Here is a 56,650-nt window from a genome sequence, read left to right as displayed (position 1 = left end):
ATTCGGTGCGCAGCGTTGGCTTTTCAACCACCGTCGCCGGTTTTTCCTCGCTCAGAATATCCGCGATTGTCGCATCCAGCGCGTCCTCGTCCAGCTCACGCGGCGCTGACTCCATAGGCTTCATTTGCATCGGAGCATGAAGCGGTTTGTCGTACCAATAGTCCATATTACCACCAATACCTTTACTGACATCCCAAACACGGATGCCTCTACCCAGTTAAACACGTCCGGCTTTTGTTCCCGTAATGCGGGGCCATCCACCGGAATGCGTCACGCTTGCCCCATATGAGGCAAACCCCGGTCACAAATGTGGCAAAAAATGGGCCGAAGCGCAAGCCGCCAACGCGGAACTGCCCGATAAATAAGGAAAAATGGAAAACAATACGAAACCCAAGCCCACATTGCGCTCAATCTTTCAACAATCAGGGCTGAAAGGGGGCGTTCGCCCTCACCCTCGGTCGCGCCAGCGATTCACGATGGGATAGCGTCGGTCCAGCCAGAAGGCGCGCGGCGTCAGGCGCGTGCCCGGCGCAGACTGGAAGCGTTTGTATTCGCTGATGTAAATCAGATGTTCGACCCGCTCTGCTTCGGTCTTGTCGAACCCGGCGGCCACACAATCGGCGACCGAGCCATCCTGATCCACCAGAATGTCCAGGATCGCATCCAGCACCGGGTAATCCGGCAGGCTGTCGCTGTCCTTCTGGTCCTCACGCAGTTCTGCACTGGGCGGCTTGTCGATGACAGACGGGCGGATAACCTCGCCCTCAGGCCCCATCATCCAGTCGCGATGATTGGCATTGCGCCAGCGGCAGGTCTCGAACACGCGGGTTTTGTAGAGGTCCTTGATCGGATTATAGCCGCCGTTCATGTCGCCATAGATGGTGGCATAGCCCACCGCGACCTCGGATTTGTTGCCGGTGGTCAACAGCATCTCGCCAAACTTGTTCGAGATCGCCATCAGCAACAGCCCGCGAAGGCGGGATTGGATGTTTTCCTCGGTCAGGTCCGCATCCCGCCCTTCAAACAGAGGGGCCAGCGTGTCGGTCACGGCGGCTCGACCTTGCGAGATCGGCACGAAGTCATAATGCACGCCCAACGCCTTGGCGACCGCCTCGGCATCATCCAAAGAGCTTTGGCTGGTATACTCCGACGGCAGCATCACACAGCGCACATTCCCAGCCCCGATGGCATCAACCGCAATCGCAGCCACCAGCGCTGAATCCACGCCACCCGACAAGCCCAGAACGGCCTTCCTGAACCCGGTCTTGCCCATGTAGTCGCGCAAGGATTGCACCATGGCGCGATAATCCTGCTCCCAGACATCAGGCTGAGGCACGACCTCGCCGCGCGCAATGCGCCAGCCGTCATCGCCGCGCAGCAGGTCGATATGCTGCACCGCCTCGTCAAAGACCGGCATCCGAAAGGCCAGCTCTCCGCCCGGGTTCAGGCCGAAGGTGGCACCGTCAAACACCTGATCATCCTGCCCGCCGACCATGTTCAGATAGATCACCGGCAACCCGGTTTCGACCGTCCGCGCCACCATGTGGTTCAGCCGGATATCGTATTTGTCGCGGAAATACGGCGAGCCATTGGGGATCAGCAGGAACTCGGCCCCGGTTTCCTCAAGCGTTTCGGCCACATCCTCGTGCCAGCCATCCTCGCAGATCGGGCTGCCGATGCGGATGTTGCCAACCGCATAAGGCCCGCCTAGGGGGCCAGCATCATACAGGCGGACCTCGTCGAAGACCGTCTCGTTGGGCAGGTGATGCTTCAGAACCTTGCTGACGATCCGTCCGCCCTTGAGAATCAGATAGGCGTTGTAAAGCTTGCCGCCCTCGACCCAAGGCCCACCGATGGCCAGCGCGGGGCCATCGGCACAGTGTTCGGCCAGCGCCTCGACCGCAGCCATCGCCGCCCGGTGAAACACCGGCTTCATCACCAGATCCTGCGTGTTGTACCCGGTGATGAACATCTCGGGCAGCGCCACCAGATCGGCCTGCGCCGCGCGCCCTTCGGCCCATGCTGCGGCGGCCTTGGCGGCATTGCCGTCGATATCGCCCACGGTCGGGTTCAGCTGCGCCAGAGTGATACGGAACCGGTCGGCCATTTTGCCCTCATGCCTTCGTCAGTCTTTCAGGGATTTAGCAGATCACAGCGCAAGTAAAAGACAAATGCGGCAAAAGCCGTTGCCCTGCCCCCGGCGGTATCCTAGTTTTGCCCCTGACCAACATCAGGATACCCGCAGGCAGGTATGACCATGAACGCCATCCGCACCTCAATTGCCGCCGCAACGCTTGCCCTGCTGACGCAGCCCGCCCTCGGTCAGCAGGACGGGCAGATCGTGATCGCCGATGACGATGTCGGCGGCGTCTACGAGGGCACGTTCGAAAACGGCCTACGCCACGGCACCGGCACCTATCGGCTGCCCAGCGGGTTCGAATATACCGGCCAGTGGGCCGAAGGTGAGATCCAGGGCCAGGGGATTGCGCGCTATGCCAATGGCTCGGTCTATGAAGGCAACTTTGTCAAAGGCCGCCCCGAAGGCCGCGGCAAGATCACCTATGCCGACGGCCAGACCTATGAGGGCGACTGGTCCGAAGGGGCCATCAACGGCACCGGAATTGCCGAATACACCAACGGGATGCGCTATGAGGGCGGATTCAGCGACGCCCGGCGGCATGGCAAGGGCGTGCTGACCGGCACCGACGGCTATGTCTATGACGGCGATTGGGTCGATGGCCGCAAAGAAGGGGCCGCAAAGATCACCTATGCCGACGGCAGCACCTATGACGGCGGCGTCAAGGCCGGGCAGCGCCACGGTACGGGCAACTTGAATCTGGCGGGCGGCATGACCTATTCCGGCGACTGGGTCGAGGACGCGATGAGCGGAATGGGGCGGCTGGTCTACCCCAATGGCGATGTCTACGAAGGCGACCTGACGGACGGGCGGCGTCAGGGCAAGGGCAAGGTGACCTATGCCAACGGCGCGGTTTACGAAGGCGATTTCAACGATGATACGCGCCACGGTCAGGGTATCTTTACCGGTCTCGACGGCTTTCGCTATTCCGGCGCTTGGGCCAATGGCCAGATCGCCGGGCTGGGTGAGGTCACATATGCGGACGGGTCGGTCTATATCGGCGATTTTCTGGACGACCTGCAGCATGGCAAGGGCCGCACCACCTATCCCAACGGCACCGTCTATGACGGCGACTGGGTTGCGGGCGTCTTCGAGGGCTCGGGCACCGCAACCTATCCCAACGGCACGGTCTACAAGGGCCAGTTCAGAAACGCCCGCAGCCATGGCACCGGCGTTCTGACCTTCGCGAATGGCTATCGCTATGAAGGAGACTGGGTGGATGGTGTTCGGCGCGGCAAGGGCAAGGCGACCTTTCCCGACGGCACCGTCTATGAAGGCGATTTCGACAATGGCGAACGCCATGGCAAGGGTACCCTGACGCGGCCGGGCGGGTTTACCTACACGGGCGACTGGGCCGCGGGCAAGATCTCCGGCTTCGGCACCGCCACCTATGAGACCGGGGATATCTACGAAGGTCATTTTCTGGAAAATAAGCGGCACGGCGATGGCACCATGCGCTATGCGGGCGGCGAGGTTGAAACCGGTGTGTGGGACAACGACACGCTGACCTCTCAGCCCCAGCAGAGCGCGCCCACTCCTGCGCCCGAGGCCGTGGCCCCCGAAACCGAAGACGCGCCCGAGACGACCGGGGCGGCCACATCCGACGGCTAAGCCGCGCCTACCACGGCACAGGCTTTCCGGCCCAGTCAAAGAAACCGCCTGTATCAGCAGGCGTCAGCCCCTCGGTGACGCCCAGCAGATTGCGCGCGGCCTCGTCCGGGTCAACGGCTGGGTGCCGCCCAAGATACTTGCGGGTGAACTCCGTTCGGACCGTCCCCGGGTGCAGCGCAACGCAGACGGCGCGTTTGTGCGTCCGCGCCAGTTCGATGGCCGCAGTGTGCACGATCTGGTTCACCGCCGCCTTTGCCGCCCGATAGCTGACCCAGCCGCCCAGCCGGTTGTCGCCAATCGACCCCACCCGCGCCGACAGCACCCCGACGACCGCCCGCCGGTCGCGGGGCAGCAGCCGCGCGGCCTGTTTCAGAACCAGCGCCGGGCCCACCGCATTCAGCGCAAACTGATCCATCATCGCCCGCGCCGACAGCGCCCGCATGGTCTTTTCCGGCCCGGCCCCGTCAATCTCGAGCGCGCCCGACGCCACGAGGATCAGGTCAAACGGACCCGGGGTCTGCGACAGGATATGCTCGGCCACCTCGGGCACGCGCAGATCGAACCCGTCGGCCGAACGTGACAGCCGCGTCACGGCAATCCCTTGCGCCTCAAGCCGGGCACACAGCGCGCGGCCAATGCCTCCGGTCGCGCCGATGATCAATGCGTTTTTCATACCCTGACAGTTAGCGGTCAACGTGGCCCGATCAACGCCGCGCGCCCGATAAACCACATGGGCGCATTTTCTTTCTTTTCATTCGCGGCGGGCGCTGTATAAGCTCAACCCCATGATCAACCGCGCAGATATCCCCCTGACCGACACCGCCATCCGCGGTGCGTCGCTGCGTGGCCTACTGATCCTAATCCGCCTCTGAGCGTGCCATCCGGCGCGCCCGCTCAGAGGAGGACGCCCGCGCGCCATTGGCTTTAGGACAGAAGAAGAAAGAGAAATCCCATGACCAACGTGACCGACCAAGACCGCGTCTTGATCTTCGACACCACTTTGCGCGACGGCGAACAAAGCCCCGGCGCCACCATGACCCATGCCGAAAAGCTCGAGATCGCCGAGCTGCTGGACGACATGGGCGTCGACATCATCGAGGCCGGGTTCCCCATCGCCTCGGAAGGTGATTTCAAGGCCGTTTCCGAGATCGCCCAGCGGTCGAAGAACAGCCGCATCTGCGGGCTTGCGCGCGCCAATTTCGCCGATATCGACCGCTGTTGGGAGGCGGTGAAACACGCCGGGAAGAACCGCATTCATACGTTCATCGGCACCTCTCCGCTGCACCGGGCCATCCCGAACCTGACACAGGATGAGATGGCCGACAAAATCCACGAAACGGTCAGCCACGCGCGCAACCTGTGCGAAAACGTGCAATGGTCGCCGATGGATGCGACACGGACCGAGTGGGACTACCTGTGCCGCGTGATCGAGATTGCGATCAAGGCGGGCGCGACGACGATCAACATTCCCGATACGGTGGGCTATACCGCACCGATGGAATCCGCAGACCTGATCAAGCGCCTGATCGAGACGGTTCCGGGCGCGGATGAGGTGATCTTCGCCACCCATTGCCACAACGATCTGGGCATGGCGACCGCGAACTCGCTGGCGGCTGTCGCGGGCGGTGCGCGTCAGATCGAATGCACCATCAACGGTCTGGGCGAACGCGCCGGCAACACGGCTTTGGAAGAGGTGGTGATGGCGCTGCGGACCCGCAACGACATCATGCCATGGAATACCGGCATCGACACCACCAAGATCATGCATATCTCGCGCCGGGTGGCGACGGTGTCGGGCTTTAACGTCCAGTTCAACAAGGCCATCGTCGGCAAGAATGCCTTTGCCCATGAAAGCGGCATCCATCAGGACGGGATGCTGAAGAACCGCGAGAATTTCGAGATCATGCGGCCCGAGGACATCGGCCTTTCGGGGACCTCTCTGCCGCTGGGTAAACACTCGGGCCGCGCGGCATTGCGCGACAAGCTGGAAACGCTTGGGTACGAGGTCGGCGACAACCAGCTCAAGGACATTTTCGTGCGGTTCAAGGATTTGGCCGACCGCAAGAAAGAGGTCTTTGACGATGACCTGATTGCCCTGATGACGCTGGATGACGATGATGACTATCTGCAACTGGTCTCGATGAAGGTGACCTGTGGCACCGGCGGGCAGGCGGAATCGACGGTCGAGATGGAGGTCGAAGGCGCGGATGTGACCGCCACCGAATATGGCGACGGGCCGGTGGATGCGACCTTCAAGGCGATCCGGGCGATCCATCCGAACAAGGCGCATCTTCAGCTCTATCAGGTCCATGCGGTGACCGAAGGCACCGATGCGCAGGCCACGGTTTCGGTGCGTCTGGAAGAGGATGGCATGATCGCGACCGGTCAGTCTGCTGACACCGATACGGTTGTGGCCTCGGCCAAGGCTTATATCCACGCGCTGAACCGCCTGATCATGCGCCGCGAAAAGGCAGGCCCCGGCGCCGACGCGCGCGAGATCAGCTATAAAGACCTGACCTGATCAACGGGGAACGCTCCCGCACCCGCGGGTGCCCGGCTACGCCGAACCCCCTTGCGGCTTTGGGCCCGGCAGCGCGCCTTTGGCGCGCTGCCGGGCCCAACTCGTTTGACGGCATCTTTGATGCTGCCAAACGGGGCGGGAGTATTTCTTTTTTTAGAAACAGCTCAGAGTTTTTCGAACAACGTCGAAAGGCGACCCATCTCGCCCTCAATCCCAAAGGGCGCATTCAGCATGAACATGCCCGAGCCCAGCATGCGATGCCCCTCGCGCGCCGGAGGGAACCTCACCTCATGGCAGATCGCCTTGGGATAACCCGCTGATTTCAATGCCGAGATCATGGGTGTGTGCCGCCCATCCGTCAGGATCGGATACCACAACGCAATCACCCCAACATTCCATTTGCGATGCAGCTTGGCGATCACCCCGGGCAAGCGGTCGTAATCCGCCTTCACCTCATAGCTGGGGTCGATCAGCATCATCCCCCGCCGCGGCGTCGGTGGCAGCAGGGACTGCGCCAGCTCAAAACCGTCCTGCTGGTAGACCTTCGCGCGATAGGGTGACAACGCCAGCGAAAGCGCCGCGTATTCCTGCGGGTGCAACTCGGCAAAATGCAGACTGTCCTGCGCGCGCAGCAGATTTGCCGCAATCAACGGCGACCCAGGATATGTCGCCGCACCATGACGGGCCTGCACCGTATCCAGCACACGCGCCATCGGATGATCCGCACCAAACCACCCCTGGCGCTGCACCCGCGCGATACCGGCGGCGGCTTCGCCAGTGCGGACGGCCTCGGGTGCATCAAGGCGATACAGACCGCGCCCGGAATGCGTCTCGATATAGCTGATCGGTTTGTCTTTTTGGGTCAGATAGCCCAGCACCCACGCTAATAAAGCGTGCTTTTGTACATCAGCCAGATTCCCGGCGTGGTAAATATGTTGATATGAGAGCATTTTGCCTTCTAAAGTCCCTATCAATAAGGCGGAAAGGTGCTGATTGTCGCGGAATCAGCCCTTTAACCGGGCGAGATGGCACCCTATAAGGCATCCGTCCCGGAACCGTCGAGTCGCGGGCAGTGGAAATTCTGACAAACGGGATCAGTAGATTATGGGCATCTTTGGCAATCTGGGCGGCCTGTTCACCGCGGACATGGCTATCGACCTTGGGACAGCGAACACGCTGGTCTATGTCAAAGGGCGCGGCGTGATCCTGTCTGAACCCTCGGTGGTGGCTTATCACGTCAAGGATGGTGTGAAGAAAGTGCTGGCCGTTGGTGAAGACGCCAAGCTGATGCTGGGCCGGACGCCCGGGTCCATCGAAGCCATCCGCCCGATGCGCGAAGGCGTGATTGCCGATTTCGACACCGCCGAAGAGATGATCAAGCATTTCATCCGCAAGGTTCACAAACGCTCGACCTTTTCAAAACCGAAGATCATCGTCTGCGTCCCTCATGGTGCAACACCTGTTGAAAAACGCGCGATCCGACAGTCGGTTCTCTCGGCTGGCGCACGTCGCGCAGGTCTGATTGCCGAGCCGATTGCGGCAGCGATTGGGGCAGGTATGCCGATCACCGATCCGACCGGCAACATGGTTGTCGACATTGGCGGCGGCACCACCGAGGTGGCCGTTCTGTCGCTGGGCGACATCGTCTATGCCCGCTCGGTCCGCGTTGGCGGAGACCGGATGGACGAAGCCATCATCTCGTACCTACGCCGTCAGCAGAACCTGCTGGTCGGGGAATCCACTGCCGAACGCATCAAGACCACCATCGGTACCGCCCGTATGCCCGACGATGGCCGCGGCCAGTCGATGCACATCCGCGGGCGCGACCTGCTGAACGGTGTCCCGAAGGAAATCGAAATCAGTCAGGCGCAAGTTGCCGAGGCGCTGTCCGAACCCGTCCAAGCGATCTGTGAGGCAGTGATGACCGCACTTGAGACCACGCCGCCCGATCTGGCGGCGGACATCGTTGACCGGGGTGTCATGCTGACCGGCGGCGGCGCATTGCTGGGCGATCTGGATCTGGCGCTGCGCGAACAGACCGGTCTGGCCGTGTCGATTGCCGATGAAAGCCTGAATTGTGTGGCTTTGGGCACCGGCAAGGCGCTGGAATACGAAAAACAACTGCGCCACGCGATTGACTACGAAAGCTAAGGCGCGCACCCTTATGGGGTGAGAACTCGGGCACGAGCAGCACGGGAAGGTAACCTGTGGCAAAGGACCGATCACAGCGCGATGAATACACGACCCCCTTGCGCCGTCTGCTGCTGGGGATCGTGGTGCTGTGCCTGCTCGCGATCTTTCTGGTCTGGCGCATCGACAGCCCGCGTGTGGAACGGTTCCGGGCGCAGGTGGTGGATACAGTGGTGCCTTCGATGGAATGGGCGATGGTGCCGGTGACAGCCGCCGTCAACCTCGCGCGGGACTTCCAAAGTTACCAGCGCCTGAGCGAACAGAACCAGGAACTGCGCAGCGAGCTGCGCCTGATGCGCGCTTGGAAAGAGGCCGCGCTGCAGCTGGAGCAGGAAAACGCCCGTCTGCTGGACCTCAACAATGTGCGGCTCGACCCCCGGCTGACTTATGTGACCGGGGTGGTGATGGCCGACAGTGGCTCTCCGTTCCGGCAATCGGTGTTGTTGAACGTGGGGGAACGTGACGGGATCGTCGATGGTTGGGCCACGATGGACGGGATCGGCGTTGTGGGCCGTATCTCGGGCGTTGGCGCGGATACGGCGCGGGTGATCCTGCTTACAGATGCCTCGAGCGCGATACCGGCGACCATCCAGCCCTCGGGCCAGACCGCGCTGATTACCGGGGACAACAGCGCCTCGCCGCTGGTTGAGTTTCTGGAAAACCGTGAACTGGTCCGCCCCGGTGACCGGGTTGTGACCTCGGGCGATGGCGGCGTCTTCCCCGGCGGGTTGCTGATCGGCCAGATCGCCGTCGACCCCGGCGGGCGGCTGCGGGTGCGCCTGTCGGCGGATTTCGAGCGGCTTGAATTCCTGCGGGTGCTGCGGTTCCAGTCGGCCCAGCCCATCAGCGACCCCGGCGGCATCGTCGGCCCACGCCAGCCCGAAGCGGCCCTGACCGCACCGGAGGCCACCGATGGATAGGCCATCCTCGCACCTCTGGATGAAACGCGGGCTGTATCTGGCACTGGCGGTGCTGGTGATGTTCCTGCACCTGCTGCCACTGGATTCGAAACCGGATCGCTGGCCGTTTCCCGATATCCTGATGGCGCTGACCTATGCCTGGGTGCTGCGCCGCCCCGAATATGTGCCGATCCTTGCGATTGCCTTTGTGATGCTGATGGCCGATCTGCTGCTGCAACGTCCTCCGGGGTTGCTGGCGGCGTTGGTGGTCATGGGCGCCTCGTACCTGCGCACGGCAGCACCGGGGATGCGCGATGGAGGGTTCGTCAGTGAATGGACCACGGTCGGCGCCGTGATCACGGCAGTTTTTGTGCTCAACCGCGTCATTCTTGCTATTCTGTCGGTGCAACAGGCAGCGCTGGGGCCGGTGGTGATACAGGTGGTTCTGACAATTGCGATATACCCGCTGATCGTTCTGCTCAGCCAGAGCGCGTTTGGCGTGCGCCGCAAATCCGTCGCCGACACCACCGCAGCAGGCGCACGGGCATGAAACAGCGCAAGCCCAAATCCCAAGGCCTCGCCTACAAACGCCTGCCGCGCCGCGCACTTGTGCTGGGCGGGCTACAGGCGGCCTTCATCGGCGGGCTGGCGGCGCGGATGCGGTTCATGCAGGTCGATCAGGCCGACGAATATCGCCTGCTGGCCGAGGAAAACCGCATCAACATCCGTCTGATCCCGCCTACGCGCGGGCGGATTTACGATCGCAACGGGCAGATCATCGGCCAGAACTCGCCCTCGTACCGCATCGTGATCGTGCGCGAGGATGCAGGCGATATCGACAAGGTCATCGCCAAACTGTCCGATCTGATCCCGCTGAACGAGGATGAGATTGAGCGCGCGCGCACCGAAATGCGCCGCTCGGCCCCGTTCCTGCCCGTCACACTGGTTGATCAGGTGACGTGGGAAGATATCTCGAAAGTCGCCGTCAACGCCCCGGCCCTGCCCGGCGTCACGCCCGAGGTCGGCCAGACCCGGCAATACCCACGCTATGAGGATTTCGCCCATATCGTCGGCTATGTCGGCCCCGTCAGTGACTATGACCTGAGCCAGATCGAAGATCCCGAACCGGTGCTGCGCATCCCCCGGTTCCAGATCGGCAAGGTCGGTCTTGAGGCCAAGCAAGAGATCGACCTGCGTGGCAGGGCGGGTTCAAAGCGGGTCGAGGTCAACGCCACTGGCCGTGTCATGCGCGAGTTGGACCGACAAGAGGGTCAACCCGGCGCTGATCTGCAACTGTCCGTCGACGCAGACCTTCAGCAATATGCGCAGGCACGGTTAGCCGGAGAAAGCGCCGCCGCTGTTGTGATCGATTGCGAAACCGGCGATCTGCGCGCGATGGCCTCGGCCCCCAGCTTCGATCCCAATCTATTCGTGCGCGGCATCTCGGTCGCGGATTATCAGATCCTGACACAGGACAAGTACCGCCCGCTGGCCAACAAGACGGTTCAGGGCACATACCCGCCCGGATCGACCTTCAAGATGGTTACTGCCTTGGCCGCGCTTGAAGCCGGTGTCGTTGGTCCCGGTAACACCGTATATTGCCCCGGCCACCTCAAGGTCGGCAGCCGCCGCTTCCACTGCTGGAAGCGCGGAGGCCACGGCATGGTGGACCTCAACACATCGCTCAAGCGCAGCTGTGACGTTTATTACTATGACGTGGCGATCAAGGTCGGCATCGACAAAATATCCGAGATGGCGCGTACTCTTGGGCTGGGGGTCAAACACGACATCCCCATGTCCGCCGTGCGCGCCGGTCTGGCCCCCAATCAGGAATGGAAGCAACGCACCCATGGCGAGGACTGGCTGATCGGCGATACGGCCAATGCCTCGATCGGGCAGGGTTTCATGCTGGCCTCGCCCATGCAACTGGCTGTCATGACAGCAAGGATCGCCACCGGGCGTGCCGTCACGCCCCGTCTGGTCCGATCCATTGACGGCATCGAACAGCCAACAGGCGCGGGTGAGCCACTTGGGATCAACCGCGCCAACCTGAACTACATCCGCGAGGCGATGTGGTCGGTATCGAACGACCGGCGCGGGACGGCCTATCGCAGCCGGATCATCGCAGATGATTTCCGCATGGCTGGCAAGACCGGCACCAGCCAGGTGCGCAACATCACCAAGGCCGAGCGCGCCGCAGGGGTGATCCGCAACGAGGACCTGCCCTGGGAACGCCGCGACCATGCGCTGTTTGTTAGCTTCGCGCCCTATGACAACCCGAAATACGCCATCGCCGTTGTGGTGGAACATGGCGGCGGCGGGTCAAAGGCCGCCGCGCCGGTTGCGCGCGATATCATGCTGCAGGCGCTTTATAACGGCACACCGCCGCTTGAGGCCTATCCGACCGGTGATCGCGAGCGCATCAAGGAACAACAAAAACGGCTTGAGGGTGACCGCCGCCCCAAAGCGCGTCCTGACGCAAAGGACCGCGCATGAGCTATCTTGAATACGCCGTCAAATCCACGCCCTCGGGGTTCCGCAAATTCCTGTATATGAACTGGCCGCTGACGCTGCTGCTGATCAGCGTCGCAAGTGCCGGCTTCCTGATGCTGTTCTCGGTCGCGGGCGGATCGTGGACACCGTGGGCCGAGCCGCAAATGGAACGCTTTGGGCTGGGCCTGACGGTGATGTTCATCATCGCGCTGGTGCCGATCTGGTTCTGGCGGAATATGTCGGTCGTGGCCTATCTGGGCTCAATCGGCCTACTGATCGTGGTCGAGCTGTTTGGCACCATCGGCATGGGCGCGCAACGTTGGATCGACCTTGGGTTCATGCGGCTGCAACCGTCCGAGGTGATGAAGGTAGCGCTGGTTATGGTACTGGCGGCCTATTATGATTGGCTGCCCGCACACAAAACCTCGCGTCCACTTTGGGTGATCATCCCGGTCATCCTGATCCTGATCCCCACCTTCATGGTGTTGCGTCAGCCGGACCTCGGCACCTCGATCCTGCTGCTGGCCGCGGGCGGAGGGCTGATGTTTCTGGCCGGTGTCCATTGGGCCTATTTTGCCGCCGTGATCGCGGCGGGGGTTGGCCTGATTGCCACGGTGTTCAACAGTCGCGGGACTGAATGGCAGCTGCTCAAGGACTATCAGTTCCGCCGGATTGATACGTTTCTGGACCCCTCAACCGACCCGTTAGGTGCAGGCTATCACATTACGCAATCCAAGATCGCGCTGGGCTCAGGCGGTTGGAACGGGCGCGGGTTCATGCAAGGCACCCAGTCGCGTCTGAACTTCCTGCCCGAGAAGCACACCGATTTCATCTTCACCACCCTGGCCGAGGAATTCGGCTTTGTCGGCGGTATCACCCTGCTGATCCTCTATGGTCTGATCCTGATCTTCTGCATGGTCACAGCGCTGGCGACCAAGGACCGGTTCTCGTCCCTTGTGACGCTGGGCATTGCGCTGAACTTCTTCCTGTTCTTTGCGGTGAATATGTCGATGGTCATGGGGCTGGCCCCGGTCGTGGGTGTGCCGCTGCCGATGGTCAGCTATGGCGGCTCGGCGATGCTGGTGCTGATGGCCGCCTTCGGCATCGTGCAAAGCGCCCATATCCACCGCCCCCGCTGAAAGGTCCTCCATGCCCGTCAACGTCCTGTTTTCCGCCCGCCCCGGGCTGTGGCCGGAATATGAACCGCTGCTGCGCAAAGGGCTGACCGAGGCCGGGTTGGACTTTCATCTGGCCACCGACATCCCCGCCGATCAGGTCGACTATGTGGTCTATGCCCCGAACGGAGGGGTGCGGGATTTCACGCCGTTCACGCGGCTGAAAGCCGTGCTCAGCCTTTGGGCCGGGGTCGAGAGCATTTCGGACAATGAAACCCTGACCGTCCCGCTGGCGCGCATGGTAGACAGCGGGCTGAAACAGGGCATGACGGAATGGGTGGTGGGCCACGTGCTGCGTTATCACCTCGGGATGGACCGCCATATCACTCAGCAGGATACGACGTGGGAGCCGGACGCCCCACCGTTAGCCACGCAGCGCACGGTCTGCGTTCTGGGTCTGGGCGAATTGGGCGAGGCTGCGGCACGGGCGCTGGCCGCGTTGAATTTCCATGTCATCGGTTGGAGCCGCACCGCCAAGGACATCCCCGGTGTGACCTGTCTGCATGGGGCAGACGGCCTGCGGGACGCGTTGGCACAGGCGGAAATCCTTGTGCTGTTGTTGCCGGACACGGCGGCGACCACAAATATACTGAATGCTGAGACGCTTGCCCTTCTGCCGAAAGGGGCCTGCATCATCAACCCGGGTCGGGGGCCTTTGATCGATGATGATGCCCTGCTGGCGGCCCTGAAGTCAGGACAGGTTGGCCACGCCACGCTGGACGTGTTCCGCACCGAACCCCTGCCGCCCGAGCATCCCTATTGGGCCCAGCCAAACGTGACAGTGACGCCGCATATCGCCTCGGAGACCCGGCCCGTTACCGCCGCTCAGGTCATTTGCGAGAACATTCGCCGAGGTGAGGCGGGCGAGCCCTTTCTCCACCTCGTCGATCGTGATCTGGGCTATTAGGCCGCGATCAGCCCGCGACCTTTCAGCAGGGCTTCGACCCCCGGCAGACGCCCGCGGAAGGCCAGATACAGGTCCTCGGCCTCGCGTGAACCGCCAGTGGACAGAATGTTATCCTCCAACGCCTTAGCGCGTTCGGGATCAAACGCACCGCCTGCTTCCTCGAACGCTGCAAACGCATCGGCATCCATGACCTCGGACCACATATAGCTGTAATAGCCTGAGCTATAGCCGTCGCCCGCAAACACATGAGCAAAATGCGGCGTTGCATGGCGCATTCCGATGGCCGACGGCATGCCCAGATCGGCCAGAACCTCGGCCTGCTTGGCCATTGGATCAGCGGGTGCGGCCCCGTCATGGAAGGCCAGATCGACCAGAGCCGAGGCGACATATTCCACCGTCTGGAACCCCTGATCGAAATTGGCGGCCTGCAGCACCTTGTCCAACATCTCTTGCGGCATCGGCGCGCCGGTTTCGGCATGGGTTGCGAATTCGGCCAGAACCTCGGGCACTTCCAGCCAGTGTTCGTAAAGCTGGCTGGGCAGTTCGACGAAATCCCGCGCCACCGAGGTGCCCGAGATACTCTCATAGGTCACGTTGGACAGCATCTGATGCAGCGCATGGCCGAACTCGTGAAACAGCGTGCGCGCATCGTCATAAGACAGCAGTGCCGGATCGCCCTTGGCGAAGTTGCAGACATTGATCACGACCGGAGCCTGCGTCTTCGGGAACTTCGCCTGCCCGCGCATCGCGCTGCACCACGCGCCCGAGCGTTTTGAGCCGCGCGCGAAGTAATCGCCGATGAAGACTGCGATATGCTGCCCGTCGCGTGTCACCTCCCACGCGCGACAATCGGGGTGATAGAGCGGCACGTCCAGCGGTGAGAACTCCAACCCGAACAGGCGGTTGGCGCAGGCAAAAGACGCCTCGATCATCCGGTCCAGTTGCAGGTATGGCTTCAGCGCGGCTTCATCGAGATCATGTTCGGCCTTGCGCCGTTTCTCGGCATAGTAGCGCCAGTCCCACGCTTCCAGCGGGCCGTTGACGCCATCTTCTTGCATCATCGCGGTCAGCACCTCGGCATCTGCGTTGGCGCGGGTTTTGGCGGGCTGCCACACATCCATCAACAGATCACGCACGCGATCCGGTGTGCGGGCCATCTCGGTCTCAAGCTTGTAGTCGGCGAAACTGGCATACCCCAACAGCTTGGCACGTTCCTCGCGCAGGCGCAGGATTTCTGCCGCAATCTCTCGGTTGTCGGTCTCACCGCCATTTGCCCCGCGCGCGGTCCACGCGCGATAGGCCTTTTCACGCAGGTCCCGGCGGGGTGAAAACTGTAAAAACGGCACGATGATTGACCGCGACAGGGTCACGACGGGGCCATCCGCCCCCTTCTCCTGCCCCGCGGCACGGGCGGCATCCACAGCAAAATCCGGCAGGCCCTGCAGGTCATCCTCGGTCAGGTCCATGAACCAATCCCGCTCATCGGCCAGAAGGTTCTGGGTAAAGGAGGTCCCCAACGAGGCCAGCCGCGCCTTGATCTCTTGCATCCGCGCGTCGGCCTCACCTTCCAGCGCAGCGCCTGCGCGGACAAACCCGCGATGCGACAGCATCAGCACCCGCGCCTGTTCGTCTGTCAGGCCCAGCTCGTCGCGGCGCGCCCATAGATCAGCCACCCGTTGAAACAGCGCCTTGTTCGATGAAATGCCCGAGAAATGCGCCGCCAGTTTCGGAGAGAACTCCCGCTGCAACTCTTCGCGTTTGGGATTGCTGTCCGCGCCTGCAACCGTGAAGAACACCGACAGAACCTTGTCCAACTGCTCGCCTGCAGCTTCCAACGCCTCGATCGTGTTGGCAAAACTGGGCGCTTCGGGGTTCGCCGCGATTGCGTCGATCTGCGCGTTATGCGCCTGCAGCGCCTGTTCCAAAGCAGGGGCGAAATCACCGTCTGAGATATCTGCAAACGGGGCGAGTTCGAAGGGCGTGGTCCAGTCGGACAGGATCGGGTTGGTCATGCGGGTCTCCTTTGGTCTCTACCTAGGAAACCCACCCGCAAGGGTCCAGTGCGCGCGATGAAATTACGCGCCTGCACCGCAGATGGGGCAATCGGCGCGCTGCGACAGGGTGATCTTGCGGCTTTCGCCATAAAGCGCATCGTAGATCAACATCTCACCCCGAAGGGCCTGCCCCGCACCCGTAATCACCTTGATCGCCTCAACCGCCATCATCGAACCGACAACTCCGGGCAGAGGGCCAATCACGCCCGCCTCGGCGCAGGACGGGGCCAGACCGGGGGCCGGAGCCTCGGGGAAAATACACTGATAGCAGGGCGCGCCGCTGGCGGGATCAAAAACGCTAAGCTGCCCTTCCCATTGCGACAGCGCGCCCGAGATCAGCGGTTTGTTCAGCGCGACGGCGGTCCGGTTGGCCAGATAACGGGTGTCGAAATTGTCGGTGCCGTCGAGGATCAGATCGAAATCGGCAAACAGGTCTGCGGCGATCTCTTCGGTCAGCCTCCGGTGATAGGGCAAGACAACCACGTTGGGGTTCTGCGCTTCCATGGCCTGCTGGGCCGAAAACACCTTGGGCATCCCGATATCCGCGTCGCGGTGAATGACCTGCCGTTGCAGGTTCGCGTTCTCGACCTCGTCATCGTCGATCACGCCGATCGTGCCCACGCCGGCCGCAGCCAGATATTGCAGGGCCGGAGCCCCCAGACCGCCCGCGCCGATCACCAGCACCCGCGCCTGTTTCATCTTCTTCTGCCCCGGCCCGCCCAGTTCGCGCAGGACGATGTGGCGGGCATAGCGTTCCAGCTCGGTCTCGGTGAACTGATCTGAGGGCATCTTGGGCTCCTTAGCCTCGGCGGTTTCCGCTCGGTTTCGCAGCGCTTTCACGCCCCGACCATAAAGCAGAACCAGCACCGCAGAGCCAGCAAGGATCAACCACATCGCTGCAGAGCCGCCAGTTGCCTGACGCAAGGGGTTGCCTTCGGGCAAAACCAGTTGCGCGACGATCACCCCGGCCAGCAGCGTGCCAATAGACACCATCCGCGCAGTACGCGACACACCGGCCATCCAGCCCACGCCCCACAGCCCGGCGGCAAGGATCAGAACCAGCAGCATCAGCCGCGCCCGGTCGAACCAAAGCCGCCAGCGCCCCGATCGGTCTCGGACAGGGCATCGGTGGCCTCGAAGGTCGCCTGCACCACGGGGGCGACGACAAGCTGTGCAATGCGCTCTCCGTGGGTGATTTCGAACGGATCCTGCCCGGCATTCAGGACGATCACCCCAAGCGGACCGCGATAATCGCTGTCGATGGTGCCGGGTGTGTTCGGCAGGGTGATACCATGCTTCAACGCCAGACCCGAGCGTGGACGCACCTGTACCTCAAACCCTTGCGGGATTTCGATCCGCAAGCCTGTCGGCACCAACGCGCGCTGCCCGGGGTCCAGCGTGATCGAGGCCTTGCCCGGCAGGTTGGCCCGCACATCCGCCCCGGCAGCCCCCGATGTTTCGTAAGAGGGCAACGGAATCGAAGGATCAGACCCATCCTCACGGATCACACGAATTGCAACCATCCCAGCACCTCTCGTTCTTTGCGGAAATTACCCTGCCAAAGCCGCAGCAATCTTCTGCGCCAGCCGATCGGCCACGGCGTCCTTGCCCATGCGCGGCCATTCCTCGGCCCCATCGTCCGAGATCAGGATCACCGCATTCTCGGACCCGCCCATGATACCTGTTGCCGGGCTCACATCATTGGCCACGATCCAGTCACAGCCTTTGCGCGCGCGTTTGGCAGTGGCGTGTTCGATGACACTGTCCGTTTCCGCCGCGAAGCCCACCACCAGCGCGGGGCGGCCCGCCTCCATCCCGGCGACACGTTTCAGGATATCCGGGTTCTCGGCAAATTCCAGCGTCGGCAACCCATCGCGGCTTTTCTTCAGCTTCTTGTCCGAGGCCGTGGCCACGCGCCAATCTGCCACCGCCGCGGCAAAGACACCTGCATCGACAGGCAAAGCAGCCTCGACCGCATCGGACATTTCCTGCGCGGTCTCAACCGCGACAACCTGCACGCCTTCGGGCGGCGCAACGTCAGCAGGGCCAGTAACAAAAACCACCTCGGCGCCCAACGCCGCCAGCGCCCGCGCCACCGCTGTGCCCTGCGCGCCCGACGACCGGTTGGCGATGTAGCGCACAGGGTCAATCGGTTCATGGGTCGGGCCAGACGTCACCAGCACACGCTTGCCCTTCAAGGGGCCGTCGCCAAGCTGCGCCTCGATGGCTGCAACAATCTCCAACGGTTCCGACATGCGGCCCGGGCCGTATTCACCGCAGGCCATGTCGCCCTCATTCGGGCCGACAAACCGGACGCCATCCGCCTGCAACTGCGCCAGATTGCGCCGCGTCGCCGGATGATCCCACATCCGCACATTCATCGCGGGCGCACACAGAACCGGCGTGTCGGTCGCCATCAGCAGGGTCGAGGCCAGATCATTGGCTAGCCCCCCCGCCATCTTGCCCATCAGATCAGCCGTTGCCGGGGCACCGACGATCAGATCGGCCGAGCGCGACAACTGGATATGCCCCATCTCGGCCTCATCGGTCAGGTCAAACAGATCGCGATAAACTTTCTCACCAGCCAGCGCGGAAACCGACAGGGGCGTCACGAATTCCTCGGCAGCGCGGGTCAGGACCGGCGTGACCGACGCGCCACGCTCGCGCAGACGCCGGATCAGGTCCAGCGACTTGTAGGCCGCGATCCCGCCACCGATGATCAGCAGAATACGTTTGGTTGCCAACATATGTTGCCCTTCCCGTCCCGGTCGGCCCCGACATTAGGCAAGGCAGCCGGGCAGTTCCAGCGGTTAATTCTGAGACTCGAAGGCCTTGCAAGGGTCCTCGCGCTCGACGGTTGGGCTGTCGATCACCGCGTCAAACTCACCATTGATAAGCCCATCTTCGGACTGCCCCAGCACGAAAACCTTCAGGCCCGGACGCAACCGCGCAAGAAAGGTTGGAATACCGCGGTCCTTGCGGGCATGGCCGTTGCCGGTAATCACCGCGATCGGCCCGCCGGTTTCATCCGCAGCGCGCAGGATCGCGCGGGTCAGGACCGCATCGCGCAAACGCTGGATCGCAACCATCTGCGGCAACGCCTCGGCGGGCAGCGCGTCGCAATGGGCCGCAAGTTGATCGGCCTCGCGCGCGGCCTGATCCTCAGGCGGCAGTGGTACGGTCAGCCCATAGCGCGCCGCATCAGCGCCCAGTGCGGTGGCGGCTCCGCGCTCCATCGCAGCACGCGCGGCTGTGCGGGGCACCATCGCCCCGTAGACCGGCACATTTGCGGCCTGAAAGACAGGATAATACATGCTGAGCGGCGGCCAGCCCGATTCAGCCCAGCGCAGAATTCTAGACAGTTCCTCGGGGTTAGACACCGCCTTTTGCGCCAGTCTTTGCGCGCCTTCCTCGGTCACCATCTCCCACACGACAGCCGAGGGCATGATGGCCGCGATTGCTTCTGCCTGCACAAGGTGATGCTGCGGATTGTCGTGAACCTCACCCAAGATGACCACGTCAGCCGCTTGCATGTCGGCCAACACATCCTCGGGAATCATATCAGCCGCACGGCCTCTGTCAGGCACGGTGGCAAGCAACAGAATGGCCGCAAGAATCGCAAAAGGTTTCATGCGAAGAAGTGTTGCACCTCGCGCGATTGCGCTTCAAGGTTCTTGCGCATTTTCACGAAGGCCGCCGCCTCAAGCTGACGCACGCGTTCTTTCGACAGGCCCAGCTCTTTTCCAAGGCTTTCAAGCGTCCGCACCGGGTCGCGCAGCTTGCGTTCGCGCACGATAAAGCGCTCGCGCTCATTCAGGGCCTGCATCGCGGTGACCAGCCATTCGCGCAGTTGCCGCGTGTCATGGTTGTGCTCGACCGCCTCAGCAGCCTGTTCGCGATCATCCTCCAGCGCGTCAATCCATTCGCGCCCGTCCTCATCCGCCGATTGCACCGCGTTCAGTGAGAAATCGGATCCGGCAAGCCGCCCTTCCATCATTTCGACATCCCGCAGAGGAACTCCGATCTCGGTGGCGATCATCTGATGCAGCTGATGCCGATCCAGCTCGACCCCTTCGGTCGCGGCTTCGCGTTCCAAACGCGCTTGTACCCGGCGCATGTTGAAAAACAGCGATTTCTGAGACGAGGTCGACCCGGTGCGCACCATCGACCAGTTGCGCATGACGTAATCCTGAATGCTTGCCTTGATCCACCAGACTGCATAGGTCGAAAAGCGTACGCCCCGATCCGGGTCGAACTTGTCGGCAGCTTTCATCAGGCCCAGGCCGGCCTCTTGGATCAGATCGTTCATCGGCGCGCCATAGCGTTTGAACTTGGCCGCCATCGAAATCGCCAGCCGCATATACGCGGTGATCAGACGGTGCAGGGCCTGCTCGTCCCGGTCATCACGCCAGGCATAGGCCAGCCGCAATTCTGTCTCGGCATCCAGCAGTTCCGCCTTCATCGCCTGTCGGGACATCGAGAAATCGTTTGCGTTGTCCAGTGCCATGAAACTCTCCCTTTGCCACAGGCGATTGGCCGGGCTTGTCACGCCGACCTGAGGTCGATACGCAGAACAAAACCGGGTGGATCACCAGAAAGGTAATAAAAGTGCATCCCGATTTAACCTTCGTGTTGGGCGGCGCAGCCTCAGGCAAGTCGCTTTTTGCAGAACAACTTGCTGTTTCCACAGGGAAAAGCCAGATATATCTGGCCACATCACAAGTGTTTGATGATGAGATGCGCCTGAAAATCAGGCAACATATTGCACAAAGAGGCAGCAACTGGACCACGATCGAGGCTCCGTTCGACCTGTCGCCCGAGCTTGCAAAGCTGACAGCGGACCAAGTGTGCCTGATCGATTGTGCGACCATGTGGCTGACCAATCATCTGCTGGCCGAGAATAATCTGCAGCAGGCTCAGGCCGGTTTGCTGGACGCGTTGAAGACCTGCGCGGCCCAGATCGTGATCGTCTCGAACGAGGTCGGCCACGGGATCGTGCCCGACAATGCCCTGTCGCGCCGCTTTCGTGAAGCGCAGGGGCGGCTGAACATTGCGCTGGCTGCGCAGGCCGACCGTGTGGTGCAGGTGACTGCCGGGTTGCCCTTGGTCCTGAAAGGTGAACCCCTTTGACCCGCCTGCATCTGGTGCGGCACGGGCCGACCCATGCCAAAACCATGGTCGGCTGGTCCGACCTGCCCGCTGACCTGAGCGACACCGCTGCGCTTGACCGCCTGTCCGCGCATCTGCCAACGCAGGCCATCGTGATCTCATCCGACCTGTCCCGCGCTGCCGATACCGCGAGCGCCATTCAAGGCGCGCGCACACGCCTGCCCCACCGCGAAGACCTGCGCGAGATCAACTTCGGCACTTGGGAGTTGCGGGGTTTCAAAGAGATCGAGGCCGAAGACCCCGAACTGTGCTTTGCCTATTGGGACAATCCGGGCGAGGTCCGCCCCCCGAACGGCGAAAGCTGGAACGAGGTCCGCGCGCGGGTTGATACAGCCATCGATACGCTGATCGCCGCCCATACCGGCCATGATCTGATCATCGTGGCCCATTTCGGCGTGATCCTGACGCAAGTGCAGCGCGCCCTGAATGTCGAGGCGCAAGAGGCGTTTGGCCACCGGATCGACAACCTCTCGGTCACCGAGATCACCCATCACGGTGATCGCTGGTCCGTGGGTCGGATCAATCACCGACCGTGATGGGGTCGCGCACAAATCTCTGATTTACCAAGGCCGCGCCATCCGACATCGTGCGCGGATGACCTATGACCTTTTCATCGGCGACCGCCTGTTCTCGAGTTGGTCCCTGCGCGGATGGCTCATGCTCGAGAAGTTCGGCCTGCCCTACCGTACCCATATGGTCGGCCTCTATTCCGGCACGATGGCGGCGGATATGGAACCGCTGGCCCCCGCCCGCCTCGTCCCGGCGCTGCGGCTACCGGATGGAACCGTGGTTGGTGAAAGCCTTGCCATGGCGGAAACACTCGCCGAGCGCCACCCCGAAGCCGGGCTGTGGCCCAAAGACCCCGCCGCCCGCGCGACCGCCCGCTGGCTGTGCACCGAAATGGTTGCGGGGTTCTCAGCCCTAAGGGGCGAATGCCCGATGCAGTTGCGTCAGTGCTGGGAAGGGTTCCGCCCCTCGCCCGAAACCCTGTCCAACCTGCAGCGGATCGATACGCTTTGGGCACATGCCCGGACCCTCTCAGGCGCTGAAACCGGCCCGTTGTTCGGGACCTATTCGCTGGCGGATGTGTTCTATACCCCGGTCGCGGCGCGGATCATCGGTTATGGCCTGCCGGTGACCGAGGCCAATCGCGCTTACTGCCTTGAGCTGCTGTCCGACCTGTCGGTTCGGCAATGGCGCGCGATGGGCCTGACCGTTTCGTATGATCCATTTCCCTATCCGCAGAATGGGCCCGTGCAGGACTGGCCGGTTGGCGGAACCTCTCGGGCCAAGGCCGTCGCCTCGGGCCCCTCGGTCAACTTGACCTGCCCTTATTCCGGCAAACCGGTCACCGACTATCTAGAACTCGATGGCCAAGTCTGGGGCTTCTGCAACCCGTTCTGCCGCGACAAAACCGTTGCCGACCCGGGGGCATGGCCAAAATTCGCAGCAATGGTGGCAGACGTTAACCATTCCTAAACCGCAACCATGGCAGCAACGTCCTGTTAACCAGGAAACAGGATTGCCATGGTCGCCCGCGCCCATACCGTCGCCTTTCAAGGCGTAGACGCCCGCCCGGTCGAGGTGCAATGCGCCGTTTCACCGGGCCTTCCGGCATTCTCGATCGTCGGCCTGCCCGACAAAGCCGTGTCCGAGGCGCGCGATCGGGTGCGCAGCGCGCTCAGTTCGATGGCCATCGCCCTGCCGTCAAAGCGGATCACCATCAACCTGTCCCCCGCCGACCTGCCGAAAGAGGGCAGCCATTTCGACCTGCCCATCGCCGTCGCCCTGCTGTCCGCGCTGGACATCATACCAACCGACGCCGCCGAAGGGGCCGTGGCGTTGGGAGAGCTATCGCTGGACGGCTCGCTGGTGCCGGTCGTGGGTGCCTTGCCCGCCGCCATGACCGCCGCCGCCGAAGACCGCGCGCTGCTCTGCCCCGCGGCCTCCAGCGCCGAGGCCGCGTGGGTCGACGCAACGCAGGTGATCGGCGCGGGCTCGCTGGGGGATGTGGTCAGGCATTTCACTGGCCAATCCGCCCTGCCCGCTGCCACACCGGGCGAAGTCAGCCTGTCGCCCGCTGCGCGCGACCTGCGCGACGTCAAAGGACAGGAACGTGCCAAACGCGCGCTGGAAATCGCCGCCGCTGGCCGTCATCACCTGATCATGATCGGCACCCCCGGTTCTGGCAAATCCATGTTGGCGGCCCGGCTGCCCGGCATCCTTCCGCCACTGACACCGGTCGAGGCACTGGAAACCTCGATGATCCAGTCTCTCTGCGGTTTGCTAGACGAAGGCGGCATCAGCCGCGCCCGCCCCTTCCGCGAACCGCACCACACCGCATCCATGGCCGCCATCGTCGGTGGCGGCAAGGGCGCAAAACCCGGTGAGATTTCGCTGGCCCATAACGGCGTTCTGTTTATGGACGAATTCCCTGAATTCCCGCGCACTGTGCTGGAAACCCTGCGCCAGCCCATCGAGACCGGAGAGGTCATGGTCGCCCGCGCCAACGCCCACGTCAAATACCCCTGCCGGTTCATGCTTGTGGCTGCCGCGAACCCTTGCAAATGCGGCTATCTGACCGATCCCGCCCGCGCCTGTTCCCGCGCTCCGGTCTGTGGCGAGGACTATCTCGGTCGTATCTCCGGCCCGTTGATGGACCGCTTCGATCTGCGAATCGAAGTGCCGCCGGTCAGCTTCACCGACCTTGATCTGCCGCCTTCGGGCGACAGCTCTGCGACCGTGGCCGCGCGGGTCGAGGCCGCCCGCGCCCTTCAGGCCGACAGGTTCCGGGACATGCCGGGCACGCGGCAGAACGCCGACCTTGAAGGCACGTATCTGGAAGACTGCGCCAGCCCGGACGCCGAAGGAAAAGACCTGCTTTTGAAGGCCGCAGAACGGTTCGGCCTGTCGGCCCGCGCTTTCCACCGCATCCTGCGGGTCGCACGAACCATCGCTGATCTGGAAGGTGCGCCAGACATCCGCCGCCCCCATGTCGCCGAGGCGCTGAGTTATCGCATCAGCGCCAGGGCCGGGGCCTAAAGCTTCGCCTCAATCGCTTGCCAGATTTTTTCGGCGATGTTCTCGCCGTTGAACCGTTCCAGCTCCTGAATGCCGGTGGGGGACGTCACGTTGATCTCGGTCAGGTAGTCGCCGATGACGTCGATGCCGACGAAAATCTGGCCCTTCTCTTTCAGTAGTGGCCCAATGGCGGCGCATATCTCCATGTCGCGGTCGGTCAGACCAATCTTCTCGGGCCGCCCGCCCACATGCATGTTCGAGCGCGTCTCACCCTCGGCTGGGACCCGGTTGATGGCACCCACGGCCTCGCCATCGACCAGAATCACCCGTTTGTCGCCATTACGCACATCGGGCAGGAATTTCTGAACGATCAGCGGCTCGCGCGAAAACCCGGTAAACAACTCGTGCAAGGACGTCAGATTGCGATCATCCGGCCCCAGCCGGAACACGCCAGCGCCGCCATTGCCATAGAGCGGCTTGAGGATGATATCCCCGTGCTTCTCCTTGAACGCCTTGATCGTCTGCAAATCGCGCGCAATCGTTGTGGGTGGGGTGAGATCGGGAAAATCCAGCACCAGCAGTTTTTCGGGATAGTTCCTGACCCAGAACGGGTCATTCACCACCAGCGCCTGACCTTTCAGGCGATCCAGCAGATGAGTCGATGTTATGTAATGCATGTCAAACGGCGGGTCCTGCCGCAGCCAGACCACATCAAAGTCGGCCAGATCAACCTCACGCTCGGGGCCAAGCACCGCCGGATCGCCCGGCACACGCTGCACCGTCATGTCGTGACCGCGCGCTGTAATCCGCCCCTCCTGATAGGCCAACTGGTCGGGCCCGTAGAAAAACAGCTCATGCCCACGGGCCTGTGCTTCTTCGGCCAGACGGAATGAGCTGTCGGCATTGATGTCCACGGCCCCGATCGGGTCCATCTGAAAGGCGATCTTCATGGCGTATCCCTCAGTTCTACGCCCGATACATGGCCCACAGACCTGACGGGTTCAATGGCGATCAGCCGTGGCCAAAGGCGTTTTCGATGATTTCAACCGCGCCAGAGCCATCGACCAATGCGGCGTCAAAGCGCACATTTGTCAGTTGCCCGCCTGGTTCATGCTCGAGAAACTGCGCGGCGGATGCGTAGATTCGGTCGATTTGCCGGGGGCTGATCCGCGCCGCTGCGGTCGCGAAGCTTGTGCTTTTCTTAACTTCGACGAAGACGATCCCGTCCGCATTCCGCACGATCAGGTCGATTTCACCCCCAGCCCCGCGCCACCGGCGATGGGCAATCGAAAACCCGCGCCGCTCATAGTCGTTGGCGACGCTCAGCTCTGCTGCTTCTCCTGCGTGATAAGAAACCGAGCCCCGAACGGATCGCCGTGTCATGTCATCCCTTTCCCAGCTTCAGGGCCTTTTGATAGAGCGGCCTGCGCGGCAGGTTGAACATCTCGGACACCAGATCTGCCGCGTCGCGCACCGAATGGGTTTCCAGCGCCCGTTTCAAAGCCTCTTCTACGTCAGACTCGTTAACAGTTTGCGAATGCGCACGATCCACGAGCAGGACGACTTCGCCTTTCACTGTTGCGCCGCGATACTCCGCCGCCAGATCAGCGAGCGTCCCGCGTCGAACCTCTTCGAATTTCTTTGTCAGCTCACGACACATGGCGGCCTGCCGGTCAGCGCCCAGAACATCTGCGAGATCCGCAAGGCTTGCGGCCAGCCGCTTGGGGGATTCGTAGAACACCAGAGTTCCGGGAATGTCGCGCAGCGCCTCAATGCGCGACCGCCGCGCGCCAGAGGCATTGGGCAGAAAGCCCGCGAAAAAGAACGCATCCGTGGGCAGCCCCGCCAGTGTCAGCGCCGCCAGCGCTGCCGAGGGACCCGGGGCGCAGGTGACGGCAAAGCCTGCCTCAGCCGCCTGCCGGCCCAGATCATAACCTGGATCGGCGATCAGGGGCATCCCGGCTTCAGAGGCGTAGGCAACCGACTGCCCCGCCTCAAGCGCCTGCAGAAGCTTGCCCCGCGCACCTGCCCCGCTGTGATCGTGATAGGCAAGGATGCGACGACCCTCCAGCGGGACCCCATGGATTTCCATCAACCGGCGCAAACTGCGGGTATCTTCGGCGGCGATCATGTCCGCCGAGGCCAGCACATCCAGTGCCCTGAGCGTAATGTCGCGCGCAGTGCCGATTGGAGTGGCAACAAAGTACAGGCCCGCGGCCAATCTGATCTTTTGGAAATTCAAAGCTGGACCCTCAGAGCGTGACGTTTATTATCGCGGATCGTTAGACCAAGGTGCCCTCAGACGCCGGATCAGGGAGTTTTCATTTAGATGTTTACCGTTTGCAAGCCCACCCGCAAACTGGCGAAATCCGCCATTGCTCTGGCTACGGCCGCATTTCTGGCCGCCTGTGAAGTGGGTGGCATCAGCGGAGGCCCCTCGATCGACACCTCAGATCCGGTCCCCGTCGCCCTGTTGGTGCCGCGCGGATCGCCGCAATCGGGGGATGCAGCCCTTGCTCAAAGCCTTGAGAACGCGGCTCGTCTGGCCATGGCAGACCTGCAGAATGTCAAAATCGATCTGAGGGTCTATGACACCGCAGGCAATGCCGGCACTGCATCAACGGTGGCGCAACAGGCCGTTGCGGACGGGGCTAAGATCATCATCGGCCCGGTCTATGCGCAGGCGGCGAATGCGGCGGGTCTTGCGGTTCTGAACAACAACGTCAACGTGCTGTCCTTCTCGAACAACACCAGCATCGCAGGCGGGAATGTCTTTGTGCTGGGCCCGACCTTCCAGAACACCGCCAACAGGCTGGTGAATTTTGCAGGCCGTCAGGGCAAGACCGGCACCGTGATCGTGCACAGCAATGACTCGGCGGGGCAATTGGGTCAGGCGGCAATTGCCACAGCGCTCAGCAGCAGCCGGGTCAATGATGCGGGCACGGTGGCCTATGACCGGTCACAGCAAGGGGTGATCAACTCGGTTCCGACCATTAAGGCCACGGTAGATTCGACCGGCGCGGATTCGATTTTCCTGACCGCAACGACTGCAGGCGCTTTGCCGCTCTACAGCCAGTTGCTGCCCGAGGCCGGGGTGTCTCCGGCGACGGTGCAATATATCGGCCTGACACGCTGGGATATCCCGGCGCAGACGCTGGAACTGCCCGGGGTGCAGGGCGGATGGTTCGCGCTGCCGGACCCGGCTAAGGCGCAGGCTTATCGTCAACGCTATAACAACACCTATGGCGAGGCCCCGCATCCGATCAGCGGGCTGGCTTATGACGGCATCGCAGCGATTGGGGCCTTGGTCAGCCAGGGGAAATCGAACGCGCTGACCGGCGCGGCGCTGACCCAGAATGCAGGGTTTCAGGGCGTCGGCGGCATCTTCCGCCTGCGTCCCAACGGTACAAACGAACGCGGTCTGGCGGTTGCCACGATCCAGAACAAACAGGTGGTTGTGATTGACCCTGCCCCACAAAGCTTCTCTGGCGCCGGATTCTGAGCCACCGGCGCAGGCAGGCATGCCTGACAGCAAACTGATCTGCCCCGCCGACCGGATTTTTGACAATGCCAAGGTTGATGCCAACCTGTCCGCCGCCGTCGAACGCGGCGCTGATAACACTGCCCTGCGCGCAGAAACCGTCCGCATCCTGCGCGAGGCCCAGAAGACCGGGCGCGCAGCCATTGCCGAGGCCTTTGCGCAGGCCCCGTTCGATGCGCGTCCGCTGACGCGATCCTACACCTATCTGACCGACCAACTGGTCTGCACCGCGATGCGCGTTGCCAGCAAGTATCTGCATCCTCTGGCGACGCCAACGCAGGGAGAAAAGATCGCTGTTCTTGCCGTCGGCGGCTATGGGCGCGGCGAAATGGCCCCGTCCTCGGACGTGGATCTGCTGTTCCTGACGCCCTACAAGATCACCGCCTGGGCCGAGAGTGTGATCGAATCCATGCTGTATATCCTGTGGGATCTGCGGCTGAAAGTCGGTCATTCCTCGCGCACCATCAGGGATTGCCTGCGGCTGGGGGGTGAGGATTTCACCATTCGCACCGCCATGCTGGAGCAGCGCTATCTGGCCGGAGATTTCGCACTTGCGCAGGACCTTGAGGCGCAACTGAAGACAGACCTGTTCAAAGGCACCGAGCGCGACTTTATCGAAGCCAAGCTGAAAGAGCGTGACGAACGCCACCTCAAACAAGGTGAGCGTTATATGGTCGAGCCCAATGTGAAAGAGGGTAAGGGCGGCCTGCGCGATCTGCAATCGCTCTACTGGATCGCCAAATACATCTACGGTGTTCAGGACGTGGCCGAGCTGGTGCCGCTGGGCCTGTTTACGCCCGAAGAGTTCCAAGGCTTTGTTCAGGCCGAAGAGTTTCTGTGGGCCGTGCGATCCCATCTGCATCTGGTCACCGGCCGCGCCACCGAACAGCTGACCTTTGACCTGCAGGTCGAGGTGGCCGAGCGCATGGGCTATGAAGACCGCGCCGGACGACGTGCGGTCGAAGTGTTCATGCAGCGCTATTTCCGCGAGGCCACTCGGGTGGGTGAGCTGACCCGCATCTTTCTGACCAAGTTGGAAGCGTCCCACATGAAAAGCGCGCCGCTGCTGGAGCGCATTTTCCGCCGCCGCCCTCGGGTCAAGGCGGGATACCGGGTTGTGCATGGCCGGCTGGACGTGGCCGACCCCGACACCTTCCTGACCGACAAGCTGAACCTGCTACGGCTGTTTGAAGAGGGCCTGCGCACCGGGATGCTGATCCACCCCGACGCGATGCGTCTCGTCGCGGCGAACCTGAGCCTCATTGATGATGACATGCGCAACAACAAGGAAGCGCGGCGCATCTTTCTGGATCTGATGCTGAAACACGGCAACCCCGAACGCGCTTTGCGCCGCATGAACGAGTTGGGCGTGCTGTCAGCCTTCCTGCCCGAGTTCGAGCACATCGTGGCGATGATGCAGTTCAATATGTATCACAGCTATACGGTGGACGAGCATACGATCCAGTGCATCGTCAACCTCGCCCAGATTGAACGCGGTGAGTTGATCGAGTCGCTGCCGCTGGCCTCGTCCATCCTGAAGGAAGGCGTCAACCGCAAGGTGCTTTATGTGGCGCTGCTGCTGCATGACATCGCGAAGGGTCGGCCCGAAGATCATTCGATCCTCGGTGCGCAGATCGCACGCAAGGTGGCCCCGCGTCTGGGGTTGAACAAATCGGATTCCGAAACGGTGGAATGGCTGGTGCGCTATCACCTGCTGATGTCGGATATGGCACAGAAACGCGATATCTCGGACCCACGCACCATTCGGGATTTCGCCAAGGCGGTCGAGACGGTCAAACGGCTGGACCTGCTGACCGTTGTGACGGTCTGCGATATTCGCGGCGTAGGGCCGAACACGTGGAACAACTGGAAAGCCACCCTGCTGCGCGCGCTACATGCCGAAACCAAGCGCGCGCTTGAGACCGGGATGGAAGACCTCAACCGCGCCAATCGCGGGGCGGGGGCGAAAAAGCTGCTGCGGGCCGAGTTGGCAGGCTGGTCCAAGGGGGACCTAAAAACCGAAACTGGGCGGCATTACGACCCCTATTGGCAGGGCCTCAACCTGTCGACCCATGTCGAGTTCGCCGAGATGTTGAAGGCACTGGAGGACAGTGGCGACCCCGGTGAGATGGAAATCCGCCTGCATCCCGACGAAGACCGCGACGCGACGCGCGCCTGTTTCGCCATGGGTGACCACCCCGGTATCTTTGCCCGCATCGCCGGGGCCCTGGCGCTGGTCGGGGCCAATGTGGTCGACGCGCGCAGCTATACCACCAAGGATGGTTACGTAACGGATGCCTTCTGGATCCAGGATGCCGAAGGCCACCCGTTCGAGGCCTCGCGCCTGCCGCGACTAACACAGATGATCCACAAGACGATGAAGGGCGAAGTTGTGGCACGCGACGCCCTTAAATCGCGCGACAAGATCAAGAAACGCGAACGCGCCTTTAACGTCCCGACCCATATCACCTTCGACAATGACGGGTCCGAGATTTACACGATCATCGAGGTCGACACCCGCGACCGTCCCGGCTTGCTCTATGACCTCGCCCGCACGCTGGCAGCAGCCAATGTGTATATCGCCAATGCCGTCATCGCGACCTATGGCGAGCAGGTGGTCGATACCTTCTACGTCAAGGATATGTTCGGCCTGAAATACCACTCGGACAGCAAGCAGCGGGGGCTTGAGGCCAAGCTGCGCACCGCGATCACCGAGGGCGCTGAGCGCGCCGCCTCATGAAGCAGATCCGCCTGTTCTCGGGGTTTTTCACGGTCGGATTCTGGACCCTTGCCAGCCGCATCCTTGGCTTTCTGCGGGAAATCCTGCTGACCGCCTATATCGGGCCCGGCCCGGTGATGGACGCCTTTGTCGCTGCCTTTCGCCTGCCCAATATGTTCCGCCGTTTCTTCGCCGAGGGTGCCTTCAACGCAGCCTTCGTGCCGATGTTTTCCAAGCGGCTGGAGGGTGAAGAGAATGCCGAAGGGTTCGCACAGGATGCGTTCAACCTGCTTGCCGTCGCCGTATTGGCGCTTGTCGGTCTGGCAATGGTGTTCATGCCCGCGCTGGTCTGGTTGACCGCCGAAGGGTTCTATGGCGATGAACGCTTTGATCTGGCCGTCGACTACGGCTATGTCGTTTTTCCCTACATCCTGTTCATGTCGCTGGCGGCGCTGTTTTCCGGCGTGCTGAACGCCACGGGCCGCTTCGCCGCCGCCGCCGCCGCGCCGGTTCTGCTGAACATCTTCGCCTGCTCCGCCCTGATCTTCGGGGCGCTTTCAGGCGGTGAGGTGATCCGCTGGTTGATAGCCGTGATCCCCGCGGCAGGCGTCGCACAGCTCGCGCTTGTCTGGATCGCTACCGAGCGCGCAGGCATCCGCATCCGACCCGGCCTGCCGAAGCTGAGCCCCGAGATGCGGCGTATGGTGCGCATTGCGGTGCCTGCCGCTTTGGCCATGGGGGTGACACAAGTCAATCTGGTGGTGGGGCAGCTGGTGGCCTCGAAAACCGAGAAAGCCGTGAGCTGGCTGTTTGCGGCAGATCGCCTGTATCAACTGCCGCTGGGCGTGGTCGGCATCGCCGTGGGCATCGTCCTGCTGCCCGACCTGTCCCGTCGCCTGAGGGCCGACGACAAAGACGGCGCGCGCAATGCGTTTTCCCGGGCCGGAGAGTTCACGCTGCTGCTGACCATCCCCTCGACCGTCGCCTTCGTGATCATCCCCGTCCAACTGGTCTCGGTCCTGTTCCAACGCGGCCAGTTCACCGCCGAGGACACCGCAGCCACAGCGCTGGCCGTCGCTATCTATGGCATCGGCCTGCCCGCCTTCATGCTGCAAAAGCTGCTGCAACCGCTGTTCTTTGCCCGCGAAGACACGAAATCCCCGTTCCGCTATGCCGTAGTGGCGATGGTTGTGAATGCCGCTCTCGCCTTTGGCCTTTATCCCGTCGTCGGCTGGATCGCGCCCGCCATCGCGGCCTCGACCGCCGGTTGGGCCATGGTTCTGCTGCTGGCCATCGGCGCGCGGCGGTTCGGGGACGAGGCCCGTTTTGATGCGCGGTTCAAACACCGGGCATGGCGGATCGTTGCGGCCTCAGCCGGGATGGGCGTCGTCCTGTTTGTGGCAATCCACCTGTTCGGCTGGGCCTTTGAACTGTCTGGCCTGCGCTATCTTGCCCTGCTTCTGCTGATCGCGGCGGCGGGCGCGGCCTACTTCGCACTCGGCCACCTGTTCGGTGCCTTCAAACTGTCGGAATTCCGCACCGCGTTGCGCCGGGGGTGACCCGCCTAGTCGCGGCGTATCCTGCCCACAATCCGTGCCCAGCCGCCCGGTGCCAGAAAGAATGACAGGCCAAACCCCGTGGCAAACCCACCCAAGTCGGCGACCCAGTCCAAAGTGCCCCCGAAGATCAGACCAAACACCAATTGAATCCCCATCAGCATCGCGATCAGGCTGAAGGCACGGGATTGGTTCTCGCCAACCAAAGACAGTTTGCGCCAGAGCAGCCATGTGAACGCACCGATCAACCCGTAAACGGGCGGGAACCCTCCGACCAGCGGATAGGCCGGGTCCAGCAGCACAGCATAGGCCAGCGCTCCGCCCACGCCGGACAGAACGAATATGATCAGCATGGCGGCGCTGCCGAACACCTCGGCCACCATCTTGCCCATCGCCAGCACGAAGACACAGACAAAGATCGCCTGCGTGAAATTGGCCGAAACAAAGGGATAGGTGACAAAGCGGATCACATGCTCGAACGGCCAGCGCCCGTTTTCCACCATCCAATCGAAGATGTCGGGCGAAAACGTGTATTGCTGCAGCGCGTCCAGCCGCCAACCCACCGCCGATGGCCCGCCAACGATGCCGCGCGCACCAAGTTGCAGGACCACCTCGATCCCCATGATGAACAGCGTCAACGCTACCACGACCGGCGGCAGAGGGTTCACGGGCGGGGTATAATGCTCACTGCTCATTGGGCTGGCCTTTCGCGGCTGTTGACGTCCCTTGGCCTCATGGGTAAGCGACGGGGACTGATTTTTCCAGACGGGAGTTCCCTTCGATGACCGAGACCCAATTCACGCCGCGCGTGTTCTCCGGCATCAAGCCTTCAGGAAACCTGCACCTTGGCAACTATCTGGGTGCGCTCAAGCGCTTTGTGGACATGCAGGGCCCTGAGTTCGAAACCATCTATTGCATGGTTGACCTGCACGCGATCACCGTCTGGCAAGACCCGGAGAAACTGCAGGAAAAGACACGCGAGGTTTGCGCGGGCTTTATCGCCGCCGGTCTGGATGCAGAAAAATCCATTCTGTTCAATCAAAGCCAAGTCGCCGAACACTCGCAACTGGCTTGGATTTTCAACTGCGTGGCCCGGATGGGTTGGATGCAGCGGATGACGCAGTGGAAGGACAAGGCGGGCAAGAACGCGCAGAACGCTTCGCTGGGTCTGTTTGCCTATCCATCGCTTATGGCGGCGGACATCTTGATCTACCATGCCACGCATGTACCCGTGGGCGAGGACCAGAAACAGCATCTGGAGCTGACTCGCGACATCGCGACAAAGTTCAACCACGATTACGGAGTGGATTTCTTCCCGCTGACCGAGCCTGTCATTGACGGGCCGGCACCACGCGTCATGAACCTACGAGATGGTACGAGCAAAATGTCATCTTCCGATGCGTCGGATATGACCCGGATCAACATGATCGACGACGCCGACACCATCGCCAAGAAGATCCGTAAGGCCAAAACCGACCCGGATGCTTTGCCATCGGAAATCGACGGTCTGTCCGAACGCCCCGAGGCGCGCAATCTGGTGAGCATCTATGCCGCGCTCAGCGATCAGACGTCGGAGCAGGTTCTGGCTGAGGTCGGCGGCAAGCAATTTGGTGAGTTCAAGCCGATGCTGGCAGAGCTTGCGGTCTCGAAACTGGCCCCGATCTCGGCCGAGATGGCGCGTCTGATGGGCGAAGAGGCCGAGATCGACCAAATCTTGGCCCGCGGCGCGGAACGTGCCCGTGCGATTGCGGCTCCGATCCTGCAACAGACTTATGAGATTGTCGGGATGGTGGGCGCCGGCAAGCCCTGACCCTTTGGCAAACGGAACGCCGCCCCTATCAGGGCGGCGTTTTCTTTTGGCTCAGGCCGCCTGTGCACGCAGGGTTTCGTGCACGATGGATTCGGCAATGTCATGCGGGCTGATCGCCTCGGCCCTGGCACGGGTCAGAATGCGATCCATAGTCTGCTCCAGCGCCGTCAACCGGTGGTTCACCCAATCTTCACGATCGGCCACGCGCAGAATTTCGGTCGCGACATTGATGATCCCGCCGCCATTGGCGACAAAATCCGGCGCATAGAGAATACCCCGGTCATGCAGCAGCAGCGCGTCGCGGTCCTTGGCCAGTTGGTTGTTCGCGCCGCCGGCCACAGCACCAACCTGCAACAGCGGGATGCTGGTTTCATTCAGAATACCACCGATGGCGCAGGGGGCGAAGATGTCGGCCTCAACGCCATAGATCGCATCCGGTGCGACGGCCTGCGCGCCGAACCGCTCGGCCACGCGCGCGGTTTGCTCGGCATTGATATCGGTGACAATCAGGCGCGCGCCCGCGTCGTGCAGGAACTGGCACAGATGCTCGCCCACATGGCCCAAGCCCTGAACCGAAACGGTCAACCCGTCCAGATCAGCCAGCCCGTACCGGTGCTGCGCGGTCACCCGGATCGCGTTGAAAATCCCGCGCGCCGTGATCGGAGAGGGATCGCCGCTGGCAAAGGCACCATCCGCCAGCCCGGCGACGAAATCGGCCTCGGACCCGATATGCGCCATGTCGGCCGGGGTCATGCCCATATCCTCGGCAGTCCAATAAAGCCCGTCGAGGCTTTGAACCACGCGCCCGAAGGCTTTCAGCAGTTCGGGGGTCTTGTCGATACCCGGATCGCCAATGATCACCGCCTTGCCGCCGCCCAGCGGCAGATCGGCAGCGGCGTTCTTGAAAGTCATGCCCCGCGCCAGCCGCAGCGCATCCTGCAGCGCCTCGGCGGGATGGCCATAGGGCCTCATCCGCACACCACCCGCAGCCGGGCCGCGCCGGGTTGAGTGGATGGCGATATAGCCTAACAGGCCGAGTTTGCTGTCTTTGAATTCAACCACGCGCTCGTGCTCGGGCGCGTCCACGATGGTAATGTCCATACGTCTCCTCCGGAATATCCCGGAGAGTTTGCCACCTTTGGCTGAGGGGTTCTCGCCATTATCTGGCTGGCAGTCACTCTGAATTGGTGATATTCCCTACAAGCCAGCCACAGAATAGACTATTCCCCCATGGACGCTATCGACACCAAAATCATCCGCGCCCTGCAGAAGGATGGCCGCATGACGGTCATCGACCTGGCCGAGCATGTGGGCCTGTCCCCGACGCCCTGCGCGCGGCGACTTGAACGGTTGCAGCGCGATGGCATCATCACCGGCTATGCCGCGCTGGTCGATCCCGAGCAGTTGGGCTTTGGCGTCACCATTTTTGTCTCGGTCGAGCTGGAAAAACAGGACCGCAACGCCATTGATGCCTTCGAAAGGGCGATCCGCCGCTGCGATGAGGTGATGGAATGCTATCTGATGACCGGGTCGCGGGATATTCTGCTGCGGGTGGTGGCACAGGACCTCACGGCCTTCGACGCTTTTCTGGAACATCGGCTGATGCAGATCCCGGGGATTCGCAACCTCAGATCAAACTTCGCCCTGCGCACGATGGTCAAACGCGGCACCCTGCCCCTGCATCACGGATAATCTGCTGGACCTCGCCCCGGCCCCAACCTAGGTTTCCACCGAACTGAGGGAGGGCACGATGGCAGTCGGCACACAGATCCGCACCTATTTCGATGGTCAATGGCATGACGGAGACGCGCCGATCATGCGCGCCGCAGATCACGGCGCATGGCTGGGATCGTCGGTTTTCGACGGCGCCCGGTTCTTCGACGGGCTGACGCCCGATCTGGATGCCCATTGCGACCGGGTGAACCGCTCTGCCGAGGCGCTGATGCTGACGCCCAGCATGACGACCGAACACATGGTCGAGCTGGTGCACGAAGGGCTGGAAGCCTATGCACCCGGTACAGCCGTATACATCCGCCCGATGTATTGGGGCATCGACGGGGATCCCACTGCCATTATCCCACAGCAAGACAGCACCGGTTTCGCGATCTGCCTCGAAGTAATCCCGATGGCGTCTGAGACGGTCTCGGCCACGCTGACAACCACGCGATTCCGTCGACCGGTGCTGGAATCGGCGGTCGTCAATGCCAAGGCCGGATGCCTTTATCCCAACAACGCCAGGATGCTGGCCGAGGCGCGGTCGAAAGGGTTCTCGAACGCTCTGGTCGCCGATGCGATGGGTCATGTGGCCGAAACCGCCACCGCCAATATCTTCATGGTCCGCGATGGCGAGGTGTTCACCCCCATCCCCAACGGCACCTTCCTTGCGGGCATCACCCGTGCCCGCCACATCAAGAACCTGCGCGCCGACGGCGTGACCGTGCATGAAACCGTCCTCAGCTTTGACGACTTCCACAACGCAGATGAGGTCTTCATGTCCGGGAACATGAGCAAGGTCACCCCGGTCACCGCGCTGGACGACACGCAGTATCAGGTCGGCCCCATCGCCCGCCGCGTACGCGAGATGTATTGGGACTGGGCTGCCAGCTAGTTGCCAGTGCCCCCGCGCTGGGGCATGATCGCGGAAACAAACCGGGGACAGATATGCGCAAATTCCTTGTGGTTCTGGATGACAGCCGCGAATGCCTGAACGCGATGCGTTTTGCGGCCATGCGTGCGGCCCATACGGGCGGCGGTGTCACGATCCTGTCGGTCATCCCACCAGATGAATTCAACCATTGGATCGGTGTGGCCGAAGTGATGCGCGAAGAGGCTCGCGAACGCATTCACGCCCATTTCGAAGTGTTCGCCAAATGGATGCGGGACAAGCAGAAGGTCGAGCCCGAGCTGGCAATCCGCGAAGGCGACCCGGTGGCCGAGATCATTGCCCATGTCCAGTCTGACCCGGAAATCGGTGTTCTGGTGCTGGGGGCTGGCACAGACAAGAAAGGCCCGGGACCGCTGGTGACTCAGCTGACGCGCAACTCGGGCAGCCTGCCGATCCCGGTTACCATCGTGCCCGGTGATCTGAGCAAGGAAAAGCTGGAAGCCATTACCTGAGGGCGACCCATGGGCGCGAAACTGCAATTCTGGTTCGATTTCGCCTCGACGTACTCCTATCTCAGCGCGATGCGGATCCAGACGATGGCCGCTAAGCGGCACGTTGAGCTGGAGTGGCAGCCCTTCCTGCTGGGTCCGATTTTTGCAGCGCAGGGCTGGGATAATTCACCGTTCAACATCTACCCGGCAAAGGGGCGTTATATGTGGCGGGATATGGAACGCCTTTGCGCCACGCGCGACCTGCCCCTGCGACGACCCGATACCTTTCCGCAAAACAGCCTGAAAGCGGCGCGTCTGGCATTGACCATAGATGCCCCCGACCAGCGCGCAGCGTTTTCCAGGGCCGTCTATGCGGCACAATTCGGCGCGGGCCGGGATATCTCGGACCCACAGGTTCTGACGGAGTGCCTTGCAACGGCCGGTGCCGAAACGACCCTGATCGACCGGATGGGCGAACCGCAGATCAAGGCGGTCTTATTCGAACAGGTCGACCGCGCCCGAGCCTTGGACATCTTCGGCGCGCCCAGCTTTGTCGCCGGGGCCGAGCTGTTCTGGGGCGATGATCGTCTGGATGCCGCAATTTCTCACGCCGCATCAATTTAGAACCGTTCCAAATCTTGACTTCGCCAGCGCGGGCGCGCATATCAGTGGCACCTCAAACGGAGCCGCGTCATGTTCATCCAAACCGAATCCACACCCAACCCGGCCACGCTGAAATTCCTGCCCGGCCAGACGGTTCTGGAAGCCGGCACCGCTGATTTCCCAAGTGCTGAGACAGCCGAGAAGTCCCCACTGGCCCTGCGGATCTTCGGGGTGAGCGGTGTGACCGGCGTGTTCTTTGGCAATGATTTTGTCACCGTCACGAAAGCTGACGACGTTCAGTGGGACCACATCAAGCCCGCGATCCTCGGCGCTGTGATGGAGCATTACCAATCCGGACAGCCCGTCATGGGGGCCGGTGCCGAAACCGCCTCGGGTCATGCCGAGCATACCGGTGAGGACGCCGAAATCGTAAACCAGATCAAAGACCTGCTGGACAGCCGGGTGCGCCCTGCGGTGGCTCAGGATGGTGGTGACATCACCTTCCACGGCTTTGATCGCGGCGTCGTCTATCTGCATATGCAGGGTGCCTGCGCAGGCTGTCCGTCCTCGACGCTCACGCTGAAAATGGGCATCGAAAACCTGCTGCGCCACTACATCCCCGAGGTGACCGAGGTGCGCCCTGTTGCGGTCTGACCCGACGATTCTGGCATTTGACACATCGGCCGCGCATTGCGCGGCCGCTTTGCTATGCGGCGACCGGATCGTCGATTCTGTTGCTGAACCCATGACCCGCGGGCAGGCCGAGAGGCTCATGCCCCTGCTCGAAGAGCTGTTGAACCGGAACGGGCTCAACTGGCAGGACCTCGATGCGATTGGCGTGGGCATCGGCCCGGGCAATTTCACCGGTATCCGAATCTCGGTCTCCGCCGCGCGCGGTCTGGCGCTGGGGCTGGGGGTTCCGGCAGTTGGCGTCTCGGGGTTCGATGCGCTGGCCGAACTGGCAGAGCCGGGCCAGATCCCGGCAATCCCCGCACCACGCGATCAGGTCTACGTGCAGCCAGATGACACGCCACGCCTGATCACATGCGCCGAGGCCGAATTGCTCGGCCCCCTGTTCCTGAACGATGATCCTGCCAGACAGGCAGGCGCGATTGCCCAGCTGACGGCGCGCCGCTACGCAACGACACAGACCCCACCTGCCCCGTTTTACGTTCGGCCTGCGGATGCCGCACCATCCCGGGACGTGCCGCCGGTTCTGCTGGACGAATGACACCCGAGGACCTAGCCCATACCCATGCGGCCGCCTTCACCCAGTCGCGCCCGTGGAGCGCTGCGGAATTCTCGGATCTTCTGGCCGGGCCGTTCACCCATCTGGCCGGCGACAATCGGTGCTTTGCGCTGTTTCAGGTGATCGCGGATGAGGCCGAATTGCTGACCATTGCGACTCACCCCGCCTGTCAACGACAGGGGCTGGCCCGGCAGATCATGACGGAATGGCACGAAATGGCGCGCACCCTTGGTGCGGCGCGCGCCTTTCTTGAAGTCGCCGCCGATAACGACCCGGCCCTCGCGCTATACCGTGCAACCGGATATGCGCCCTGCGCAACGCGCCGCGCGTATTATCGGCGCGAAAACGGCCCCAACGTGGATGCTATCGTCATGGAATGCCACCTGAGCGGGAAATAGACCGTTTTTTTGACCGTACGATCAATATTCAGTTGACCGAAGCTGTTGCAAACAGACTTAATTCCCGCCATCACAACAGGTATGCTCGCTCTGAGTGGGTGATGGGGCGTTTCCGCCCCGGACCGATAATAGCCAACGGGAGTATCACATGACCCTTATGAAATCCTTGATGGGCGCCGCAGCAGCGGTCGCACTGACAGCTGGCGCGGCCCTCGCCGAACCGGCCCTGATCTTCGATCTGGGTGGCAAGTTCGACAAGTCGTTCAACGAAGCCGCACATACCGGTGCGTCACGCTGGGCCGAGGAAACAGGCGGGACCTACCGCGAGATCGAAATGCAATCCGAAGCCCAGCGCGAACAGGCTCTGCGCCGGTTCGCCGAGGCAGGATCGAACCCGATCATCACCATGGGCTTTGGCATGGCCGATCCGCTCAGCGCCGTTGCGCCGGACTATCCTGACACCACTTTTGTTGTGGTCGATGTGACATGGCTGGACGCCCCGAATGTGCGCCAGGTGGGCTTTGCCGAACATGAGGGATCGTATCTGGTCGGCATGATGGCCGCGATGGCGTCGAAATCGGGCACTGTTGGCTTTATCGGCGGTATGGATGTTCCGCTGATCCGTCACTTTGGCTGCGGTTACGCACAAGGTGCAAAGGCGGTGAACCCCGATATCAACGTGGTTGCCAACATGACCGGCACGACACCCGCGGCGTGGAACGACCCCGTGAAGGGATCGGAGCTGACAAAGGCGCAGATCAGCCAGGGCGCTGATGTTGTCTACGCCGCGGCGGGCGGCACCGGTGTTGGCGTGCTGCAGACCGCTGCAGACGAAGGCATCCTGTCCATCGGCGTCGACAGCAACCAGAACCACCTGCATCCGGGCAAGGTTCTGACCTCGATGCTGAAGCGTGTGGACGTTGCCGTTTACGAAGCGATGAGCGCGGGTGAAGACGTCGAAACCGGCGTCTTCGTCATGGGGCTGGCCGAGGATGGCGTAGGCTTTGCGATAGACGACAACAACGCTTCGCTTGTTTCGGATGACATGAAAGCCGCGGTCGACAAGGCCCGTCAGGACATCATCGACGGCAACGTATCAGTTGTCAGCTACTACGAGAACGACAGCTGCCCGGCGCTGCAGTTCTGATATCACGCGGGGCGGGGGTATGGCCTCCGCCCTGCATCCACTCTGCCGCGACACGCAGCGCGGCCCTTTCGGCAGTTGAGGACAAGACATGACCGTCCCCGCCATTGAGCTCAAAGGGATTTCCAAAGCCTTTGGGCCGGTTCAGGCTAACAAAGACATTTCCATCAGCGTCGCCCCCGGAACGATCCACGGGATCATCGGTGAAAACGGTGCGGGCAAATCCACGTTGATGAGCATCCTCTACGGCTTTTACAAGGCCGACAAAGGTGAGATCTGGATCAACGGATCAAAGACCGACATCCCTGACAGCCAGGCGGCCATCGCCTCGGGCATCGGGATGGTGTTTCAGCATTTCAAACTGGTCGAAAATTTCACCGTTCTGGAAAACATCGTTCTAGGTGCCGAAGATGGCGGGCTGCTGGCCCCCTCGCTGGCCAAGGCGCGCAAAGAATTGAAAGCGCTGGAAGAAGAATACGAGCTGTTCGTCGACCCCGACAAGCGCATCGACGAGATCGGCGTCGGCATGCAGCAGCGGGTCGAGATCCTCAAGGCTCTCTACCGCAAGGCCGAGATTCTGATCCTCGACGAACCCACCGGCGTACTAACCCCTGCCGAGGCGGATCAGCTGTTCCGCATCCTCGACCGACTGCGGTCCGAGGGCAAGACCATCATCGTGATCACCCACAAGCTGCGCGAGATCATGGAAAACACCGATACGGTTTCGGTGATGCGGCGCGGTGAGATGACTGCGACCGTAAAAACCGCTGATACCAACCCGCAGGAACTGGCCGAACTGATGGTCGGCCGCAAAGTGCTGCTGCAGGTCGACAAGGTGCCCGCACAGCCGGGCAAACCGGTGCTGGAGATCGAAAACCTGCGTGTCACCGATTCCGCCGGGGTCGAGCGTGTCAAAGGCATCGACCTGACGGTCCGCGCAGGCGAGATCGTGGGCATCGCCGGGGTGGCCGGGAACGGGCAATCGGAATTGCTCGAGGTTCTGGGCGGTATGTGCGAAGGAACCGGCAAAGTTTGTTTCAAGGGCGAACCCATCAAGCTCAGTGACAAAAGAAAAAAAGGCGAAAAGAAAGATAAAAAATCAAAGACTTCTTCGATTCAAGATTGGATATCAGGAATAGTTGCGAGTTTCATAGTCGCTGCGTTTTTCGCGCCGGATGATTTTTCTGTAGGTGTCTACGAATTGGGGCAATTCGCTGGCGCCTTGTTCATTACATTCTGGGCTTTCTTCTTGTCCCCAAAGCACTTTGCAAAGACCTTTGCGTCCGAACGCCGTAAGCTAGGCATCGGGCACGTCCCCGAAGACCGACAACGCGAAGGTCTGATCATGGATTTCCACGCGTGGGAAAATGTGGCGTTCGGTTACCATCGCGACCCTGCTTACCAACGCGGTCTATTCATGGACAACTCTGCTATTCGCGCCGACACCGATGCCAAGATCGAAAAGTTCGACGTGCGCCCCCCGAATGGCTGGCTGACCGCCAAAAGCTTTTCCGGCGGCAACCAGCAAAAGATCGTTGTGGCGCGTGAGATCGAGCGCAATCCCGATCTGCTATTGGTGGGCCAACCCACGCGCGGCGTAGATATCGGAGCCATCGAGTTCATTCATAAACAAATCGTCGCCCTGCGCGATCAGGGCAAGGCGATCCTGCTGGTCTCGGTCGAGTTGGAAGAGATCTTCTCGCTGTCTGACCGGATCGCTGTGATGTTCGACGGACATATAATGGGCGAGCGCCTGCCCGCCGAGACGGATGAAAAGGAACTGGGCCTGCTGATGGCCGGTGTTGCGGGAGAGGCCGCGTAAGATGGAAAAAATGCCCAAATGGGCCGATGTGGTGCTGATCCCGCTGATCAGCCTGCTGTTGGCCACAATTCTCTCGGCACTCGTCATCCTCGCGATCGGAGAAGACCCGATCGAGGCGGTTAACCTAATGGTCACAGGCGCGTTGGGCTCGACCTATGGTTGGGGATATACGCTCTACTACGCGACCAATTTCATCTTCACCGGGTTGGCCGTGGCGGTGGCCTTTCATGCGCGCCTGTTCAACATCGGTGGCGAAGGGCAGGCCATGCTGGGGGGGTTGGGCGTCGCCATCGTCTGCCTGTCCGTCCCTTGGCCGCACTGGACCATCGCCCTGCTGGCTGCATGCGCCGCGTCGATGATCTTTGGTGCGGCATGGGCCGCCATCCCGGCCTATCTGCAGGCCAAACGGGGCAGCCATATCGTGATCACGACGATCATGTTCAACTTTATTGCGGCAGCTTTCCTGAACTACATGCTGGTCAACGTCATGCGCCCGCAAGGTTCGCAAGACCCCGCCACCGCGCGCTTCCCCGAAGCGGTGCATCTGCCCACATTCCAGTCAATGTTTTCAACCGCCGAGAACGTGATGTTCCGCGGCGCGCCTGCGAATATCTCGTTCTTCGTGGCGATCCTTGCCTGTGTCGTGGTCTGGGCGCTGATCTGGCGCACCCGATTGGGCTATGAGATCCGCGCCTATGGTCATTCAGAGACCGGGGCGGTCTATGCCGGTATCTCACCGGTCCGGATCACCATCATCGCCATGCTGATCTCGGGCGCGCTGGCCGGTCTGATGGCCATCAACAACGTGATGGGCGAGGCAGAACGGCTGGTCCTGAACTCGACCGAAGGGGCCGGGTTTATCGGCATCGCCGTGGCGCTGATGGGGCGATCCCACCCGTTTGGCGTGTTTCTGGCCGCGATCCTGTTCGGGTTCCTTTACCAAGGGGGTGCCGAACTGGCGCTCTGGACCTCAATCCCGCGTGAGTTGATCGTGGTTATTCAGGCACTGGTGATCCTGTTTACCGGAGCGCTGGACAATATGGTGCGGATGCCGCTTGAAAAGCTGTTCCTGGCTCTGCGGAAGGGGTCTGCCTGATGGATATCTTCCTGACTCTCATCCAGGTTCTGGATTCCACTATCCGTCTGGCCACGCCCCTTCTGCTGGCCTGTCTGGCGGGGCTTTATTCTGAACGCGCCGGCATCTTCGATATCGGGCTTGAGGGCAAGATGCTGATGTCAGCCTTCTTCTCGGCGGCGGTCGCCGCCGTCACGGGTTCAGTCTGGCTGGGCCTGCTGGCGGGCATAGCGGCCTCGCTGGTCCTGTCGGCGCTGCACGGGTTTGCCTCGATTACATTCCGGGGCAATCAGCTGATCTCGGGCGTGGCAATCAACTTCCTCGCCTCCGGGATGACCGTGCTGGTCGCCCAAAGCTGGTTCCAGCAAGGTGGGCGCACGCCATCCCTGTTTGGCGGCGGGCGGTTTGAGTCGGCCGAGTTCCCCTATGCCATCGGCCCCGAGGACGCCGAGCTGACAGGGCAACCGGTGTCCCAGCTGATGTCCGAGGCCAACACCCTGCATATGGTCTATTCCGAGTTGCTCTCGGGTCATTCTGTTCTGGTCTATGTGGCCTTCCTGATGGTGCCGCTGACGTGGTGGATTCTGTTCCGCACCCGTTTTGGCCTGCGCCTGCGCGCGGTGGGTGAGAACCCGGCAGCCGTCGACACTGCCGGTGTCTCGGTCGTCGGTCTGCGTTACGCGGCTGTGGCGATCTGCGGTATTCTGTGCGGCATCGCCGGGGCCTATCTGGCCACCGCCCTGCAAGCCGGGTTCGTGAAAGAGATGACAGCCGGGCGCGGGTTCATCGCACTGGCCGCGCTGATCTTTGCGAAATGGCGGCCATGGCACGCCATGTGGGCCTGCCTGCTGTTCGGTCTGCTGCAAGCCGTTGCCCTGCGTTTCCAGAACATTGATCTGGGCGGCGTGGTGATCCCGGTGCAGGTGATGGACGCCCTGCCCTATATCCTGACCGTGGTGATTCTGGCCGGGTTCGTGGGCAAGGCCGTACCGCCGCGCGCCGGGGGTGAACCTTACGTGAAAGAGCGCTGATAAGGCCAGTTCAGGACTGCCCTGCAGTCCTGTTTGCTGCAAAGCGGCATACAGAGTTGATTTTGTATGCCGCAACCGCTCTAAGGGGGTATGGACATGCCCCGCCACAGCTTCGCAGCCCCGGCATCAACCGCCCAAGTTGTTGCGCGTGCTACGCCTGTTGAGTTTTACGTTATCACCGGTCCTGCCGCGTCGCGCGGCGCGGCCTGTCCCGTTTAGAAGAAGCCATGCAGATATACCTCCCGATTGCCGAAGTCTCCGTGAACGCGTTTCTGCTGTTTGGGCTGGGTGGCATGGTGGGGATCTTATCGGGCATGTTCGGGGTCGGCGGCGGCTTTCTGATGACGCCGCTTTTGTTCTTCATCGGCATCCCGCCTGCGGTTGCGGTTGCGACCGAAGCCAACCAGATCGTCGCCTCGTCTTTCTCGGGCGTACTGGCTCATTTCAGGCGGCGAACGGTCGATCTGAAGATGGGAACGGTACTGCTGATCGGAGGTCTGATCGGGGCCGCGCTGGGTGTGGTCCTGTTCAACTATCTCAAAAGCCTCGGGCAGGTCGATCTGCTGGTCAAGCTTTGTTATGTGGTCTTTCTGGGCGTCATCGGCAGCCTGATGTTTGTCGAAAGCCTGAACGCGCTGCGCAAGTCCCGCAAAGGTGGCGGCACCCCGCCAAAGCGTCGTCAGCGCGGCTGGATTCACGCGATGCCGTTCAAGATGCGGTTCCGGACCTCGGGCCTCTATATCTCCGTCATTCCCCCGGTCATTGTGGGTCTGTTCGTTGGCATCCTGTCGGCCATCATGGGTGTCGGTGGCGGCTTCATCATGGTGCCTGCAATGATCTACCTGCTGGGAATGCCCACCAAGGTGGTGGTCGGAACCTCGCTGTTTCAGATCATCTTTGTCACCGCATTTACCACCATGCTGCACGCCACAACGAACTACACGGTCGACGTGGTTCTGGCGGTTCTGCTGTTGGTCGGCGGCGTGGTCGGCGCGCAGATCGGAACGGTGATTGGTGCCCGGATGCCAGCGGAACAGCTGCGGGTTCTGCTGGCCGCCTTGGTGCTGGTGGTCTGCGGTAAGCTGGCGCTGGACCTGCTGCTGCAACCGGCGGAACTGTATTCGCTGGGCGACGCGGGGGGGCACTGAGATGTTGCGCCTGATCGCCGCCCTCTGCCTGATCTGCCTGCCGGTTTACGCCGCCGAGGAACAGGTTGTTCTGGGGCTGTCTCAAGACCGTGTTTCGATCACCGCCAATTTCGACGGCTCGGAAATTCTGGTCTTCGGTGCGGTCAAACGTCAAGCGCCGATCCCCGAAGGCCCGCCGCTTGAGGTGATCGTCTCGGTTGTCGGCCCCTCGGAACCCGTCACCGTGCGGCGCAAGGAAAAGAAGTTCGGCATCTGGGTCAACACCGACAGTCTGGTCGTTGATCTGGCCCCCAGCTTTTACGCGGTCGCCACCAGCGCACCGTTCGGTGAGGTCCTGACCAACACCGAAGACCTGCGGTACAAAGTGTCCGTCGAACGCGCCATCCGTTCGGTAGGCGCGGATATGAGCATTGAAAGCGCGCAGGACTTCGCAGCCGCCGTCATTCGCATCCGCGAGACTGAAGGGCTATATTCGATCCGCGAAAACACCGTCGCGGTCGATGAGCAGACCCTATTCCGGACCTCGATCGACATGCCATCGGACCTGACCGAGGGCGACTATACCGCCCGCATCTTCCTGACCCGTGGTGGCAATGTCGTGTCCACGTTCGAGACCTCGATCGATGTGCGCAAAGTCGGGCTGGAACGGTTCCTGTATAATATGTCCCGCGAGCAGCCGATCTGGTACGGGCTGATGTCGCTGGCCATCGCCATTGCAGCCGGCTGGGGCGCGTCGACGGCGTTCCGGCTTCTGCGCGAAAACTAACCGCTATCCCCGACCGATATAGGGCATAGTCGTGGCCATCACGGTCATGAACTGCACATTCGTCTCGGACGGCAACTGCGCCATGTGCAACACCGACCGCGCCGCGTCAGCAACATCCATGGTCGGGTCGGGTGTGCGCCCCGCTGCGATGGTGCTGTCGACCAGAGCCTGCACCATCGGCGTGCGTGCATTGCCAATATCGATCTGACCGCAAGCGATGCCAAACGCGCGCCCATCCAGCGACAGGCTGCGCGTCAGCCCTGTAATGGCGTGTTTGGTTGCCGAATAATGCACCGAGTTGGGACGCGGCACATGGGCCGCAATCGAACCGTTGTTGATGATCCGCCCACCCTGCGGTTGCTGCGCCCGCATCGCAGCAAAGGCCGCACGAGCACACAGGAACATCCCGTTCAAGTTCACATTGACCGAGCTGAACCAGTCCTCCAGCGCGATCTCGTCAATTGTGCCACCGGGCGCAAAGATACCCGCATTGTTGAACAGGACATCCAGCCGACCGGCCTGTGCCGTGAACGTCAGGAAGGCGCGGCTGACCGCATCCGGGTCCGTCACATCCGCAACCAGCGGGATCGCATTGTCCCACCCCTCGGCCATCGCGTGCAGCTTGTCGGCGCTACGCGCCAGCAGGCCGACGCACCAGCCTTCAGCCAGAAACAGCTCGGCCGTCGCCCGGCCAATGCCCGAGCTTGCCCCGGTGACGATGATCGTTTTCATGTCTCTTCGGCCTCCAATGTCAGCGATGGCGCGGCGACAGCCCGTAGGTCATCGACACGCAGCGGGTGCGTCGGCTTCGACAGCCGATTGCGTACCACCCAGATCAGCCGCTCTTGCGCACGCGTGATGGCGACATAGGCCAGACGTTTCCACAGCGGCTGCCCCGCTTCGGTCCGACCCATGCGGGCGGCGGCGTAGATATCGGGGGCAAACACCTGAACCGTGTCCCATTGCGACCCCTGCGCCTTGTGGATAGTAACAGCCGCGCCATGCAGGAACGTCGCCCCCATGCGGGCGGCATAGGGGATGAAGGGTTCCTCTTCGTCCGGCTTTTCAATCTGCACAATCGAGGCCGCACTGACCTGCGGGTCTTCGGCCCCCATCACATGCAGGCGCGAGAAACCCGGCTTGCGCCCGGGACCCAGATAGATGACCTGCGCGCCCTTGATCAGGCCGCGCGCCTCAAGGTCCAGCCGTTTCTTGCGATGTTTCAAGGGCAGTTCGATACCGTCGCAAATCAGCGGCTCGCCCTCCAGCAACTCGGTCTCGGGCGCGCCATGGACGTTGCGGAAGGCCTGAATCAGGCGAATCCGAGTGGCGTTGCGCCAGACCAGAACCGGGCTGCGGGCCATCAGATCGACCTCGACCCGCTGGCCCCAGACCACGCGGTCATCCTTGCGGGCGGTGTCCCCGATCAGACGTTCGAAATCCTCAAATCCCATCGCCGGATCAGACAGCGCATGGGCAAGGTCCAGAATCGGGTTGTCCGCCGTCTGCCGATGGACCCGATGCAAGATCTGCTTGCGCGGCTCGGGCAGGGTATCGAACACCATCGACCCGGATTGATTCACAGGCGCCAGCTGCGCCGGGTCGCCGAACAGCAGCAGCGTCGGGAATATCTCTTTCAAATCCTCGAACTGCCGGTCATCCAGCATCGAGGCCTCATCGACAAAGCCAATATCCAGAGGCTCCTCGCGCCGTTTCCAGCCGGTGATGAAATCAGACCCTCGCAATCCGGCAGCGGCCAGCGCGCCGGGGATAGATTTGTTGTTGGCATAGAAGGCCGCGGCCCGATCCAGCGCCTCGTCGGTCAGGCCCTCGATCTCGGGGCGTTCATCATTGCCCGCCAGCCACTCGGCGATGCGCTCATATTCCGGGTCGTAGACCGGGGTATAAAGAATGCGGTGAATGGTCGTTGCGGGCACCCCGCGCAGGCGCAACACGCTGGCCGCCTTGTTGGTCGGCGCAAGGATCGCAAGGCTGCGTTTGTCGCGCGATTTACGGCTTTCGAAATCGCCCGAGATCAGGTTGACCCCGGATTCAGCCAACGCCTTGTAAAGCTCGGCCAGCAGCAGGGTTTTGCCCGACCCCGCCTTGCCGATCACGGCCATGACACCCGATTGCCCCCCGCCCGGCAGCTTCAGCAAGGCATCGTCGTGAAGGTCGACACCAGCGCTGCGCAGCATCTCGGCAATGTTGTCGAAAGCGGCGGCCTGATCTTCGGAAAAGGTGACTTGGGGCAAGGACATGGCGCGACCCTACAGGGACGCGCCGCCCGCCACCAGACACCGAATGCGATTTAGGCCGACAATGCAAACCGATGCTGCGCGCCGCTGCCAAAGGCGGTCTTGAACCACAGCCGAGACAACTCGCGCGGGATGCCCGCACGGGCCGCGACGCGGTTGCAATCGTCTGCTGAATAAGGCCACAGGCCCACCGATATCTGATCCCGGCCGGACCCTTCCGAACCCAGCACTACCGGGGATGACCCGATCATGCGGTAGATCCGGATCATGCGCGCATCAAAGACGCCGGCGATATGGGTCAGGCCAAACCCCTCCATCACCTCGCCGCCGCTGAGCATGATGGCCCCGGCCGTATGGGCGCTAGCGGTGCGTGACAGGCAAAAGCGCGTCACCTCCCAAATCATCGGACTGCAGATCGGGCTGCCGCCGGTCAGATGGCCGAACACCTCGTTCACCATCACCGGCCCAGTGGTCGGCAAGATGCGCATCGAGCCACCATGGCTGCCATCCGCCTCTTCCCAGATCACATAGAGCGGGTTGAGGTCGTCATATTGGTCCCGCTCCTCGCCCTCTCCATTGACCTTAACATCCCAGCCCAGCCGGGTCTTGAACTGATCGGCCCGGTCCCGAAACATCCCCCGGGCCAGATCCGGAAATTTATGCAGCTCGTCCGCATACAGATAACGCAACATGACGTGTTCCCCTTGTCGTCCGCTTGGAACGAAAGGGGTACGAACACGTGGTTAACTTACCGTGAGAGCAACGTACGGTCGTTAAACGACTATTAAGCCTCGGCTGAGAGCGGTTGCGATGGCATGAGTCGTATTCTGCGCGCCCAGCTTGGCGCGCGCGCTTTCAATATAGGCCCGCAAGGTGTGCTCCGAGATCGAAAGCGAATGCGCCACCTGCGCCCGGCTGTAACCCAGCGCCAGCAGCGTCATCGCATCAATCTCACGAGGCGACAGCCCCCGCGTGGTTTCCGGTTGCCGGTCCTTGGCAAACTCCAGCGCCTTGCGGTTCAGGAAATGCGCCACGAGGATCAGGTCTCGTCCATAGGTCGCGATGAACTTCTGCCATGCAGCGTCATCGCAACTGTGGTTCACCGTAAACAGCGCAAACTGCCCGCTGGGACCGCGCAGAGGGATCGAATACCCCTGACTGCCAACCCCATGGGCCAGCGCATCCTCGAGAAAAGCGCGCGCCGCCTTGCCGGACCAGTTCAGCTGCTTCCAGTCCACCGCATGGAACCGCTGAAAACAGCCCAGAATGACGGGATCAATGCGATGGTAATTTCTGTAGCGATAGCGTTCATCCCATTCATCGGGGTAGGTGGTGAACCCATATTGGTCCCCCGCTCCGTCAACCCAGTGATAGGTAATGTGATCAATCTGCAGCCGGTCCCGCAATTGGACCGAGACGCTTGTCAGCTCTTCAAGCGTGCTGGTGTTTTCCAAATCCCCGAGGATCTGGCTCAAATCGAATTGTGTTGCCATTCGCCGGCGCGCAAGCCTCATCCTTCAAGGACGCGATCTCGGCCGCAGCGATCAGTCTTGTGTCGTCAAGCTGCTCGGCAAGGGCGGTCAACCCGTTCGCCACCGCAAAGGCGTTGAGGTCCGACAACACGTCCAGTATCCACTCATTTTGCGCCATCAGGGTGTCCCCGAAATAGTTAACGAAGGGTTAACACAACCATAGCATGAGTGCGCTATTTTGGCCTACTCGCTGCTTTCTACCCCCCAGAAATAGCGGGATCGCGACACGTAGGCCCTTGAATGTAAAACACCCGCACTACGCCGCGGCGTAGTGCGGGTGTCTTTGACGCGAATTGGCGTCAGCCTCGGGCGGCCAGCACCTCTTCCAATGTCCGCATTCCGGTATGCGGCGCCTGAACAAGAACCGACATATTGCCGGGCTTGTGCTCATTCCGCATCATCTTCATATGCGCCTCGGGCAGTTCCTTCCAAGTGAACACTTCGGACATACACGGGTCCAGCCGCCGTTCGACCATCAGCTTGTTGGCCGAGGCCGCCTGCTTGAGATGCGCAAAATGCGAGCCCTGCAGGCGCTTCTGGTGCATCCACATATAACGCACATCGAAGGTCAGGTTATAGCCGGTGGTGCCAGCGCAAATGACAACCATGCCACCCTTCTTCACCACGAAGGTCGAGACGGGGAAGGTGCTTTCGCCGGGGTGTTCGAACACCATATCGACGTTCACACCCTTGCCAGTGATGTCCCAGATCGCCTTGCCGAATTTACGGGCCTCTTTGAACCACTCTGCATATTCCGGCGTGTTCACCGTGGGCAGTTGCCCCCAGCAGTTGAAATCCTTGCGGTTCAGAACGCCCTTTGCCCCCAGCCCCATGACAAAGTCGCGCTTGCTTTCGTCCGAGATCACACCGATCGCATTGGCACCCGCCGTGTTGATCAACTGGATCGCATACGACCCCAGACCACCCGATGCGCCCCAGACCAGCACGTTCTGACCGGGTTTCAGGTCATGCGGTTCGTGCCCGAACAGCATCCGATAGGCGGTGGCCAGCGTCAGCGTGTAGCAGGCGCTTTCTTCCCAGGTCAGATGTTTCGGGCGCGGCATCAACTGCTGGGCCTGCACATTGGTAAACTGGGCGAAAGAGCCATCCGGCGTTTCATAGCCCCAGATGCGCTGGCTGTCCGAATACATCGGATCGCCGCCATTGCAGTGTTCATCGTCGCCATCATCCTGATTGCAGTGGATCACGACCTCGTCGCCGACTTTCCAGCGCGTGACCTTTTCACCCACGGCCCAGACAATGCCTGAGGCGTCCGATCCGGCGATGTGGAACGGCTGACCATGGCCATCAAAGGGGCTGATCGGCTTGCCCAGAGACGCCCAGACGCCGTTATAATTGACGCCCGCAGCCATCACCAGCACCAGCACCTCATGGCTGTCCAGCTTGGGCACGTCGACCACCTCAAGCTGCATCGCGGTGTCCGGCTCGCCATGACGTTCCTTGCGGATGGCCCACGCATACATTTGCTTTGGGACGTATCCCATCGGAGGGATCTCTCCCATCTCATAGAGGTCTTTTTCCGGCGCCTCATACGACGCGATGCCACTGTCGACGTCCAAAGCCATGCTGGCCTCCTTTAACTCATCCATTGCCGCGCCGCAGAATCGCGGCCTTCCTTAGATGGGATATTGGTCAAAAAGAAATATTGCAACCATTATTGGCAATATTTTGAAACTTTATAACCCAGCAGTCGCAGAAATAGCTTATGCAGTTGCGGCATAAACGGCGTCAGCCGGTCGGTGCCGAAGAGGCCGCATAATAATCCAGCAACTCGGCCCGCTGACCGGACGGGCACAGCAGCCCGTCCCGGCGCACCAATATCCGGCGTTCGACCAGTTGCGCGATGGCGTCTTCGATGGCCTGCCCGCTATCCTGCGCCAAGGCTTCGGCGGCCGGGCCCTGCAGCCGGGCCTTTACCTCCGCCTCGGGGGTTGCCCCTTCTTGCTGAATGAGATGGCAGACCGCAGGCACCGGCGCGAAGGGGATCGCAGCCCCGATCCTCTGCATCAGTTCCCGAGCAAGATCGGTGGTCAGGTCTCTCTTATACTGCGAGCGGAAGGCGTGCAGCGAAATGGGTTCGGCATAGCGCACCGATGCGATGCCGAACCGCCGGTACCGCCCGACAACGCGTTGCCAGATCTGTTTCAGCGTCCAGCGTGTGATGACGCCGATCCGGGCGCGAAACCGGCGCTCACTGTCCATCGCCGCCGCTGTCAGAACCGTATCTTCAAGCACCCGGTCGTAGTTCAAAGCAACAGGCACGAACACGACGTCCCGCCCCTGCGGGTCAGCGCCATCGACCATGTATTTCAGCAGACCCAACTTGGGGCGACCCGGCTGCCCGGTCAGGCTCAGCCCGCCTTCGGGGAACATGGCCTGCGTCACACCCGCCTCGGTCGCGTGGCGGACATAGCTGGCCAACACCTGACGATACAGATCGCTGCCCGATTTGCGCCGGATAAAATAGGCCCCCATGGCGCGGATCAGACGGCTGAGCGGCCAGACACGGGCCCACTCGCCCACCGCATAGGACAAGGTGGAATGATCCGCCGCCAGATAGGTGACCAGCACGTAATCCATATTGCTGCGGTGGTTCATCACATAGATGACCGTCGCATCGGGGTCGATATTGTCCAGCGCCGCCTTGTCCTCGTAACTCAGCCGGACATTGTAGAAGGCATTGCTCAGCATCCGCGCAAAGCGGATCGCGACGCTGAAATAAGCTACGGTCGAGAACGACGGTGCAATCTCGCGCGCATAGCGGCGGGCCAGTTCCGAGGCAACGGCCTCGGGCACGCCTTCCTGTTTGGCATGTTGCTGCACGGCCTTGCTGACCTGCGGGTCATAGATCAGCCGCTGGATCATATCGTGCCGCCCAGCCAGCTTGAACGGCTGGATCGGGCGCTGCAGGCGTTTGTTCAGCCGCGCCACCGCGCGTTCCAGCCTGCGGCGGAAAAACCACCGCACCGACGGGAACAGAAAATGCGAGGCAAAAGTGACCGCGGCAAACAGCACGATCAGCACAAACAGCCACAGCGGAAGTTCCACGGTCCGAGTCATGGCGCGCACAGTGCCATCAATCACCGGCACTCACAATCTGCAGAAAGCATCCTATGCCGCGACGCAGCGAATTGACACGAGCTAAAAATTACGATTTACCGGCTATGGACGTAATTTTGTTGCTCACTGACCCACGAGGCCCGCCCGATGACGCAGACGCAGAAAGACCGCCCCTGGCTGATCCGAACCTATGCCGGCCATTCGACGGCGCAGGCGTCGAACGCGCTGTATCGTGCAAATCTGGCGAAGGGGCAGACCGGGCTGTCCGTGGCTTTCGATCTGCCGACGCAAACGGGCTATGACAGCGATCACGTGCTGGCGCGCGGTGAGGTCGGCAAGGTCGGCGTGCCGGTCTGTCATCTGGGCGATATGCGGATGCTGTTCGATCAGATTCCGCTGGAGCAGATGAACACTTCGATGACGATCAATGCGACAGCACCTTGGCTGCTGGCGCTCTATATCGCGGTGGCCGAGGAACAGGGTGCGGATGTTTCGAAACTGCAGGGCACCGTTCAGAACGATCTGATCAAGGAATACCTGAGCCGTGGCACCTATGTCTGCCCGCCGAAACCGTCGCTGAAGATGATCGCGGATGTGGCCGAGTATTGCTATACCAACGTGCCGAAATGGAACCCGATGAACGTGTGTTCCTATCACCTGCAAGAGGCCGGCGCGACGCCCGAACAGGAACTGGCCTATGCGCTGGCCACGGCGATCGCGGTGCTGGACGAATTACGCCCCCGTGTCCCAGCCGAGGATTTCCCGGCTCTGTGCGGGCGGATTTCATTCTTTGTGAACGCGGGCATCCGGTTTGTTACCGAAATGTGCAAAATGCGCGCTTTTGTCGATCTTTGGGATGAAATCCTGCAACAACGATATGGCGTCGAGGACCCCAAGTTCCGCCGATTCCGCTATGGCGTTCAGGTGAATTCTCTGGGTCTGACTGAGCAGCAGCCCGAGAACAACGTCTATCGCATCCTGATCGAGATGTTGGCCGTGACCCTATCCAAGAAAGCCCGCGCCCGCGCCGTGCAATTGCCCGCATGGAACGAGGCGCTCGGCCTGCCGCGCCCATGGGATCAGCAATGGTCGATGCGGATGCAACAAATTCTGGCCTATGAAACCGACCTGCTGGAATATGGCGATCTGTTTGACGGCAACCCGGTGGTTGATGCCAAAGTCGAAGACCTCAAGGACGGCGCGCGGGCGGAGCTGGCAAATCTGGACTCGATGGGCGGGGCCGTCGCCTCGATCGAATATATGAAATCCCGGCTGGTGGATTCGAATGCCGAGCGGTTGAACCGCATTGAACGCAATGAGACCGTCGTAGTTGGCGTGAACAAATGGACCGAGGGCGAACCCTCGCCCCTGCAGACCGAAGATGGTGGCATCATGGTGGTCGACCCGGCGGTCGAGCAGGAGCAGATCGGGCGTCTGAACGACTGGCGCGCCGGTCGTGATGACGCCGCCGTTGCAACGGCGCTGAAAGACCTGCGCGAGGCCGCCCAATCGGGTGCCAATGTGATGGCCCCCTCCATCGCGGCGGCCAAGGCGGGCGTCACCACTGGCGAATGGGCCGAGGAAATGCGCAAGGCCTATGGCACCTATCGCGGACCTACCGGCGTGTCCGGCTCGGTCTCGAACAAGACCGAAGGGCTGGACGATCTGCGCGCCGCCGTGGATGCGGTCAGCGACAAGCTGGGGCGTCGGTTGAAATTCCTGGTCGGCAAGCCGGGGCTGGACGGGCATTCCAACGGGGCCGAACAGATCGCCTTCCGCGCCCGCGATTGCGGCATGGACATCAGCTACGACGGTATCCGCCTGACGCCCGAAGAGATCGTGACCGCCGCTCGCGAAGACGATGCGCACGTGATCGGCCTGTCGATCCTGTCGGGCAGTCATCTGCCTTTGGTTCAGGACGTGATGACCCGGCTGAAACAGGAAGGTCTGAGCGATATCCCCGTCGTCGTCGGCGGCATCATTCCCGACGAAGACGCCGAAGCCCTGCGCACCATGGGGGTGGCCGAAATCTATACGCCCAAGAACTTTGAGCTAAACGCAATCATGGGCGATATCATCACTTTGGCAGACCCGAAAAATATCGCGGCGGAATAACACCGGCGCGCCGATAAATCTCCATTTCTATTTCCGGCCAAAAAAGAATAAACAGGGCCGGAAATTTCAATTTCCCAATGCCGATGGCGTGGGAATTCAGGATGTGGAGAAACAAAATGGCAATCGATCTTGAAAAAATGTCGCGCAAGGAATTGCTGGAATTGCGCACTCAGGTCGAAAAGGCGCTGAAAGGTGCCGAGACGCGCGAACGCAAGGAAGCGCTGAAAGCAGCCGAGAAAGCAGCCGCAGAGTTTGGCTTTTCCCTATCCGAATTGTCATCTGACAGCGCAAAGCCCACCAAAGCGGCGGCCAAATACCGCAATCCGAACGATAAGTCGCAGACCTGGACGGGTCGGGGGCGCAAGCCGCAATGGATTCACGATGCCCTGAAAGCCGGGGCCGATATTTCCGATCTAGAAATCTGAGCGGAGGTCTGTGGCCAAATGACAATTCATATCGGAGCCGAAAAAGGCGAAATAGCCGAAACCGTTCTTATGCCCGGCGATCCCTATCGGGCGAAATGGGCGGCTGAGACTTTTCTGAAAGACGCCAGACAGGTCAATAACGTTCGCGGAATGCTGGGATTCACCGGCACCTGGAATGGAAATCCCGTCACCATTCAGGGCAGCGGCATGGGGATGCCCTCGCTGTCGATCTACGCCAACGAACTGATCCGGGACTACGGGGCAAAGACCCTGATCCGCATCGGGTCGTGTGGGGGAATGCAGGACAGTGTGAACGTGCGCGATGTCATTCTGGCGATGACCTCGACCACGCTCAGCACCCCGTCGCGCGGGATCATGAAAGAGATGAACTTCGCCCCTTGCGCCGATTGGGGTCTGCTGCAGGCCGCTGCCGCTGCGGCGCAGGCCAAGGGCACGCCAACCCATGTGGGCGGCATCTATTCCTCGGACGTATTCTATGATGAACGCCCGGACCTGAACGAACAGATGGTGCGTCACGGAATCTTGGGCGTCGAGATGGAAGCCGCCGAGCTTTACATCCTCGCCGCGCGCCACAAATGCCGGGCGCTGGCAGTGCTGACCGTATCAGACCACCTTCTGACCGGCGAGGCGCTGCCCGCATCCGAACGCGAGCGCAGCTTTGGCGACATGGTCGAGATCGCACTGGGGGCGGCATTCCCCGCCAGCTGATCAAAGCCCATGCGTGCGATCATAAGCGTTTCGCGCGGGGCTGCTCCAGCCGTTCAATGCACCCTCGGCTGGGGCAAAAACCTCGACCAGCAACGGGTGACACGGCGCGGTGTCCGAGGAATGCTCGGACGAGCAATCGCCGCCGGGACAGGCGCTGAGATTGCCCAACAGGTCAATCTCGGCAAAGAACTCAAGGTAATCGCCGGGACGCACGGGTGAGGCTTTCATGAAGTACTGCCCGGTATCCCGCGTGAACCCGGTGCACATGAACACGTTCAGCACATCATGCACCGCCGGTTCCGCCTGCGCCAAGGGGATGCCCTGATGATCCGCCAGCGCGCGGGTCAGGTTGGAATGGCAACAATGGTGGTACTG

Annotated in this window: 54 protein-coding genes (2 of these 54 cut by a window edge); 32 read left to right on the top strand and 22 right to left on the bottom strand. The window is 61.7% G+C overall.

Annotated elements, in window-relative coordinates; translation table 11 throughout:
• Window positions 1-166, bottom strand: the 5' portion of a protein-coding gene (locus ACR0J1_RS11710; protein WP_480732995.1) for a hypothetical protein. The gene continues 101 nt to the left of window position 1, outside the view; only the first 166 of its 267 coding nucleotides appear in the window; its start codon is at window positions 164-166; its stop codon lies beyond the left edge, outside the window.
• Between the two features lie 282 nt (window positions 167-448).
• A complete protein-coding gene (locus tag ACR0J1_RS11705; RefSeq protein WP_480732994.1) occupies window positions 449-2,107 on the bottom strand; it encodes an NAD+ synthase in 1,659 nt (552 codons plus the stop codon).
• Window positions 2,108-2,257: 150 nt separating this feature from the next.
• On the opposite strand from ACR0J1_RS11705, the gene ACR0J1_RS11700 reads away from it, so the two are divergent.
• Window positions 2,258-3,748 (top strand): MORN repeat-containing protein, encoded by a 1,491-nt coding sequence (locus tag ACR0J1_RS11700; protein WP_480733050.1) that lies wholly within the window; start codon window positions 2,258-2,260, stop codon window positions 3,746-3,748.
• Window positions 3,749-3,755: 7 nt separating this feature from the next.
• Here the strand turns inward: ACR0J1_RS11700 and ACR0J1_RS11695 are convergent, their stop codons facing one another.
• Window positions 3,756-4,421 (bottom strand): SDR family NAD(P)-dependent oxidoreductase, encoded by a 666-nt coding sequence (locus ACR0J1_RS11695; RefSeq protein ID WP_480732993.1) that lies wholly within the window; start codon window positions 4,419-4,421, stop codon window positions 3,756-3,758.
• 279 nt (window positions 4,422-4,700) lie between these two features.
• On the opposite strand from ACR0J1_RS11695, the gene ACR0J1_RS11690 reads away from it, so the two are divergent.
• Window positions 4,701-6,269, top strand: a complete 1,569-nt coding sequence (locus tag ACR0J1_RS11690) for a 2-isopropylmalate synthase (protein ID WP_480732992.1) — start codon at window positions 4,701-4,703, stop codon at window positions 6,267-6,269.
• Window positions 6,270-6,433: 164 nt separating this feature from the next.
• On the opposite strand, the gene ACR0J1_RS11685 is transcribed toward ACR0J1_RS11690, so the two are convergent.
• On the bottom strand, window positions 6,434-7,219 hold the full coding sequence (locus ACR0J1_RS11685) for a 23S rRNA (adenine(2030)-N(6))-methyltransferase RlmJ (RefSeq protein WP_480732991.1): 786 nt from the start codon (window positions 7,217-7,219) through the stop codon (window positions 6,434-6,436).
• Window positions 7,220-7,373: 154 nt separating this feature from the next.
• Between ACR0J1_RS11685 and ACR0J1_RS11680 the strand changes: the two genes are divergently transcribed.
• From ACR0J1_RS11680 to ACR0J1_RS11655, 6 genes are read left to right on the top strand one after another with little or no spacing between them, the layout of a single operon-like run.
• Complete coding sequence (locus ACR0J1_RS11680) at window positions 7,374-8,420, top strand: rod shape-determining protein (RefSeq protein ID WP_008756832.1); 1,047 nt, start codon at window positions 7,374-7,376, stop codon at window positions 8,418-8,420.
• 56 nt (window positions 8,421-8,476) lie between these two features.
• Window positions 8,477-9,379 carry a rod shape-determining protein MreC gene (gene mreC, locus ACR0J1_RS11675; protein WP_480732990.1) on the top strand — a complete coding sequence of 301 codons (903 nt, stop codon included), beginning with the start codon at window positions 8,477-8,479 and terminating at the stop codon, window positions 9,377-9,379.
• Window positions 9,372-9,908 carry a rod shape-determining protein MreD gene (locus ACR0J1_RS11670; RefSeq protein ID WP_480732989.1) on the top strand — a complete coding sequence of 179 codons (537 nt, stop codon included), beginning with the start codon at window positions 9,372-9,374 and terminating at the stop codon, window positions 9,906-9,908. The genes mreC and ACR0J1_RS11670 overlap by 8 nt, the downstream gene beginning before the upstream one ends.
• Entirely contained in the window at window positions 9,905-11,854 is a 1,950-nt protein-coding gene (gene mrdA / locus ACR0J1_RS11665; RefSeq protein ID WP_480732988.1) for a penicillin-binding protein 2, read from the top strand. The genes ACR0J1_RS11670 and mrdA overlap by 4 nt, the downstream gene beginning before the upstream one ends.
• Window positions 11,851-12,990: a rod shape-determining protein RodA gene (gene rodA / locus ACR0J1_RS11660; protein WP_480532049.1), complete on the top strand. Its 1,140-nt coding sequence runs from the start codon at window positions 11,851-11,853 to the stop codon at window positions 12,988-12,990. Before mrdA ends, rodA begins: the two co-directional genes overlap by 4 nt.
• Window positions 12,991-13,000: 10 nt before the next feature.
• Window positions 13,001-13,933, top strand: coding sequence for a 2-hydroxyacid dehydrogenase (locus tag ACR0J1_RS11655; RefSeq protein WP_480732987.1), 933 nt, complete (start codon window positions 13,001-13,003; stop codon window positions 13,931-13,933).
• Here ACR0J1_RS11655 and ACR0J1_RS11650 read toward each other — a convergent pair.
• The 6 genes from ACR0J1_RS11650 to ACR0J1_RS11625 all read right to left on the bottom strand — a co-directional run bounded on the left by ACR0J1_RS11650 (window position 13,930) and on the right by ACR0J1_RS11625 (window position 20,494).
• Window positions 13,930-15,945 (bottom strand): M3 family metallopeptidase, encoded by a 2,016-nt coding sequence (locus ACR0J1_RS11650; RefSeq protein WP_480732986.1) that lies wholly within the window; start codon window positions 15,943-15,945, stop codon window positions 13,930-13,932. The two genes, ACR0J1_RS11655 and ACR0J1_RS11650, sit on opposite strands and share 4 nt — an antisense overlap.
• A 63-nt stretch (window positions 15,946-16,008) precedes the next feature.
• A complete protein-coding gene (locus tag ACR0J1_RS11645) occupies window positions 16,009-17,055 on the bottom strand; it encodes a HesA/MoeB/ThiF family protein (RefSeq protein WP_480732985.1) in 1,047 nt (348 codons plus the stop codon).
• Window positions 17,055-17,510 carry a dUTP diphosphatase gene (gene dut / locus ACR0J1_RS11640; RefSeq protein ID WP_480732984.1) on the bottom strand — a complete coding sequence of 152 codons (456 nt, stop codon included), beginning with the start codon at window positions 17,508-17,510 and terminating at the stop codon, window positions 17,055-17,057. The genes ACR0J1_RS11645 and dut overlap by 1 nt, the downstream gene beginning before the upstream one ends.
• Window positions 17,511-17,537: 27 nt before the next feature.
• Window positions 17,538-18,734 (bottom strand): bifunctional phosphopantothenoylcysteine decarboxylase/phosphopantothenate--cysteine ligase CoaBC, encoded by a 1,197-nt coding sequence (gene coaBC / locus ACR0J1_RS11635; protein WP_480732983.1) that lies wholly within the window; start codon window positions 18,732-18,734, stop codon window positions 17,538-17,540.
• Between the two features lie 63 nt (window positions 18,735-18,797).
• Window positions 18,798-19,619 (bottom strand): ChaN family lipoprotein, encoded by an 822-nt coding sequence (locus tag ACR0J1_RS11630; RefSeq protein ID WP_480732982.1) that lies wholly within the window; start codon window positions 19,617-19,619, stop codon window positions 18,798-18,800.
• On the bottom strand, window positions 19,616-20,494 hold the full coding sequence (locus ACR0J1_RS11625; RefSeq protein ID WP_480732981.1) for an RNA polymerase factor sigma-32: 879 nt from the start codon (window positions 20,492-20,494) through the stop codon (window positions 19,616-19,618). Before ACR0J1_RS11625 ends, ACR0J1_RS11630 begins: the two co-directional genes overlap by 4 nt.
• Before the next feature lie 101 nt (window positions 20,495-20,595).
• Here ACR0J1_RS11625 and cobU point away from each other — a divergent pair, with 101 nt between their 5' ends.
• Genes cobU through ACR0J1_RS11605 form a run of 4 tightly spaced genes read left to right on the top strand, consistent with a single transcriptional unit; the run spans window position 20,596 to window position 24,198 of the window.
• Entirely contained in the window at window positions 20,596-21,117 is a 522-nt protein-coding gene (gene cobU, locus ACR0J1_RS11620) for a bifunctional adenosylcobinamide kinase/adenosylcobinamide-phosphate guanylyltransferase (RefSeq protein ID WP_480732980.1), read from the top strand.
• A complete protein-coding gene (locus ACR0J1_RS11615) occupies window positions 21,114-21,692 on the top strand; it encodes a histidine phosphatase family protein (protein ID WP_480732979.1) in 579 nt (192 codons plus the stop codon). Before cobU ends, ACR0J1_RS11615 begins: the two co-directional genes overlap by 4 nt.
• Before the next feature lie 58 nt (window positions 21,693-21,750).
• Complete coding sequence (locus ACR0J1_RS11610) at window positions 21,751-22,635, top strand: glutathione S-transferase N-terminal domain-containing protein (RefSeq protein ID WP_480732978.1); 885 nt, start codon at window positions 21,751-21,753, stop codon at window positions 22,633-22,635.
• Between the two features lie 48 nt (window positions 22,636-22,683).
• Entirely contained in the window at window positions 22,684-24,198 is a 1,515-nt protein-coding gene (locus tag ACR0J1_RS11605; protein ID WP_480732977.1) for a YifB family Mg chelatase-like AAA ATPase, read from the top strand.
• Here the strand turns inward: ACR0J1_RS11605 and gshB are convergent.
• The 3 genes from gshB to rsmI all read right to left on the bottom strand — a co-directional run bounded on the left by gshB (window position 24,195) and on the right by rsmI (window position 26,419).
• A complete protein-coding gene (gene gshB / locus ACR0J1_RS11600; protein WP_480532025.1) occupies window positions 24,195-25,127 on the bottom strand; it encodes a glutathione synthase in 933 nt (310 codons plus the stop codon). The genes ACR0J1_RS11605 and gshB overlap by 4 nt on opposite strands.
• A gap of 61 nt (window positions 25,128-25,188) precedes the next feature.
• Window positions 25,189-25,560 (bottom strand): YraN family protein, encoded by a 372-nt coding sequence (locus ACR0J1_RS11595; RefSeq protein WP_480732976.1) that lies wholly within the window; start codon window positions 25,558-25,560, stop codon window positions 25,189-25,191.
• Window position 25,561: 1 nt separating this feature from the next.
• Complete coding sequence (gene rsmI / locus ACR0J1_RS11590; RefSeq protein ID WP_480732975.1) at window positions 25,562-26,419, bottom strand: 16S rRNA (cytidine(1402)-2'-O)-methyltransferase; 858 nt, start codon at window positions 26,417-26,419, stop codon at window positions 25,562-25,564.
• A gap of 87 nt (window positions 26,420-26,506) precedes the next feature.
• Here rsmI and ACR0J1_RS11585 point away from each other — a divergent pair, with 87 nt between their 5' ends.
• The 3 genes from ACR0J1_RS11585 to murJ are packed head-to-tail and all read left to right on the top strand — an operon-like array spanning window position 26,507 to window position 31,996.
• On the top strand, window positions 26,507-27,679 hold the full coding sequence (locus tag ACR0J1_RS11585) for a penicillin-binding protein activator (RefSeq protein WP_480732974.1): 1,173 nt from the start codon (window positions 26,507-26,509) through the stop codon (window positions 27,677-27,679).
• Window positions 27,680-27,698: 19 nt separating this feature from the next.
• The gene (locus tag ACR0J1_RS11580) at window positions 27,699-30,458 is read left to right on the top strand and encodes a [protein-PII] uridylyltransferase (protein ID WP_480732973.1); all 2,760 of its coding nucleotides are present in this window, start codon (window positions 27,699-27,701) and stop codon (window positions 30,456-30,458) included.
• Window positions 30,455-31,996 (top strand): murein biosynthesis integral membrane protein MurJ, encoded by a 1,542-nt coding sequence (gene murJ, locus ACR0J1_RS11575; protein WP_480732972.1) that lies wholly within the window; start codon window positions 30,455-30,457, stop codon window positions 31,994-31,996. The genes ACR0J1_RS11580 and murJ overlap by 4 nt, the downstream gene beginning before the upstream one ends.
• A 5-nt stretch (window positions 31,997-32,001) precedes the next feature.
• Here murJ and ACR0J1_RS11570 read toward each other — a convergent pair whose 3' ends face one another.
• Window positions 32,002-32,688: a rhomboid family intramembrane serine protease gene (locus tag ACR0J1_RS11570; RefSeq protein ID WP_480732971.1), complete on the bottom strand. Its 687-nt coding sequence runs from the start codon at window positions 32,686-32,688 to the stop codon at window positions 32,002-32,004.
• Window positions 32,689-32,774: 86 nt separating this feature from the next.
• Between ACR0J1_RS11570 and trpS the strand changes: the two genes are divergently transcribed.
• A complete protein-coding gene (trpS, locus tag ACR0J1_RS11565) occupies window positions 32,775-33,803 on the top strand; it encodes a tryptophan--tRNA ligase (protein ID WP_480732970.1) in 1,029 nt (342 codons plus the stop codon).
• Between the two features lie 51 nt (window positions 33,804-33,854).
• On the opposite strand, the gene ACR0J1_RS11560 is transcribed toward trpS, so the two are convergent.
• Entirely contained in the window at window positions 33,855-34,904 is a 1,050-nt protein-coding gene (locus ACR0J1_RS11560; RefSeq protein ID WP_480732969.1) for a Glu/Leu/Phe/Val family dehydrogenase, read from the bottom strand.
• Between the two features lie 129 nt (window positions 34,905-35,033).
• On the opposite strand from ACR0J1_RS11560, the gene ACR0J1_RS11555 reads away from it, so the two are divergent.
• From ACR0J1_RS11555 to ACR0J1_RS11495, 13 genes are all read left to right on the top strand, one after another.
• Window positions 35,034-35,495, top strand: coding sequence for an Lrp/AsnC family transcriptional regulator (locus ACR0J1_RS11555; protein ID WP_480732968.1), 462 nt, complete (start codon window positions 35,034-35,036; stop codon window positions 35,493-35,495).
• Window positions 35,496-35,553: 58 nt separating this feature from the next.
• Complete coding sequence (locus ACR0J1_RS11550; RefSeq protein ID WP_480732967.1) at window positions 35,554-36,411, top strand: branched-chain amino acid aminotransferase; 858 nt, start codon at window positions 35,554-35,556, stop codon at window positions 36,409-36,411.
• A 53-nt stretch (window positions 36,412-36,464) separates the two neighbouring features.
• Window positions 36,465-36,920, top strand: coding sequence for a universal stress protein (locus ACR0J1_RS11545; protein ID WP_480532003.1), 456 nt, complete (start codon window positions 36,465-36,467; stop codon window positions 36,918-36,920).
• A 9-nt stretch (window positions 36,921-36,929) separates the two neighbouring features.
• Entirely contained in the window at window positions 36,930-37,523 is a 594-nt protein-coding gene (locus tag ACR0J1_RS11540; protein WP_480732966.1) for a DsbA family protein, read from the top strand.
• A 69-nt stretch (window positions 37,524-37,592) separates the two neighbouring features.
• On the top strand, window positions 37,593-38,156 hold the full coding sequence (locus ACR0J1_RS11535; protein ID WP_480732965.1) for a NifU family protein: 564 nt from the start codon (window positions 37,593-37,595) through the stop codon (window positions 38,154-38,156).
• Window positions 38,146-38,733 carry a tRNA (adenosine(37)-N6)-threonylcarbamoyltransferase complex dimerization subunit type 1 TsaB gene (gene tsaB, locus ACR0J1_RS11530; RefSeq protein ID WP_480732964.1) on the top strand — a complete coding sequence of 196 codons (588 nt, stop codon included), beginning with the start codon at window positions 38,146-38,148 and terminating at the stop codon, window positions 38,731-38,733. Before ACR0J1_RS11535 ends, tsaB begins: the two co-directional genes overlap by 11 nt.
• A complete protein-coding gene (locus tag ACR0J1_RS11525; RefSeq protein ID WP_480732963.1) occupies window positions 38,730-39,149 on the top strand; it encodes a GNAT family N-acetyltransferase in 420 nt (139 codons plus the stop codon). Before tsaB ends, ACR0J1_RS11525 begins: the two co-directional genes overlap by 4 nt.
• A 148-nt stretch (window positions 39,150-39,297) precedes the next feature.
• On the top strand, window positions 39,298-40,296 hold the full coding sequence (locus ACR0J1_RS11520; protein ID WP_480732962.1) for a BMP family lipoprotein: 999 nt from the start codon (window positions 39,298-39,300) through the stop codon (window positions 40,294-40,296).
• 88 nt (window positions 40,297-40,384) lie between these two features.
• Complete coding sequence (locus ACR0J1_RS11515; RefSeq protein ID WP_480732961.1) at window positions 40,385-42,115, top strand: ABC transporter ATP-binding protein; 1,731 nt, start codon at window positions 40,385-40,387, stop codon at window positions 42,113-42,115.
• 1 nt (window position 42,116) lies between these two features.
• Entirely contained in the window at window positions 42,117-43,211 is a 1,095-nt protein-coding gene (locus ACR0J1_RS11510; RefSeq protein ID WP_480732960.1) for an ABC transporter permease, read from the top strand.
• Window positions 43,211-44,221: an ABC transporter permease gene (locus ACR0J1_RS11505; RefSeq protein WP_480732959.1), complete on the top strand. Its 1,011-nt coding sequence runs from the start codon at window positions 43,211-43,213 to the stop codon at window positions 44,219-44,221. Before ACR0J1_RS11510 ends, ACR0J1_RS11505 begins: the two co-directional genes overlap by 1 nt.
• Window positions 44,222-44,448: 227 nt before the next feature.
• Window positions 44,449-45,369 carry a sulfite exporter TauE/SafE family protein gene (locus ACR0J1_RS11500; RefSeq protein ID WP_480732958.1) on the top strand — a complete coding sequence of 307 codons (921 nt, stop codon included), beginning with the start codon at window positions 44,449-44,451 and terminating at the stop codon, window positions 45,367-45,369.
• Window position 45,370: 1 nt separating this feature from the next.
• Complete coding sequence (locus tag ACR0J1_RS11495; protein WP_480732957.1) at window positions 45,371-46,135, top strand: TIGR02186 family protein; 765 nt, start codon at window positions 45,371-45,373, stop codon at window positions 46,133-46,135.
• A 3-nt stretch (window positions 46,136-46,138) separates the two neighbouring features.
• Here ACR0J1_RS11495 and ACR0J1_RS11490 read toward each other — a convergent pair whose 3' ends face one another.
• The 6 genes from ACR0J1_RS11490 to ACR0J1_RS11465 all read right to left on the bottom strand — a co-directional run bounded on the left by ACR0J1_RS11490 (window position 46,139) and on the right by ACR0J1_RS11465 (window position 53,006).
• Window positions 46,139-46,867, bottom strand: a complete 729-nt coding sequence (locus tag ACR0J1_RS11490) for an SDR family oxidoreductase (protein WP_480732956.1) — start codon at window positions 46,865-46,867, stop codon at window positions 46,139-46,141.
• On the bottom strand, window positions 46,864-48,396 hold the full coding sequence (locus ACR0J1_RS11485; protein ID WP_480732955.1) for an ATP-dependent DNA helicase: 1,533 nt from the start codon (window positions 48,394-48,396) through the stop codon (window positions 46,864-46,866). The genes ACR0J1_RS11490 and ACR0J1_RS11485 overlap by 4 nt, the downstream gene beginning before the upstream one ends.
• Window positions 48,397-48,446: 50 nt before the next feature.
• Window positions 48,447-49,085 carry an acyl-homoserine-lactone synthase gene (locus tag ACR0J1_RS11480; protein WP_480732954.1) on the bottom strand — a complete coding sequence of 213 codons (639 nt, stop codon included), beginning with the start codon at window positions 49,083-49,085 and terminating at the stop codon, window positions 48,447-48,449.
• A gap of 81 nt (window positions 49,086-49,166) precedes the next feature.
• Complete coding sequence (locus ACR0J1_RS11475) at window positions 49,167-49,886, bottom strand: helix-turn-helix transcriptional regulator (RefSeq protein WP_480732953.1); 720 nt, start codon at window positions 49,884-49,886, stop codon at window positions 49,167-49,169.
• 338 nt (window positions 49,887-50,224) lie between these two features.
• The gene (ccrA, locus tag ACR0J1_RS11470) at window positions 50,225-51,511 is read right to left on the bottom strand and encodes a crotonyl-CoA carboxylase/reductase (protein ID WP_480732952.1); all 1,287 of its coding nucleotides are present in this window, start codon (window positions 51,509-51,511) and stop codon (window positions 50,225-50,227) included.
• Window positions 51,512-51,674: 163 nt separating this feature from the next.
• Window positions 51,675-53,006, bottom strand: a complete 1,332-nt coding sequence (locus ACR0J1_RS11465) for a 1-acyl-sn-glycerol-3-phosphate acyltransferase (protein WP_480732951.1) — start codon at window positions 53,004-53,006, stop codon at window positions 51,675-51,677.
• Between the two features lie 147 nt (window positions 53,007-53,153).
• Between ACR0J1_RS11465 and ACR0J1_RS11460 the strand changes: the two genes are divergently transcribed.
• The 3 genes from ACR0J1_RS11460 (at window position 53,154) to deoD (ending at window position 56,275) form a co-directional block, all read left to right on the top strand.
• Window positions 53,154-55,121 carry a protein meaA gene (locus ACR0J1_RS11460; protein WP_480732950.1) on the top strand — a complete coding sequence of 656 codons (1,968 nt, stop codon included), beginning with the start codon at window positions 53,154-53,156 and terminating at the stop codon, window positions 55,119-55,121.
• 116 nt (window positions 55,122-55,237) lie between these two features.
• Window positions 55,238-55,546 carry an H-NS histone family protein gene (locus tag ACR0J1_RS11455; RefSeq protein ID WP_480732949.1) on the top strand — a complete coding sequence of 103 codons (309 nt, stop codon included), beginning with the start codon at window positions 55,238-55,240 and terminating at the stop codon, window positions 55,544-55,546.
• Between the two features lie 18 nt (window positions 55,547-55,564).
• Window positions 55,565-56,275, top strand: coding sequence for a purine-nucleoside phosphorylase (gene deoD / locus ACR0J1_RS11450; RefSeq protein ID WP_480732948.1), 711 nt, complete (start codon window positions 55,565-55,567; stop codon window positions 56,273-56,275).
• Here the strand turns inward: deoD and ACR0J1_RS11445 are convergent, their stop codons facing one another.
• Window positions 56,276-56,650, bottom strand: partial view of an urea carboxylase-associated family protein gene (locus ACR0J1_RS11445; RefSeq protein ID WP_480732947.1) — the 3' end only. Its footprint extends 489 nt past the window's final position; only the last 375 of its 864 coding nucleotides appear in the window; the start codon falls outside the window, past its right edge — the gene reads right to left on this strand; the stop codon is at window positions 56,276-56,278.

It is taken from the genome of Ruegeria sp. CJ3, assembly GCF_056536725.1.
The sequence above is the reverse complement of the archived record's forward strand: the minus strand, read 5'-3'. Positions and strand labels throughout refer to the sequence as shown.

Excerpts from the sequence above, each read along its gene's own strand:
- gshB (WP_480532025.1), bottom strand. The coding sequence starts at position 25,127 with ATGAAGATCGCCTTTCAGATGGACCCGATCGGGGCCGTGGACATCAAT.
- ACR0J1_RS11525 (WP_480732963.1), top strand. The coding sequence starts at position 38,730 with ATGACACCCGAGGACCTAGCCCATACCCATGCGGCCGCCTTCACCCAG.
- ACR0J1_RS11500 (WP_480732958.1), top strand. The coding sequence starts at position 44,449 with ATGCAGATATACCTCCCGATTGCCGAAGTCTCCGTGAACGCGTTTCTG.
- ACR0J1_RS11475 (WP_480732953.1), bottom strand. The coding sequence starts at position 49,886 with ATGGCAACACAATTCGATTTGAGCCAGATCCTCGGGGATTTGGAAAAC.
- ACR0J1_RS11480 (WP_480732954.1), bottom strand. The coding sequence starts at position 49,085 with ATGTTGCGTTATCTGTATGCGGACGAGCTGCATAAATTTCCGGATCTG.
- murJ (WP_480732972.1), top strand. The coding sequence starts at position 30,455 with ATGAAGCAGATCCGCCTGTTCTCGGGGTTTTTCACGGTCGGATTCTGG.
- ACR0J1_RS11570 (WP_480732971.1), bottom strand. The coding sequence starts at position 32,688 with ATGAGCAGTGAGCATTATACCCCGCCCGTGAACCCTCTGCCGCCGGTC.
- ACR0J1_RS11670 (WP_480732989.1), top strand. The coding sequence starts at position 9,372 with ATGGATAGGCCATCCTCGCACCTCTGGATGAAACGCGGGCTGTATCTG.
- ACR0J1_RS11585 (WP_480732974.1), top strand. The coding sequence starts at position 26,507 with ATGTTTACCGTTTGCAAGCCCACCCGCAAACTGGCGAAATCCGCCATT.
- deoD (WP_480732948.1), top strand. The coding sequence starts at position 55,565 with ATGACAATTCATATCGGAGCCGAAAAAGGCGAAATAGCCGAAACCGTT.
- ACR0J1_RS11505 (WP_480732959.1), top strand. The coding sequence starts at position 43,211 with ATGGATATCTTCCTGACTCTCATCCAGGTTCTGGATTCCACTATCCGT.
- ACR0J1_RS11650 (WP_480732986.1), bottom strand. The coding sequence starts at position 15,945 with ATGACCAACCCGATCCTGTCCGACTGGACCACGCCCTTCGAACTCGCC.
- ACR0J1_RS11655 (WP_480732987.1), top strand. The coding sequence starts at position 13,001 with ATGCCCGTCAACGTCCTGTTTTCCGCCCGCCCCGGGCTGTGGCCGGAA.
- ACR0J1_RS11630 (WP_480732982.1), bottom strand. The coding sequence starts at position 19,619 with ATGAAACCTTTTGCGATTCTTGCGGCCATTCTGTTGCTTGCCACCGTG.
- ACR0J1_RS11595 (WP_480732976.1), bottom strand. The coding sequence starts at position 25,560 with ATGACACGGCGATCCGTTCGGGGCTCGGTTTCTTATCACGCAGGAGAA.
- ACR0J1_RS11540 (WP_480732966.1), top strand. The coding sequence starts at position 36,930 with ATGGGCGCGAAACTGCAATTCTGGTTCGATTTCGCCTCGACGTACTCC.
- ACR0J1_RS11610 (WP_480732978.1), top strand. The coding sequence starts at position 21,751 with ATGACCTATGACCTTTTCATCGGCGACCGCCTGTTCTCGAGTTGGTCC.
- coaBC (WP_480732983.1), bottom strand. The coding sequence starts at position 18,734 with ATGTTGGCAACCAAACGTATTCTGCTGATCATCGGTGGCGGGATCGCG.
- ACR0J1_RS11510 (WP_480732960.1), top strand. The coding sequence starts at position 42,117 with ATGGAAAAAATGCCCAAATGGGCCGATGTGGTGCTGATCCCGCTGATC.
- ACR0J1_RS11520 (WP_480732962.1), top strand. The coding sequence starts at position 39,298 with ATGACCCTTATGAAATCCTTGATGGGCGCCGCAGCAGCGGTCGCACTG.
- ccrA (WP_480732952.1), bottom strand. The coding sequence starts at position 51,511 with ATGGCTTTGGACGTCGACAGTGGCATCGCGTCGTATGAGGCGCCGGAA.
- mrdA (WP_480732988.1), top strand. The coding sequence starts at position 9,905 with ATGAAACAGCGCAAGCCCAAATCCCAAGGCCTCGCCTACAAACGCCTG.
- ACR0J1_RS11700 (WP_480733050.1), top strand. The coding sequence starts at position 2,258 with ATGAACGCCATCCGCACCTCAATTGCCGCCGCAACGCTTGCCCTGCTG.
- ACR0J1_RS11695 (WP_480732993.1), bottom strand. The coding sequence starts at position 4,421 with ATGAAAAACGCATTGATCATCGGCGCGACCGGAGGCATTGGCCGCGCG.
- ACR0J1_RS11685 (WP_480732991.1), bottom strand. The coding sequence starts at position 7,219 with ATGCTCTCATATCAACATATTTACCACGCCGGGAATCTGGCTGATGTA.
- ACR0J1_RS11535 (WP_480732965.1), top strand. The coding sequence starts at position 37,593 with ATGTTCATCCAAACCGAATCCACACCCAACCCGGCCACGCTGAAATTC.
- ACR0J1_RS11485 (WP_480732955.1), bottom strand. The coding sequence starts at position 48,396 with ATGTCCTTGCCCCAAGTCACCTTTTCCGAAGATCAGGCCGCCGCTTTC.
- ACR0J1_RS11515 (WP_480732961.1), top strand. The coding sequence starts at position 40,385 with ATGACCGTCCCCGCCATTGAGCTCAAAGGGATTTCCAAAGCCTTTGGG.
- ACR0J1_RS11645 (WP_480732985.1), bottom strand. The coding sequence starts at position 17,055 with ATGCTGCTGGTTCTGATCCTTGCCGCCGGGCTGTGGGGCGTGGGCTGG.
- ACR0J1_RS11460 (WP_480732950.1), top strand. The coding sequence starts at position 53,154 with ATGACGCAGACGCAGAAAGACCGCCCCTGGCTGATCCGAACCTATGCC.
- ACR0J1_RS11490 (WP_480732956.1), bottom strand. The coding sequence starts at position 46,867 with ATGAAAACGATCATCGTCACCGGGGCAAGCTCGGGCATTGGCCGGGCG.
- ACR0J1_RS11545 (WP_480532003.1), top strand. The coding sequence starts at position 36,465 with ATGCGCAAATTCCTTGTGGTTCTGGATGACAGCCGCGAATGCCTGAAC.
- ACR0J1_RS11690 (WP_480732992.1), top strand. The coding sequence starts at position 4,701 with ATGACCAACGTGACCGACCAAGACCGCGTCTTGATCTTCGACACCACT.
- trpS (WP_480732970.1), top strand. The coding sequence starts at position 32,775 with ATGACCGAGACCCAATTCACGCCGCGCGTGTTCTCCGGCATCAAGCCT.
- ACR0J1_RS11625 (WP_480732981.1), bottom strand. The coding sequence starts at position 20,494 with ATGGCACTGGACAACGCAAACGATTTCTCGATGTCCCGACAGGCGATG.
- ACR0J1_RS11555 (WP_480732968.1), top strand. The coding sequence starts at position 35,034 with ATGGACGCTATCGACACCAAAATCATCCGCGCCCTGCAGAAGGATGGC.
- ACR0J1_RS11705 (WP_480732994.1), bottom strand. The coding sequence starts at position 2,107 with ATGGCCGACCGGTTCCGTATCACTCTGGCGCAGCTGAACCCGACCGTG.
- ACR0J1_RS11680 (WP_008756832.1), top strand. The coding sequence starts at position 7,374 with ATGGGCATCTTTGGCAATCTGGGCGGCCTGTTCACCGCGGACATGGCT.
- ACR0J1_RS11465 (WP_480732951.1), bottom strand. The coding sequence starts at position 53,006 with ATGACTCGGACCGTGGAACTTCCGCTGTGGCTGTTTGTGCTGATCGTG.
- dut (WP_480732984.1), bottom strand. The coding sequence starts at position 17,510 with ATGGTTGCAATTCGTGTGATCCGTGAGGATGGGTCTGATCCTTCGATT.
- ACR0J1_RS11495 (WP_480732957.1), top strand. The coding sequence starts at position 45,371 with ATGTTGCGCCTGATCGCCGCCCTCTGCCTGATCTGCCTGCCGGTTTAC.
- ACR0J1_RS11580 (WP_480732973.1), top strand. The coding sequence starts at position 27,699 with ATGCCTGACAGCAAACTGATCTGCCCCGCCGACCGGATTTTTGACAAT.
- ACR0J1_RS11560 (WP_480732969.1), bottom strand. The coding sequence starts at position 34,904 with ATGGACATTACCATCGTGGACGCGCCCGAGCACGAGCGCGTGGTTGAA.
- ACR0J1_RS11605 (WP_480732977.1), top strand. The coding sequence starts at position 22,684 with ATGGTCGCCCGCGCCCATACCGTCGCCTTTCAAGGCGTAGACGCCCGC.
- rodA (WP_480532049.1), top strand. The coding sequence starts at position 11,851 with ATGAGCTATCTTGAATACGCCGTCAAATCCACGCCCTCGGGGTTCCGC.
- ACR0J1_RS11550 (WP_480732967.1), top strand. The coding sequence starts at position 35,554 with ATGGCAGTCGGCACACAGATCCGCACCTATTTCGATGGTCAATGGCAT.
- ACR0J1_RS11455 (WP_480732949.1), top strand. The coding sequence starts at position 55,238 with ATGGCAATCGATCTTGAAAAAATGTCGCGCAAGGAATTGCTGGAATTG.